Source organism: Microbacterium sp. ARD31 (assembly GCF_031844425.1).
On the sequence record NZ_JAUZVE010000022.1, the window covers coordinates 1 to 55,580 of the forward strand.

General features: G+C 73.6%; 58 protein-coding genes, 1 tRNA gene and 1 pseudogene (1 of these 60 running past the window's edge). 40 read left to right on the plus strand and 20 right to left on the minus strand.

The window, feature by feature from the left end; genetic code table 11:
• The 4 genes and pseudogenes from Q9S36_RS32520 to Q9S36_RS32535 all read left to right on the plus strand — a co-directional run.
• Positions 1-276: pseudogene (locus Q9S36_RS32520) on the plus strand (HNH endonuclease signature motif containing protein); the annotation flags it as partial.
• 233 nt (positions 277-509) lie between these two features.
• Entirely contained in the window at positions 510-1,604 is a 1,095-nt protein-coding gene (locus Q9S36_RS32525; RefSeq protein WP_311288963.1) for a PP2C family protein-serine/threonine phosphatase, read from the plus strand.
• Between the two features lie 131 nt (positions 1,605-1,735).
• Positions 1,736-2,452 carry a thermonuclease family protein gene (locus Q9S36_RS32530; protein WP_311288964.1) on the plus strand — a complete coding sequence of 239 codons (717 nt, stop codon included), beginning with the start codon at positions 1,736-1,738 and terminating at the stop codon, positions 2,450-2,452.
• 45 nt (positions 2,453-2,497) lie between these two features.
• Positions 2,498-3,100 carry an SGNH/GDSL hydrolase family protein gene (locus Q9S36_RS32535; RefSeq protein WP_311288965.1) on the plus strand — a complete coding sequence of 201 codons (603 nt, stop codon included), beginning with the start codon at positions 2,498-2,500 and terminating at the stop codon, positions 3,098-3,100.
• Here the strand turns inward: Q9S36_RS32535 and Q9S36_RS32540 are convergent.
• On the minus strand, positions 2,998-3,540 hold the full coding sequence (locus Q9S36_RS32540; protein ID WP_311288966.1) for a GNAT family N-acetyltransferase: 543 nt from the start codon (positions 3,538-3,540) through the stop codon (positions 2,998-3,000). The genes Q9S36_RS32535 and Q9S36_RS32540 overlap by 103 nt on opposite strands.
• Positions 3,541-3,677: 137 nt before the next feature.
• Here Q9S36_RS32540 and Q9S36_RS32545 point away from each other — a divergent pair, with 137 nt between their 5' ends.
• The 15 genes from Q9S36_RS32545 (at position 3,678) to Q9S36_RS32615 (ending at position 15,221) form a co-directional block, all read left to right on the plus strand.
• On the plus strand, positions 3,678-3,977 hold the full coding sequence (locus tag Q9S36_RS32545) for a flagellar FlbD family protein (RefSeq protein WP_311288967.1): 300 nt from the start codon (positions 3,678-3,680) through the stop codon (positions 3,975-3,977).
• Complete coding sequence (locus Q9S36_RS32550; RefSeq protein WP_311288968.1) at positions 3,977-4,753, plus strand: MotA/TolQ/ExbB proton channel family protein; 777 nt, start codon at positions 3,977-3,979, stop codon at positions 4,751-4,753. The genes Q9S36_RS32545 and Q9S36_RS32550 overlap by 1 nt, the downstream gene beginning before the upstream one ends.
• A 1-nt stretch (position 4,754) precedes the next feature.
• Positions 4,755-5,645, plus strand: coding sequence for a flagellar motor protein MotB (locus tag Q9S36_RS32555; RefSeq protein WP_311288969.1), 891 nt, complete (start codon positions 4,755-4,757; stop codon positions 5,643-5,645).
• The gene (gene fliL / locus Q9S36_RS32560; RefSeq protein WP_311288970.1) at positions 5,642-6,085 is read left to right on the plus strand and encodes a flagellar basal body-associated FliL family protein; all 444 of its coding nucleotides are present in this window, start codon (positions 5,642-5,644) and stop codon (positions 6,083-6,085) included. The genes Q9S36_RS32555 and fliL overlap by 4 nt, the downstream gene beginning before the upstream one ends.
• Before the next feature lie 83 nt (positions 6,086-6,168).
• Entirely contained in the window at positions 6,169-7,131 is a 963-nt protein-coding gene (locus Q9S36_RS32565) for a flagellar motor switch protein FliM (protein WP_311288971.1), read from the plus strand.
• On the plus strand, positions 7,128-7,898 hold the full coding sequence (gene fliN, locus Q9S36_RS32570) for a flagellar motor switch protein FliN (RefSeq protein WP_311288972.1): 771 nt from the start codon (positions 7,128-7,130) through the stop codon (positions 7,896-7,898). Before Q9S36_RS32565 ends, fliN begins: the two co-directional genes overlap by 4 nt.
• A 1-nt stretch (position 7,899) precedes the next feature.
• Positions 7,900-8,472: a flagellar biosynthetic protein FliO gene (locus Q9S36_RS32575; RefSeq protein WP_311288973.1), complete on the plus strand. Its 573-nt coding sequence runs from the start codon at positions 7,900-7,902 to the stop codon at positions 8,470-8,472.
• Positions 8,469-9,353: a flagellar type III secretion system pore protein FliP gene (fliP, locus tag Q9S36_RS32580; protein ID WP_311288974.1), complete on the plus strand. Its 885-nt coding sequence runs from the start codon at positions 8,469-8,471 to the stop codon at positions 9,351-9,353. The genes Q9S36_RS32575 and fliP overlap by 4 nt, the downstream gene beginning before the upstream one ends.
• Positions 9,354-9,359: 6 nt before the next feature.
• Positions 9,360-9,629: a flagellar biosynthesis protein FliQ gene (gene fliQ, locus Q9S36_RS32585; protein WP_311288975.1), complete on the plus strand. Its 270-nt coding sequence runs from the start codon at positions 9,360-9,362 to the stop codon at positions 9,627-9,629.
• A gap of 3 nt (positions 9,630-9,632) precedes the next feature.
• Positions 9,633-10,400, plus strand: coding sequence for a flagellar biosynthetic protein FliR (locus tag Q9S36_RS32590; RefSeq protein WP_311288976.1), 768 nt, complete (start codon positions 9,633-9,635; stop codon positions 10,398-10,400).
• A 6-nt stretch (positions 10,401-10,406) separates the two neighbouring features.
• Positions 10,407-11,585: an EscU/YscU/HrcU family type III secretion system export apparatus switch protein gene (locus Q9S36_RS32595; RefSeq protein WP_311288977.1), complete on the plus strand. Its 1,179-nt coding sequence runs from the start codon at positions 10,407-10,409 to the stop codon at positions 11,583-11,585.
• Positions 11,586-11,662: 77 nt separating this feature from the next.
• Positions 11,663-13,708, plus strand: a complete 2,046-nt coding sequence (locus tag Q9S36_RS32600) for a flagellar biosynthesis protein FlhA (protein ID WP_311288978.1) — start codon at positions 11,663-11,665, stop codon at positions 13,706-13,708.
• On the plus strand, positions 13,705-13,938 hold the full coding sequence (locus Q9S36_RS32605; RefSeq protein WP_311288979.1) for a hypothetical protein: 234 nt from the start codon (positions 13,705-13,707) through the stop codon (positions 13,936-13,938). Before Q9S36_RS32600 ends, Q9S36_RS32605 begins: the two co-directional genes overlap by 4 nt.
• A gap of 79 nt (positions 13,939-14,017) precedes the next feature.
• Positions 14,018-14,524 (plus strand): sigma-70 family RNA polymerase sigma factor, encoded by a 507-nt coding sequence (locus Q9S36_RS32610; RefSeq protein WP_311288980.1) that lies wholly within the window; start codon positions 14,018-14,020, stop codon positions 14,522-14,524.
• 4 nt (positions 14,525-14,528) lie between these two features.
• On the plus strand, positions 14,529-15,221 hold the full coding sequence (locus Q9S36_RS32615; RefSeq protein WP_311288981.1) for a hypothetical protein: 693 nt from the start codon (positions 14,529-14,531) through the stop codon (positions 15,219-15,221).
• Positions 15,222-15,229: 8 nt separating this feature from the next.
• Here Q9S36_RS32615 and Q9S36_RS32620 read toward each other — a convergent pair whose 3' ends face one another.
• Positions 15,230-15,940 (minus strand): VOC family protein, encoded by a 711-nt coding sequence (locus tag Q9S36_RS32620; RefSeq protein ID WP_311288982.1) that lies wholly within the window; start codon positions 15,938-15,940, stop codon positions 15,230-15,232.
• A gap of 11 nt (positions 15,941-15,951) precedes the next feature.
• Positions 15,952-17,490 (minus strand): ATP-binding protein, encoded by a 1,539-nt coding sequence (locus tag Q9S36_RS32625; protein WP_311288983.1) that lies wholly within the window; start codon positions 17,488-17,490, stop codon positions 15,952-15,954.
• Positions 17,491-17,577: 87 nt separating this feature from the next.
• On the opposite strand from Q9S36_RS32625, the gene Q9S36_RS32630 reads away from it, so the two are divergent.
• On the plus strand, positions 17,578-18,894 hold the full coding sequence (locus Q9S36_RS32630; RefSeq protein WP_311288984.1) for an MFS transporter: 1,317 nt from the start codon (positions 17,578-17,580) through the stop codon (positions 18,892-18,894).
• Between the two features lie 10 nt (positions 18,895-18,904).
• Here the strand turns inward: Q9S36_RS32630 and Q9S36_RS32635 are convergent, their stop codons facing one another.
• The 4 genes from Q9S36_RS32635 to recC all read right to left on the minus strand — a co-directional run bounded on the left by Q9S36_RS32635 (position 18,905) and on the right by recC (position 28,072).
• Positions 18,905-19,510 carry an ACT domain-containing protein gene (locus Q9S36_RS32635; protein ID WP_311288985.1) on the minus strand — a complete coding sequence of 202 codons (606 nt, stop codon included), beginning with the start codon at positions 19,508-19,510 and terminating at the stop codon, positions 18,905-18,907.
• Positions 19,511-19,574: 64 nt separating this feature from the next.
• On the minus strand, positions 19,575-21,332 hold the full coding sequence (gene recD / locus Q9S36_RS32640) for an exodeoxyribonuclease V subunit alpha (protein WP_311288986.1): 1,758 nt from the start codon (positions 21,330-21,332) through the stop codon (positions 19,575-19,577).
• Positions 21,325-24,711: a UvrD-helicase domain-containing protein gene (locus Q9S36_RS32645; protein ID WP_311288987.1), complete on the minus strand. Its 3,387-nt coding sequence runs from the start codon at positions 24,709-24,711 to the stop codon at positions 21,325-21,327. The genes recD and Q9S36_RS32645 overlap by 8 nt, the downstream gene beginning before the upstream one ends.
• 1 nt (position 24,712) lies before the next feature.
• Positions 24,713-28,072: an exodeoxyribonuclease V subunit gamma gene (recC, locus tag Q9S36_RS32650; RefSeq protein WP_311288988.1), complete on the minus strand. Its 3,360-nt coding sequence runs from the start codon at positions 28,070-28,072 to the stop codon at positions 24,713-24,715.
• A 320-nt stretch (positions 28,073-28,392) separates the two neighbouring features.
• Here recC and Q9S36_RS32655 point away from each other — a divergent pair, with 320 nt between their 5' ends.
• Positions 28,393-29,250: a DICT sensory domain-containing protein gene (locus Q9S36_RS32655; RefSeq protein ID WP_311288989.1), complete on the plus strand. Its 858-nt coding sequence runs from the start codon at positions 28,393-28,395 to the stop codon at positions 29,248-29,250.
• Positions 29,251-29,267: 17 nt separating this feature from the next.
• Here Q9S36_RS32655 and Q9S36_RS32660 read toward each other — a convergent pair whose 3' ends face one another.
• The 3 genes from Q9S36_RS32660 to Q9S36_RS32670 all read right to left on the minus strand — a co-directional run bounded on the left by Q9S36_RS32660 (position 29,268) and on the right by Q9S36_RS32670 (position 29,991).
• Complete coding sequence (locus Q9S36_RS32660; protein ID WP_311288990.1) at positions 29,268-29,402, minus strand: hypothetical protein; 135 nt, start codon at positions 29,400-29,402, stop codon at positions 29,268-29,270.
• A gap of 111 nt (positions 29,403-29,513) precedes the next feature.
• A complete protein-coding gene (locus Q9S36_RS32665) occupies positions 29,514-29,687 on the minus strand; it encodes a CsbD family protein (protein ID WP_311288991.1) in 174 nt (57 codons plus the stop codon).
• A 28-nt stretch (positions 29,688-29,715) separates the two neighbouring features.
• On the minus strand, positions 29,716-29,991 hold the full coding sequence (locus Q9S36_RS32670) for a Rho termination factor N-terminal domain-containing protein (protein WP_311288992.1): 276 nt from the start codon (positions 29,989-29,991) through the stop codon (positions 29,716-29,718).
• Positions 29,992-30,076: 85 nt separating this feature from the next.
• On the opposite strand from Q9S36_RS32670, the gene Q9S36_RS32675 reads away from it, so the two are divergent.
• From Q9S36_RS32675 to Q9S36_RS32700, 6 genes are all read left to right on the plus strand, one after another.
• Positions 30,077-30,550, plus strand: a complete 474-nt coding sequence (locus Q9S36_RS32675; RefSeq protein WP_311288993.1) for a DUF6328 family protein — start codon at positions 30,077-30,079, stop codon at positions 30,548-30,550.
• A 60-nt stretch (positions 30,551-30,610) separates the two neighbouring features.
• A complete protein-coding gene (locus Q9S36_RS32680) occupies positions 30,611-31,795 on the plus strand; it encodes a hypothetical protein (RefSeq protein WP_311288994.1) in 1,185 nt (394 codons plus the stop codon).
• Positions 31,796-32,008: 213 nt separating this feature from the next.
• On the plus strand, positions 32,009-33,109 hold the full coding sequence (locus Q9S36_RS32685; RefSeq protein WP_311288995.1) for a substrate-binding domain-containing protein: 1,101 nt from the start codon (positions 32,009-32,011) through the stop codon (positions 33,107-33,109).
• Positions 33,110-33,225: 116 nt separating this feature from the next.
• Positions 33,226-34,002: an ATP-binding cassette domain-containing protein gene (locus Q9S36_RS32690; RefSeq protein ID WP_311288996.1), complete on the plus strand. Its 777-nt coding sequence runs from the start codon at positions 33,226-33,228 to the stop codon at positions 34,000-34,002.
• A 10-nt stretch (positions 34,003-34,012) separates the two neighbouring features.
• The gene (locus Q9S36_RS32695) at positions 34,013-35,323 is read left to right on the plus strand and encodes an ABC transporter permease subunit (RefSeq protein WP_311288997.1); all 1,311 of its coding nucleotides are present in this window, start codon (positions 34,013-34,015) and stop codon (positions 35,321-35,323) included.
• Positions 35,324-35,332: 9 nt separating this feature from the next.
• Positions 35,333-36,562 (plus strand): ROK family protein, encoded by a 1,230-nt coding sequence (locus tag Q9S36_RS32700; protein ID WP_311288998.1) that lies wholly within the window; start codon positions 35,333-35,335, stop codon positions 36,560-36,562.
• On the opposite strand, the gene Q9S36_RS32705 is transcribed toward Q9S36_RS32700, so the two are convergent.
• From Q9S36_RS32705 to xylB, 3 genes are read right to left on the minus strand one after another with little or no spacing between them, the layout of a single operon-like run.
• On the minus strand, positions 36,524-37,756 hold the full coding sequence (locus tag Q9S36_RS32705; protein ID WP_311288999.1) for an ROK family transcriptional regulator: 1,233 nt from the start codon (positions 37,754-37,756) through the stop codon (positions 36,524-36,526). The two genes, Q9S36_RS32700 and Q9S36_RS32705, sit on opposite strands and share 39 nt — an antisense overlap.
• Positions 37,757-37,764: 8 nt before the next feature.
• Positions 37,765-38,931 (minus strand): xylose isomerase, encoded by a 1,167-nt coding sequence (gene xylA / locus Q9S36_RS32710; protein WP_311289000.1) that lies wholly within the window; start codon positions 38,929-38,931, stop codon positions 37,765-37,767.
• Positions 38,932-38,947: 16 nt separating this feature from the next.
• Entirely contained in the window at positions 38,948-40,351 is a 1,404-nt protein-coding gene (xylB, locus tag Q9S36_RS32715) for a xylulokinase (RefSeq protein WP_311289001.1), read from the minus strand.
• Between the two features lie 112 nt (positions 40,352-40,463).
• On the opposite strand from xylB, the gene Q9S36_RS32720 reads away from it, so the two are divergent.
• The 3 genes from Q9S36_RS32720 to speB are packed head-to-tail and all read left to right on the plus strand — an operon-like array spanning position 40,464 to position 43,181.
• Positions 40,464-41,039 (plus strand): WHG domain-containing protein, encoded by a 576-nt coding sequence (locus Q9S36_RS32720; protein WP_311289002.1) that lies wholly within the window; start codon positions 40,464-40,466, stop codon positions 41,037-41,039.
• On the plus strand, positions 41,036-42,160 hold the full coding sequence (locus tag Q9S36_RS32725) for an SGNH/GDSL hydrolase family protein (RefSeq protein ID WP_311289003.1): 1,125 nt from the start codon (positions 41,036-41,038) through the stop codon (positions 42,158-42,160). Before Q9S36_RS32720 ends, Q9S36_RS32725 begins: the two co-directional genes overlap by 4 nt.
• A 10-nt stretch (positions 42,161-42,170) precedes the next feature.
• On the plus strand, positions 42,171-43,181 hold the full coding sequence (gene speB, locus Q9S36_RS32730; RefSeq protein ID WP_311289004.1) for an agmatinase: 1,011 nt from the start codon (positions 42,171-42,173) through the stop codon (positions 43,179-43,181).
• Here speB and Q9S36_RS32735 read toward each other — a convergent pair.
• The gene (locus Q9S36_RS32735) at positions 43,178-44,014 is read right to left on the minus strand and encodes a nucleoside hydrolase (protein WP_311289005.1); all 837 of its coding nucleotides are present in this window, start codon (positions 44,012-44,014) and stop codon (positions 43,178-43,180) included. The genes speB and Q9S36_RS32735 overlap by 4 nt on opposite strands.
• Before the next feature lie 86 nt (positions 44,015-44,100).
• Here Q9S36_RS32735 and Q9S36_RS32740 point away from each other — a divergent pair, with 86 nt between their 5' ends.
• Both Q9S36_RS32740 and Q9S36_RS32745 read left to right on the plus strand, forming a co-directional pair.
• Positions 44,101-44,712, plus strand: coding sequence for an ATP-dependent Clp protease proteolytic subunit (locus tag Q9S36_RS32740; RefSeq protein ID WP_311289006.1), 612 nt, complete (start codon positions 44,101-44,103; stop codon positions 44,710-44,712).
• Positions 44,709-45,311, plus strand: coding sequence for an ATP-dependent Clp protease proteolytic subunit (locus tag Q9S36_RS32745; protein WP_311289007.1), 603 nt, complete (start codon positions 44,709-44,711; stop codon positions 45,309-45,311). Before Q9S36_RS32740 ends, Q9S36_RS32745 begins: the two co-directional genes overlap by 4 nt.
• Before the next feature lie 11 nt (positions 45,312-45,322).
• On the opposite strand, the gene Q9S36_RS32750 is transcribed toward Q9S36_RS32745, so the two are convergent.
• The 3 genes from Q9S36_RS32750 to eis form a co-directional block, all read right to left on the minus strand.
• Positions 45,323-45,622, minus strand: a complete 300-nt coding sequence (locus tag Q9S36_RS32750) for a helix-turn-helix transcriptional regulator (RefSeq protein ID WP_311289008.1) — start codon at positions 45,620-45,622, stop codon at positions 45,323-45,325.
• Between the two features lie 67 nt (positions 45,623-45,689).
• Complete coding sequence (locus Q9S36_RS32755; RefSeq protein ID WP_311289009.1) at positions 45,690-46,235, minus strand: hemerythrin domain-containing protein; 546 nt, start codon at positions 46,233-46,235, stop codon at positions 45,690-45,692.
• A 40-nt stretch (positions 46,236-46,275) separates the two neighbouring features.
• Complete coding sequence (gene eis / locus Q9S36_RS32760; protein ID WP_311289010.1) at positions 46,276-47,463, minus strand: GNAT family N-acetyltransferase; 1,188 nt, start codon at positions 47,461-47,463, stop codon at positions 46,276-46,278.
• Positions 47,464-47,596: 133 nt separating this feature from the next.
• Here eis and Q9S36_RS32765 point away from each other — a divergent pair, with 133 nt between their 5' ends.
• Entirely contained in the window at positions 47,597-48,385 is a 789-nt protein-coding gene (locus Q9S36_RS32765; protein WP_311289011.1) for a hypothetical protein, read from the plus strand.
• Here the strand turns inward: Q9S36_RS32765 and Q9S36_RS32770 are convergent.
• A complete protein-coding gene (locus tag Q9S36_RS32770; RefSeq protein WP_311289012.1) occupies positions 48,382-48,939 on the minus strand; it encodes a PadR family transcriptional regulator in 558 nt (185 codons plus the stop codon). The genes Q9S36_RS32765 and Q9S36_RS32770 overlap by 4 nt on opposite strands.
• Positions 48,940-49,111: 172 nt before the next feature.
• On the opposite strand from Q9S36_RS32770, the gene Q9S36_RS32775 reads away from it, so the two are divergent.
• On the plus strand, positions 49,112-49,438 hold the full coding sequence (locus Q9S36_RS32775) for a LysR family transcriptional regulator (protein WP_311289013.1): 327 nt from the start codon (positions 49,112-49,114) through the stop codon (positions 49,436-49,438).
• On the opposite strand, the gene Q9S36_RS32780 is transcribed toward Q9S36_RS32775, so the two are convergent.
• Positions 49,362-50,192, minus strand: coding sequence for a dienelactone hydrolase family protein (locus Q9S36_RS32780; protein ID WP_311289014.1), 831 nt, complete (start codon positions 50,190-50,192; stop codon positions 49,362-49,364). The two genes, Q9S36_RS32775 and Q9S36_RS32780, sit on opposite strands and share 77 nt — an antisense overlap.
• Positions 50,193-50,311: 119 nt before the next feature.
• Between Q9S36_RS32780 and Q9S36_RS32785 the strand changes: the two genes are divergently transcribed.
• From Q9S36_RS32785 to Q9S36_RS32805, 5 genes are read left to right on the plus strand one after another with little or no spacing between them, the layout of a single operon-like run.
• The gene (locus tag Q9S36_RS32785) at positions 50,312-51,088 is read left to right on the plus strand and encodes a class I SAM-dependent methyltransferase (protein WP_311289015.1); all 777 of its coding nucleotides are present in this window, start codon (positions 50,312-50,314) and stop codon (positions 51,086-51,088) included.
• Entirely contained in the window at positions 51,088-52,035 is a 948-nt protein-coding gene (locus Q9S36_RS32790) for a phosphotransferase (RefSeq protein ID WP_311289016.1), read from the plus strand. Before Q9S36_RS32785 ends, Q9S36_RS32790 begins: the two co-directional genes overlap by 1 nt.
• Positions 52,036-52,090: 55 nt before the next feature.
• A complete protein-coding gene (locus tag Q9S36_RS32795) occupies positions 52,091-52,441 on the plus strand; it encodes a hypothetical protein (protein ID WP_311289017.1) in 351 nt (116 codons plus the stop codon).
• On the plus strand, positions 52,441-54,207 hold the full coding sequence (locus Q9S36_RS32800) for a M91 family zinc metallopeptidase (protein ID WP_311289018.1): 1,767 nt from the start codon (positions 52,441-52,443) through the stop codon (positions 54,205-54,207). The genes Q9S36_RS32795 and Q9S36_RS32800 overlap by 1 nt, the downstream gene beginning before the upstream one ends.
• Positions 54,208-54,228: 21 nt before the next feature.
• Positions 54,229-54,867, plus strand: coding sequence for a hypothetical protein (locus tag Q9S36_RS32805; RefSeq protein WP_311289019.1), 639 nt, complete (start codon positions 54,229-54,231; stop codon positions 54,865-54,867).
• A 65-nt stretch (positions 54,868-54,932) separates the two neighbouring features.
• On the opposite strand, the gene Q9S36_RS32810 is transcribed toward Q9S36_RS32805, so the two are convergent.
• Positions 54,933-55,005 (minus strand) — tRNA-Arg (locus tag Q9S36_RS32810).
• Between the two features lie 203 nt (positions 55,006-55,208).
• Here Q9S36_RS32810 and Q9S36_RS32815 point away from each other — a divergent pair.
• Positions 55,209-55,580, plus strand: the beginning of a protein-coding gene (locus Q9S36_RS32815) for a phosphoenolpyruvate carboxykinase (GTP) (RefSeq protein ID WP_311289020.1). Its footprint extends 1,467 nt past the window's final position; 372 of the gene's 1,839 nt are visible here — the first part of the coding sequence; the start codon lies at positions 55,209-55,211; its stop codon lies beyond the right edge, outside the window.

Here is a 55,580-nt window from a genome sequence, read left to right on the forward strand (position 1 = left end):
CGCACCCGACCCGCCCGCCGCTCGGACATCGACCACATCGTCGCCTACGACCACGACGCCGACGCCGAGGGCCGGCCACAGCCCGGCCCGACCACCACGTCGAATCTGGCCTGCTTGTGCCGGTCCCACCACCGGTTGAAGACCCACACCGCCTGGCACTACCGCATGCTCGAGCCCGGGGTGTTCGAGTGGACCAGCCCCCACGGCCACCGCTACCGCCGCGACCACACCGGCACCAGCCCGATCGACGAGCCCCGGCCATCCGACCGACCATGACCGCGCCCCGCACCCCGCCAGTCCCCACGATGGCGGGGTCACAGCCACGTCGCAGGCACCTCGCCGTCACGCTCGCCCCGGCACAGATCTCCTCGAGCGCCGGACGTCGGCGACGGCACCCGGTCAATTGGGGCAATGTGGTCACGGCGCGCGGCCTGATCGTGGAGGGTAGGGCTTCCGGCACCGGCGGGAACGACGGGCCATCAGAGCTGCGAACGGGAAGGCAGTCACAGGTGAACGCCGAGCTTCGCAGGGCCGGGGTCGGGCTGGCCGGCGCGACGTTGGCTGTGCTGGTCCTCCTCGACCTGCTCCTCCCGAGCGTGTCCCTGGCGGTGCTGTTCGCCCTGTCGCCCATGGTCGCGTGCGCGGTGCTCCCGCCGAGGCCCACCGCAGTCTTCGGTGTCGCCGCGCTCCTGGCTGCGGTCGCGTCGCACGGGTGGAGCGACGACTCGAGCCTGGCCCAGCACCTCGTGCGCCTCGTCGCGGTCGTCACCTTCTCCGCGACCGCTGCCGTCGTGGCCCACATCCGCGTCCGGCGCGAGGACCAGCTCCAGCACGTGAGCCGGCTCGCGGAGGTCGCGCAGCGGGCCGTCCTGCCGGTGCTGCCCGCCCACGCCCGACGCGTCAACATCGCCGTGCGCTACCGCTCGGCCACCGCGGACGCCCTCATCGGCGGAGACCTCTACGACTGCTACCACTCCCGCAGCCACACCCGCTTCCTCGTGGGCGACGTCCGCGGCAAGGGCCTCGGCGCCGTCGAGCAGGCGGCGCGCGTCATCCGGTCCTTCCGGCAGGCCGCCGCGTTCCAGCAGGACCTCGGTGACGTCGCCGACGACATGAACGCCTACCTGCTCCCGTTCTTCGACCCCGAGGAGTTCGTCACCGCGATCCTGCTCGACGCCACCGACGCCGACCGGCCGCACATCGTGTCCGCGGGCCACCCGCCGCCGTTGCTGATCCGTTCCGACGGCTCCGCCGAGCTCGTGGAGCTCGACAACGACCTCCCCCTCGGTCTCGGCTTCCGCTACGAGCGCCACGACTTCACGTGGGAGCCGGGTGACCGGCTCCTGCTCTACACCGACGGGCTCAGCGAAGCCCGCGACGCGAACGGCGAGTTCCTCAACCTCCTCGCCCTCGCGCCCCACCTCGTCGGCCTCGACGTGGACGCCGCAGCAGACCGCCTCCTCGACCTGACCCGCGACCACTCCCGGGGCAGCACCGACGCGGCCGACGACCTGGCCGTCCTCCTGCTGGAGCACGCCGTCGACGAGCAGGACTACCGCCCCGAGGACGCGCAGCACGACTGGGGCACCTCGCTTCCCCGCTGAACCGCGCCAGCGCGCTCGCGAGTTCCGCCGAACCGCCCACGCCGTCCACGACGAGCGCCTACGGTCGCCCGGTCAGCACCATCCGGCGGCGCGGATGCCCGCACCGCCCCGTCCTGGGGGACAACATCGCCATGCGCAGAACCACCGTGTCGACCGCCGTCGCCGCGATCGTCGGCCTCGTCGCGACGATGCTCGTCACCTTCTCAGCGCCGGCCGGGGCGGTGCTCGTCGACCGCGACTGCGCCGACTTCCCGTCGCAGGCCGCGGCCCAGAGCTTCTTCCTGGCCAACGGCGGACCGCAGGACGACCCGCACCGTCTCGACGACGAGGGAGACGGCGTCGCCTGCGAGTCGAACCCGTGCCCGTGCGTCGGTCGCGGCGGATCGAACCCCCAGACGCCGGCGCACCTCGGCAGCACGAGCGACACCGGCCCACGCCTTCGCCGCGAGACCGGCAACGTGACCCGGGTCGTCGACGGCGACACGCTGGACGTACGCCTGCGCAGCGGCGCCGTCGTGTCGGTGCGGATGCTCGGCATCGACACGCCCGAGCGCGGTCGCTGCGGTTCCGCCGAGGCCACCGACAACCTCCGCCGGCTGGCCCCTGTGGGATCGACCGTCGACCTCGTCTCCGACCGCACCCAGGCCGTCGAGGACCGGTACGGCCGCCTCCTGCGCTACGTCGCCCGCCGGGGCGGCTTCAAGGACCTCTCCTACCGCCAGGCCTACAACGGCTACACCAGGCACTACGTCTTCGGAGGCACGCCGGTGGCGCGCGACCGGCAGTACGGCCGGGCGATCGCGAGCGCCCGCGGCAACGCCCGCGGTCTGTGGGGCGGGTGCTGGTGACCACCGCGCCGAGCGGGTGGGCCACCGGGCGCTAGCGTGGCCCCGGTGCGGGTCGTGCTGCTCGGGGACAGCCACCTCGCCCGGGTGCGCCGCGACCTCCCCGTCCTGGGCCCGCACGTCTGCAACGCAGCAGTGGGCGGCGCGACGTCGCTGGACCTGCTCGCGCAGGCCGCATCGGCGGGCGTCCGGGAGGACGACGTGGTCGTGGTGTCCGTCGGGACCAACGACGCCGCGCCGTGGAAGCAGGTCCCAGTGGCAGCATTCGGCGCGGCCGTGACCCGATGCCTGGAGTCGGCGCCGGCCCGCAGCTGGGTATGCGTCACCCCGCCAGGCGTGGACGAGTCGCGCACAGGTGGCCGCACGAACGCCGTGCTCGACGCGTACCGGGAGGCCGCGGTCTCGGCGTTCGCAGGAGCGCGCGTGGTGCGCGCCGAGGAGGTCATCCGGCCCCTCGGGACCGGTGCGTTCGCCCGCGACGGCCTCCACCTGGGCGGGCGGGCGTACGCCCTGCTGCTGCCGGCGATCGCCCGCACCCTGGCCGAGGATCAGACGGCGCGCGACATCGACAGGGAGAACGCCTCCACCGTCCCGTCGGCGGCGACCTCGAAGGGCACTCGGTCGCGGACGACGAAGCCCCGCGCGAGGTAGAACGGGATCGCGAGCTCGTTGCCCTCGGTCACCGACACCCGCTGCTCCGTGGCTCCCGCAGCCACCTGCTGCCGGGTGACGGCGTCGAGGAGCGCCGTACCGATGCCCTGCCCGCGCAGCGCCAGGTCGAGGTACAGGACGAGGACGTGGCCAACAGTCCGGTCCGTGACGCCACCGCCTGCGGCACCGATCACGCGGCCCGACGCCGTCGCCGCGACGACGTACCCCTGCCATCGAGGGTCGTCGCCCGCTGGTGCGAGCTCGGAGCGGACGCGTGCCAGGTCGTAGTACTCGCGGATGCGTCGCTCGGTGGCCGCCGGCGGGAGCAACCCCCGAGACGAGGCGGCGAAGCCCGCGCAGCACACGTCCCGGACCGCGCTCTCCTCGCCGGGCCGTGCCGGGCGGACCTCGTACGGCTCCACGTCCTCGGATCGCACCACGTCGCGCAGCATAGGAGCAACGACGCTGCCGCAGATCGGTCGCCGGTTCCCCTCAGGTGACCCCGCCGGAAGCCGATGGGGAACGTCGAAGCCCACGGACGGGCTTCGCGATCAACGCACAGGGATGGTGCACCGACATGATTCTGCTGACCCGACTCTCCGGTACGGCGTTCGTCTTGAACGCCGACCTGATCGAGCGCCTCGACAGCACCCCGGACACGGTGGTGACGCTGGTCGACGGCAAGAAGTACGTCGTGGCCGAGGGCCTGCTGCAGGTGGTGGAGCAGGTGCGCGCCTGGCGCGGCAGCATCGCCGCCGCCGGCATCGTGCCCGACGTCCCCCCGCAGACCATGGCGCAGCGCGCGCACCTGGCCGCGGTCGCGGACCACCCTGCCCTGGACTCCACGCCCGTGGCCACGATGGAGGAGGAGCGCTGATGGACCCGGCAACCCTGATCGGGGTCCTCGTCGGCCTCGTCATCATCGTCGTCGCCAACATCATGGAGGGCGGCAACCCGATGAGCCTCCTCCTCGTGCCGCCGATGCTGCTGGTGTTCGGCACCACGCTGATGGTGACGATGGCAGGTGGCACGATCCCCGACGCCAAGAACGCGCTGGCGTCCCTCAAGACCGCCTTCACCGCCAAGGTGCGCCCGGCCGGCGAGGTCGTGCCCATGGTGGTCGCGCTGGCCGAGAAGGCCCGCCGCGAGGGCCTGCTGGCGCTCGAGGAGGAGCTGAAGAAGGTCGACGACCCCTTCCTCGTGAAGGGCGTCACCCTCGCCATCGACGGCACCGACCCCGACGAGGTCCGCGAGATCCTCGAGGCCGAGGTCCACGCGACGAAGGCGCACGGCAAGCACTCGGCGAAGTTCTTCGCCGACGCCGGCGCCTACGCCCCCACGATCGGCATCGTCGGCACCGTGATGGGCCTGGTGCACGTCCTGGAGAACCTCGCCCAGCCCGAGGAGCTCGGCCACCTCATCGCCGCGGCATTCATCGCGACCCTGTGGGGCGTGATGTCGGCCAACGTGATCTGGCTGCCGATCGGCAACCGGCTCAAGCGCCTCACCGAGCTCGAGGCCGCGCGCATGGAGCTCGTCATCGAGGGCGTGGCCGCCATCCAGGCCGGGTCCAACCCCCGCGTGATCGCCCAGAAGCTCACCTCCCTGCTGCCTGCCGGCGAGCAGCCCGCACCTGACGCGAAGGCCGCGTGACGTGAGCGCCGGAGGACGCCGCCCTCGTCGCGAGGAGCACGAGGAGCACGAGAACCACGAGCGCTGGCTCGTGACGTACGCCGACATGGTGACGCTGCTGATGGTGCTGTTCATCGTGATGTTCGCGATGAGCTCGGTCGACCAGAAGAAGTTCAACGCCCTCAAGGACGGCCTGGCCGCCGGCTTCGGGGACTCCACCTCGGTGATGACCGGCTCGGAGTCGATCCTGGACAACCCCGGCGTCGCCGCCGTGCAGCCGGTGCGCTCCGACAAGTTCCCCGCGGGCAGCCCGGCCGCCCAGCAGGCGCTGGAGCACCAGGACCGGGAGTACGCCGACGCGCAGCTCGAGGCCGCCCGCCTCGACGGGCTGGGCAAGCGCCTGGCCGAGGCGCTCCGCAAGGAGGGGCTCGGCGGTGACGTCACGCGCCGCGTCGACGAGCGGGGGCTGGTCCTGAGCCTGACCTCGCGGCACGTCGTCTTCGAGCCCGACCGGGCCGAGCTGAGCCGCCGCGGCCAGCGGGTGGTCGCGGCGGTCGCGCCGGTCCTGCGCGACGCCACCGAGGACCTGCGCATCGACGGGCACACCAACCAGGTGCCCGTGAAGCCGCGCTACTTCGCCTCCGACTGGGACCTCTCCTCCGCGCGGGCCGTGACCGTGCTGCGCTACCTCCAGGAGGTCGGCCGGATCCCGGGCGAGCGGCTCAGCGCCGCAGCCTTCGGCCACGAGGTGCCGCTGATCGACCCGAAGAAGCCCGGCTCCCAGGACATCAACAAGCGAGTGGACATCGTCGTCCTCTCCAACCTGCCCGCCGCCTCGCGCGAGCTGCTCGACGACGTCGCCGCCGCAGGGAGCAGCGGCACCCACAACCCGACCGAGGGAGGATCCTCATGACCAGCGCCACCATGGAACGCCCCACGAAGGCGGCGGCCGACGAGTCCGAGCCGAGCGGGGGCAAGAAGAAGAAGCTCATCGTGATCGCGCTGGTCCTCGTCCTCGCGGGCGCCGCCGCGTGGTGGTTCTTCCTGCGCCCGAGCGGCCCGGCCGAGCCGGAGCCCGGCGAGGTGATGACCATGGAGCCGATCCAGGTCAACCTCGCCGACGGGCACTACCTGCGGGTGGGCATCGCGCTCCAGCTCTCCGCGGACGCCCACGAGGCCGACGGCAGCAAGGCGCTCGACGCGACGATCGAGCTGTTCAGCGGCGTCGAGCAGACCGACCTGGTCAAGGCGGGACAGCGCAAGGAGCTGAAGGCCAAGCTCGAGGAGAAGCTCCACCACGACTACCACGGCGACGTCCTGGAGGTGTACTTCACCGAGTTCGTCACGCAGTAGCCGGTTGGCGCGGACGCAGCAGTCCCTGCAGCAGTCCGCGCCAACCCCTCAGGTCCGCTCCGCGGAGGCCGATACCTGACTTCGTGACGGCCCTGCAGACTCCCCGCTCACCCGCGCACACCGGTGCCCGGGCACGTCGGCGTGCCCGCAGCGCGACGGAGCCGGTGGCGTACGACTTCCGCCGCCCGATCCAGCTCTCGCGCGAGCACACCCGCCTGCTCCAGGTGAGCTTCGACGGGTTCGCCCGCCAGATGGCCACGGTGTTCACGTCCGCGCTCCGCACGGTCTGCACGGCCCAGCTGCGCGGTGTGGCGCAGCAGACCTACGCCGAGCACGTCGACTCCCTCGACGCGATGACGTACGCCGTGAAGGTCAGCATCGACCCGCTGCCCGGCGTCGCCCTGCTCGACCTCCCGCTGCCCGTGGTGATGGGCGCGATCGACCAGATGCTCGGCGGTCCCGGCTCGGTGAACCAGCCCGAGCGGCCGTTGACCGACATCGAGAGCGCCGTCGTGCGCGGCGTCGTGACCCGCCTCCTGGGCGAGCTGGCGTACAGCGTGGCGAGCGTCGTCGACGTCACCCCCGGCGTGGTCGGCATCGAGTACAACCCACAGCTGGCCCAGGCGGCCGCTCCCAGCGACGCCGTGATCGTGGCGAGCTTCGACCTCACGATCAAGGAGCGGACGCACCCCGTCACGTTCTGCATGCCCTTCGCCGGGCTGCACCCCGTCCTCGCCAAGGCGGCTGCGCCCGCTCCCGTCTCGGAGCGCGAGCGCGAGCAGCGCACCCGTTCCGCCCAGCTCGTCGACCGCCGCTTCCAGGACGTCCCGGTCGACGCCGTGGTCCGCTTCCGCCCCACGCGGCTGGGCCCCGATGCCCTCACCCACCTCGCCGTCGGCGACGTGCTGCGTCTCTCGCACCGCGCCTCCGACCCGCTCGACGTCGTCGTCGGCGACGCCACCTTCGCCCAGGCCACGGCCGGCAGCCACGGCGCCCGGCTGGCGGCCCTGGTCGTCGGCACCGCCAGTACCAAGGAGAACGCATGACCACCACCACCGACCGCAGCCACGACCTGAGCGCCGCGGACCTCCAGGCGAGCGTCGTCACGGCCGCCACCGCCGCGGCCGAGGTGCTCCCCGCCCCGAGCCCGCTCGCCGCCGGCGAGCCGGTCCCGGGCGAGGAGTGGGCCAGCACCGGCCTGGCCGGCGCCGTGGTCGCCGAGCTGCACCTCCCGGGCGCCCCGCGCCTCGCGGTGCTCGTCGGCGCCGACCTCGTCGAGGCGCTGGCCGCCAGCCCGCTGGGCGGGCTGGACCTCGCCGCGGCTGCGCAGCCCGCGCTGGAGGCGGCAGCCGCCGCGTTCGGCACCGGCTGCGGCGCCGGTCGCGAGGTGTCGGTGGAGCTCGTCGCCTCCGACCTCGGCACGTCGTTCACCGCCGTCCCGCTCCTCGGCGGCGGCCTCACCGCGGGTGCGCTCCTCGTCTCCGACTCCGCGGCCGCCGCGTCCGCGTCGGTCAGTGCCGCCGTCCAGGCCGAGCCCGCCTCGGTGCCCGTGGCGCGCCTGCCCCAGCGCGGCATCGAGATGCTGCACGGCGTCGACATGGAGGTGACGGTCGAGCTCGGCCGCACCACCATGACGGTCCGCGACCTGCTGGCCCTCTCGCCCGGTGAGGTCCTCGAGCTCGACCGCGCCGCCGGCAGCCCGGCCGACCTGCTGGTCAACGGCCGCCTCATCGCCCGCGGCGAGGTCGTCGTCGTCGACGAGGACTTCGGCCTGCGCGTCACCGAGATCATCGACGAGAGCGCAGCAGGCTGACGTGCTCGAGCTCACGGTGCGACTGATCGCCTCGCTGGCGGTCGTCGTAGGACTCATGCTGCTCCTGGCCCGCCTGGTCGGGAAGCGGTACGGCGCGCGCGCCGGCGCTCCCGTGCAGGTGCTGCACCGGCAGCCGCTCTCGCGCAGCGCCTCGGTCGCGGTGATCACTGTCGGCAGCCGCGTGCTGGTCGTCGGCTCGACCGACCACCAGGTCAGCCTGCTGACCGAGCTGGACCCCGAGGAGCTGGTGGACGCCGAGCTCGAGGCCGCCCTCGCTGAGCAGGAGGGCGAGCTGGAGGGTGAGCAGGAGATCGAGCTCACGGCCGAGCTGCCCCTCGACCTGCCTGCCCGGCCCGACGCCGCGGCTGCCGTCCCCGCGCGGACCGGCATCGCGTCCCTGACCTCGTTGCCCTCCCTCACCGCGCTCACGCAGCGGACCCCGCGCCCGGCCGCCTCGCCGCGCCGCACCCCCGTTGCTCAGGGCACCTCGACCGACGGCGCCCTCTCCGGCTCGGTCCTCTCCGCCCAGACCTGGCGGCAGGCCTTCGCCGCCGCGACGGGCAAGACGTCGTGACCGCGCGTTCTCGGGTCGCGCGCCACCTCGCCGCCGTGCTGGCCGCCGTCTTCGCCGCCGCTGCGGTGCTGCTCGGCCTGACCGCGACGCCGGCCGCAGCCGCGCCGGCCCCGTCCACCGCTGGTGTGCACACCGTCGCCTCGGCGCTGCCGATGGCCCCGGAGGGCCCCGACGGCCCCCGCGCCCCGAAGGGTCCGCAGGGCCCGAACGGCGGGGACAGCTCGGTGACCATCGACCTCGACGGGATCACCGACAAGCCCAGCACGCCGGTCACGGTCATCCTGGCCCTGTCGCTGCTGTCGCTGCTGCCTGCGATCCTGCTGACCTGCACGAGCTTCACCAAGGTGCTGATCGTGCTCGGCCTGACCCGCAACGCCCTCGGCCTGCAGCAGATCCCGCCCAACCAGGTGCTGGCCGGTCTCGCCCTGTTCCTGTCGCTGTTCATCATGGCGCCGGTGCTCAGCGAGATGAACGACACCGGGATCCAGCCCTACCTCGGTGGCGACAAGACCGCCTCGGTGGCGTACGACGACGGCGTCGAGCCGCTGCGCGACTTCATGCTCGACCAGACCGGCGACGACGAGCTGCGACTGCTGACCAACGTCGCGGGCCGCGACCTGCCGAAGGACCGCGAGGACGTGTCGATGGCGACGCTGGTGCCGTCGTTCGTGCTGAGCGAGCTCAAGCAGGCGTTCATCATCGGCTTCATCATCTTCATCCCCTTCCTCGTCATCGACATCGTCATCAGCGGCGCGCTGATGGCCCTCGGCATGATGATGATGCCGCCGGTGATGGTGTCGCTGCCCTTCAAGCTGCTGCTCTTCGTCCTCGTCGACGGGTGGGGGCTGGTCATCACCTCCGTCGTCTCGAGCTACCAGTAGGCCACCATGACCGACACCACCGTCATCAACATCGCGCTCCAGACCATGGTCGTCGCGCTGAAGCTCTCCGCGCCGATCCTCGTCACCTCGCTCGTCATCGGCTTCACGATCTCGCTGTTCCAGTCGATGACGCAGATCCAGGAGTTCACGCTCGCCTTCGTGCCCAAGCTGGTCGGGGTCGGGGTGGCGCTGCTGATCTCCGGCGGCTGGATGCTGGAGACCCTCGTCGACTTCACCAAGGACCTCTTCGAGCTGGTCCCCTCGCTGCTGGGCTGACCCGTGACCCTGACCGTCGCCGGCGAGCCGCTGCTGGCCTACCTGCTGGCGTCCGTGCGCATCATCGCCTGGCTCGCGCTCGTGCCGCCCTTCGCCGGGCGCTCGGTCCCGACCATGGCCAAGGTGGTGCTCTCCCTCGGCCTGGCGTTCGCCGTCGTACCGTCCGTGGAGGGCGGCAGCATCCCGACCGGCACGGGCGAGCTGCTGGTCACCGCCCTCACGCAGGTCGTCGTGGGCTCCGCACTGGGCCTGGTGACCTACACCCTGCTCGCCGCGATCGCCACGGCCGGCTCGCTCATCGACACCTTCGGCGGCTTCCAGCTCGCGCAGGGCTTCGACCCGCTGTCGATGAACATGAACACGGTCTTCGGCAAGCTCCACCAGATGCTCGCGGTGATGATCCTGTTCGCCACCGGCGGGCACCTCCTCGTCCTCGGCGGCCTGCTCCGCACCTTCGACGTGCTGCCGCTCGGCGAGGCGCCCCGGCTCGAGGGCGCCTCCCACGTGCTGATCACGGCGTTCGGGATGTTCTTCCTGACCGCCGTGCAGATCGCGCTGCCGCTCGTGGCCGTGCTCTTCGTGGCCGACCTCGGGCTCGCGCTGCTGACCAAGGTCGCGCCGCACCTCAACGCCATCAACGTGATGTTCCCGGCCAAGATCGGCCTCACCCTGCTGCTGCTCGGCATGTCCTTCCCGGTGCTCCCGGAGGCCGTCGGCCGGCTCGTCGAGCTGGCCAACGAGGCCCAGTTCGCGCTCGTGGGCGGGGGGTGAGGACGGGTGTCGGAGGAGAAGACCGAGAAGCCCACAGCCAAGAAGCGCAAGGAGTCGCGCAAGGAGGGGCAGGTCCCGCGCACCCAGGAGCTGGGCGGCTGGGCGACCCTCCTGCTCGTCGGGATGGTGCTGCCGAGCCTCCTCGGGCGTGAGCTGACCGCCCTCGCCGAGCTGATGCGCGACTGCTTCAGTGTCCAGGGCCGCGTCGAGCTCTCCGACGCGATGACCCTGCTCGGTCGCGGGGCCCGCCACGTGATGATCACCCTCGTCACCCTCGGCACGGCCGTCATGATCATCGGCGTGGGCGCGGCGCTCGCCCAGGGCGGCTTCTTCATGGCCACCAAGAGCGTGAAGCCGTCGCTGACCAAGCTCAACCCGCTGCAGGGCTTCAAGCGCGTCTTCGGCACCCAGGCCCTCTGGGAGGGCGCCAAGATGCTGCTCAAGAGCGCCGTCGTCGGCTTCGTGGCCTACGGCGCGGTGTCCGCGCTGATGCCCCTCATCGGCGGGCTGGTGCCGATCGCCGCGGTCCTCGAGGTCGTCCGCGACGAGGTGCTGTCGCTGGTGCGCAGCGTCGCGGTCGCCGGCCTGGTCATGGCGGTGCTCGACTACGCCATGGTGCGCCGCCGGATGGGCAAGAAGACCCGGATGAGCAAGCACGAGGTCAAGCAGGAGAGCAAGCAGACCGAGGGCGACCCGCTCCTCAAGGGCGCCATCCGCTCGCGCCAGCTCGCCGCCTCCCGCAACCGGATGATGGCCGACGTGCCCACCGCCGACGTCGTGCTCGTCAACCCCACCCACGTCGCGGTCGCCCTGAAGTACGACGCCGACCGCGGCGCGCCGCGCGTGGTCGCCCGCGGCGCCGGCGTGGTCGCCCAGCGCATCCGTGAGGAGGCCGCCGAGCACGGCGTGCCCCTCGTCCGCGACATCCCGCTCGCACGGGCGCTCCACCGGTCCACGGTGGTCGGCCAGGAGATCCCCGCCGAGCTGTACGCCGCCGTGGCGCAGGTCCTCGCCTTCGTCATCTCCCGGCGCACGGCCGGCGCCCGCGGGGGCGAGCACCACACGCCGCGGCAGCACGGCGACCTGCCGGCCGTCCCCGTCGGTGCCCGGCGGCGCCGGTCGGTCGCGCCCGCCGCCACGGCGGCGGTCCAGAACTCCTCAGGAGCGGTCACCCCCGGCCGATGAGGCCTGTGGCGCCAGGACGGCGCCGCCCTCGTGCCACGGACGGCGCGCCCCTCGGCGACCCTCCCGAAAGGCACCTCGTGGCCCCCAAGCGACTGCTCCAGCTGGGCGTACCGGCTGGCATCGTGCTGATCGTCGTGATGCTCGTGGTGCCGCTGCCGGCCGTCGTGCTCGACATGCTCATCGCGCTCAACATCACCAGCGCGCTCCTCGTGCTCCTGGTCGCGATGTTCGTGCACAAGCCGTTGGAGTTCGCGGCGTTCCCGGCCGTCGTGCTCGTCCTGACGCTCTTCCGCCTCGCCCTCAACGTCAGCGCGACCCGGCTCGTGCTGCTCGACGGCTACGCCGGCAAGGTCATCGACACCTTCGGCCACTTCGTGGTCGGCGGCTCGCTGATCGTCGGCCTCATCGTCTTCGCGATCCTGCTGATCATCCAGTTCGTCGTGATCACCAAGGGCGCCGAGCGCGTCGCCGAGGTCGGCGCGCGCTTCACCCTCGACGCGATGCCGGGCAAGCAGATGGCCATCGACGCCGACCTCAACTCGGGCCTCATCGACGAGGACGAGGCCCGCCGCCGGCGCCACGAGGTGCACGCGGAGGCCGACTTCTACGGCGCGATGGACGGTGCCTCGAAGTTCGTCAAGGGCGACGCGATCGCCGCCATCGTCATCACGATGGTCAACCTGCTCGGCGGCTTCGCCGTCGGCATGGCACAGCGCGGCATGTCGTTCGGCGACGCGATCACGACCTACAGCCTGCTGTCGGTCGGAGACGGCCTGGTCTCGCAGATCCCCGCGCTGCTGCTCTCGACGGCCACCGGCCTCATCGTCACCCGCAACACCGGCGACTCCGACATGGGCTCGGACATCCTGCGCCAGCTCACCGCCAACAAGCTGCCGCTGCAGATCGCCGGCTTCGGCGCCCTCTTCATCTGCCTGATCCCGGGCTTGCCCAAGCTGCCCTTCGTCACCACCGGCGGCATCATGCTGCTGGCGTCGAGCCGGGTCCCCAAGCCCGAGCCAGAGGGAGCCGAGCTGCTCGGCGAGCAGTCCCTCGCGCCCCCGCCGGACACCCCCGAGCTGCTCGCCGCCGAGATCCAGGTGGACCCCCTCGGCCTCGAGCTCTCGCCCGACATCATCGACCTCGTCGACACCGCCAGCGGCGGCGACCTGCTCGACCGGGTCAAGGCGCTGCGCCGCAAGATCGCCGGCGAGCTCGGCATCATCGTGCCGCCCGTGCGCACCCGCGACAGCATCGACCTGCCGTCCGGCACCTACGCCATCCGGCTGTTCGGCATCGAGGTCGCGCGGGGCGAGGCCCCCCGCGGCACCGTGCTCGCCATCGGCGACAACCTCGGCGTCATGCCCGGCCAGCCGACGCGGGAGCCCGTCTTCGGCCTCGAGGCGTCCTGGATCCCCGCCGAGCTGCGGGTCCAGGCCGAGCTCAACGGGGCGACGGTCGTCGACCGGGCCTCGGTCATCACCACCCACCTCGCCGAGGTCGTCGGCCAGCACGCCGCCCGGCTGCTCGGCCGTGAGGACGTCAAGACCCTCACCGAGCTGGTACGGCGCAGCCACCCCGTCGTGGTCGAGGAGCTCACCCCCGCCCAGCTCAGCCTCGGCGAGGTCCAGCGCGTCCTGCAGGGCCTGCTCGTGGAGGGCGTCGCGGTGCGCGACCTCGTCCGCATCTTCGAGGCCCTCTCGCTCAAGGCCCAGTCGACCAAGGACCCCGACACCCTCGTCGAGGCGGCCCGGGCCGCGCTCGGCCCCGCGATCGTGGCGCCCCACCTGCTCGACGGCGTCGTGCACGTCATCAGCTTCGACCCGCTGCTCGAGCAGCGGATGCTCGAGGCGGTCCGGCCGGGGGAGCACGGGGCGGTCGTCGCCCTCGACCCGATGGCCGGCCAGAGCGTGCTCGGCGAGCTCTCCGACCTGCGCGTCGCCGCGGAGGAGCAGGGCCTGCGCCCCGTGGTGGTCTGCGCACCGCAGCTGCGCGCGGCCGTGCGCCGCATGGTGGCCCCCGCGCTGCAGACCACCGCGGTGCTGTCCTACACCGAGCTGGTCGGTGCGACGCAGGTGCGCTCCGTCGGCACCGTCTCCGGTGACCGCCTGGCGGTGACCGCATGAGGCCCGTCTCCGGCACGATGCTCCTCGTCTCCGCCGTGCTGACCTCGCCCGCCCTGGCCGGCGCCTTCACCGGCGCGGTCCCGGTCGACGTGGCCCTCGCGCGCTACCTCGTCGTCGCAGGCGTCTCGTGGGTGCTGCTGACGGTGGCCTACGAGTGGTTCTGGTCCGAGCCGCCGGCCCGGGCAGCCGAGTCCTCCCCGAGCGTCGCCGACGGGACCGACGCGTCCTGACCCGCGCCCTCAACGTTTTCGGGGCACCATGCGTCAAGAGGGTGCAGGTGCCACCGAGGCACCGGGACGGGGGACACGGGTGGACGACTCCACGAGGGCCGACTTCGCGGACTTCGTCGCGCTGCAGGCCCGGCCCCTGCTGGGCTTCGCCCACGCGCTGACGGCCGATCCGCACGACGCGTGGGACCTCACCCAGGAGCCGCTGGCGCGGATGGGCGAGCGCTGGGGACGCACGACGTACGACACCCCGGCCGCCTACGCCCGGACCGTGATGGTCCGGCTCAACATCGACCGGGTCCGGCGGCTGCGCCGCGAGCTGCCGCGTGCGGCGGCCGGGCCCGAGGTGGCCGTGCCTGCCGAGGACGCCGACGGGATGGAGCCGTGGCTGGTCGAGGCGCTCGCCACGCTCTCGCCCCGCCAGCGCACGGCGCTGGCCCTGCGGTACGTCGACGACCTCGACGTGCGCGGGATCGCCGAGCGGATGGGCTGCTCCGAGGGCACCGTCAAGAGCCAGCTGTCCCGTGGCACCGAGCGCCTGCGCGAGCACGCCCGCGCACGCGGCGTGCTGACGACACGGGAGGGATGAGGCGATGACCGAGGAACAGATCAGGGACGGCTACGAGCGGCTCGACTCCGCGCTGCACGCACCCATGGACGCGCTCGACCGGGTCGAGAGGCGCATGCGGGCACGCCGCCGACGCCGCCGGGCCGGCGTCGGCGTCGGGGCTGCGGTCGCCGTGGCCGCGATCGGCGGCTACGCCGCGGTCTCGGCAGGAGGCTCCGACGACGGCCGGGAGGGTCTGGTCGGGGTGGACACCCCGCCGGACTCCCTCGTGATGACGCGACCCGACGGCTCGACCTACGCGTTCGAGGACGTCACCGTGACGTGCGACGCCCCAGGCGGGGAGGGCGGAGCGAGACGCCTCCTCCTGTCCAGCCCGAGGCGCCTCGACGGGGAGCGGCTGCTCCAGCCGTTCGTCATGATCGAGGCCGACGTCGCCGAGCTGGACGGGCCTCGCACGTTCACCCTGCCGGCCGAGAGCGCCGACGGCTCGTCGGAGTCGCTCCCGATGACCGTGTTCGTCGCCGACACCGAGGGGGCCCCGGACGGCAACGAGGTCGTCAGCTCCACCGGCAGCACCGGCACGGTCCGCGTCATCCGGGCGTCCTGCGACCCCACCCCGGTCCTGGAGCTCGAGCTCGACGTGACGCTCGCGAGCGAGGAGCAGGCCGAGGACGGGCAGATGAAGCAGTCGCTCGACCTGATCGGCAGCGTGCGCTGAACGCGCGCTCAGCCCTGCCCGGCCGCGTCCGGGTCGCAGCACACGATCCCGGTGTTGCCGTCCTGGTCGGCGACGACGACGAGGCCCGGCGCCTGGCTGTCGTCGACCACCGTGCCGCCGGCGGCGACCGCGGCGGCGACGCGCTGCGCGGCCACCTCGGGAGCGAGGTAGACCTCGACGTGGAGCCGCTGCGGGCCGGACGCGTCGCCGTCGTCGAACCACAGGTTCGGGACCCGCGCCGTGGCGTCGCGGACCTCGTCGCTCGGTGACCCGCGGCCCTGGGACTCGGCCTCGCCCGTCAGGAGGGCCGCCCACACGGGCGCGAGGGTCCCCGGCCTCGTCGTGTCGAGTCCGAGCTCGACCTCGGCGACCGCCGCCGGATCGGCCTCGAGCCCGAGGTCGGCAGCGATGCCGGAGATGCGGTGGGCGAGGTCGACGTCCTGCTGGGTCACCCACTCCACGACGTGCTCGGTGCCGTCGTCCGCGCGGTAGATCGCGTCGGGGGTCACCAGCTCGAGGTCGACGTGCTCCGCGCCGACCACCACCCGCGGGTGGTGGCCCACCTCGTCTCCGGCCTCACCGACCGCGACCGCGAACCGGGCTCCGGCCGCGAAGCCGTCGGTGCGGAACCGCGCGTGCAGCCCCTGTGCCAGCTTCCGCCAGTCGGTGAGCCCGGCCTCGGCGATCCGGGCGCTGCGCAGCATGTCCTTGCCTCCCATGCCTGCCGACCCTAGCCCGAGATCGGGACCCGCCACCGCAGGACCGTGCCCGGGTCGGCGTCCTGCAGGTCGAGGTCCCCACCGTGGGCGGCTGCCCTCGCCCGGAGGTTGCGCAGCCCGTTGCCCGGCACCTCGGTGGCCGAGATGCCCCGGCCGTCGTCGGTGACCCAGAGGCTGAACCAGCCGTCCTCGACCGCCAGGTCGACCTCGACGCGGGTCGCGCCGGCGTGGCGGGCGCAGTTGGACAGCGCCTCGCGCAGCACGACCGTCGCCTGCTCGGACAGTGCCTGCGGGACGAGGGGGTCCACCGGACCCCACGACCGGACGACGGGCAGGAAGCCGAGCACCGGCTCGTACTCCCGCGCGAGGGCGAGGACGTCGTTGCGCAGCGACGTCGGGCGGCCGCGCTCGAGCTCGAAGACGGTGCCGCGGATGTCGCGGATGGAGTCACCGATCTCCCGGACCGCCTCGTCGCCGTGACCGTTGGTGTCCTCGCCGCTGCGGATCCCGGCGCGCAGCTTGAGCGCGGTCGCGTAGAGGCGCTGGATGACCCCGTCGTGCAGGTCGCGCGCGATGCGGTCGCGGTCGGCGGCGAGCACCGCGTGCTGCCGTTCCTGCTGCAGCACGGCGTGGTCGAGAACCAGCGAGCAGTGGCGGACGAAGGCCTCGAGCAGCTCGCGGTCGTCGGCCGACGGGCCCGGGTGCGCGTCGTCGAGCAGCAGCACCACGACGCCGGCGAAGGCGTGCTCGGGATCCAGCGGCAGCCCCCACACGGTGTGGTCGGCCAGGCGGACCAGGAACTCCTGCCCGTCGTGCTGTGCGGCGACCACGTGATCCGTGACCTCCCCGAGCGCACGGGCCAGCACCTCGTCGGTCTGCCCGGCACCCGCGGAGACGTCGATGCTCTCGTCGACGACCTCGACCACCACCGCGGTCCGCGCCGCGCAGATCCGCAGGGCGCCCTCGGCCAGCTTGGTGAGCGGTTCGGCGAGGAGGTAGGGCGGGCGCACCGAGCGGTCGACCGCGGCGGCGAGCTCGAGCGACTCGTGGCGGCGCTCGCTCAACGCGTAGCTCAGGGCGTTGCGCACGGCGACGCCGGTCACCCGGCCGAGCACCGCGATGCTCGCCACGTCGTCGTCGTCGAAGAAGCCCTCCGGCGGGGCCAGCAGCAGGAGGTCGGCGTAGAGCCGCTTGCCCACCACGACCGGCACGCGGAGCACCTCGCCCCCGGAGACCGGGTCGGCCAGCCGGGACAGGTCGTGCTCGGGTCGCGCGCCCGGCTCCCCCCGCAGGCCCGACGTCCCCAGCCGGCCGCGCAGGGCGTCCGCGTCGTCGCGCGACAGGCCGCGGGCCATCAGCACCCGGGCCAGCCCGGACGTGCCGGTGTCGTCGCGGGCCGGCTCGTCGACGAGGGTCAGGACCAGGCCCCGGGCGCGCGTGCGGTCGGCGCCGATCGTCGCGGCTCGCTCGAGGACGGTGTCGACATCGAGCACGGAGACGATGTCGAGCAGGTCCGAGCGTCCCGTCGCCCGGTCTCCTGGGAAGACCATTGCCTCATTAGACCAGCAGGCGGTCACCCGGTCCGACGGACCCGGATTTTCCTCGCGCCCCCGGCTGCGGAGCCCCACAATGACGCGGTGACCACTCAGGCTGCGGCCCGCTCGGCGTTCGACGAGCCCGTCGACGCGCCCCCGGCCCGCTGGATCGGCGCGCTCGTCCTGCTCAACCTCGGCGTGATGGCCGGCTGGTTCGGCCCGATCCAGGTGCTGCTGGCGCAGCAGGCCGACCGGATCGCCGCCGCCGAGCCGGGCGGGATGAGCAAGGAGCTGCTGCTCGCCGTGGTGCTCTTCACCGGCGCCACCGTCTCGATGTTCGCCAACCCGGTGTGGGGCGCCTTCTCGGACCGTACGACGTCGCGGCTCGGCCGCCGGGTGCCGTGGGTGCTCGGCGGGGTCGTGCTCGGCGCCGCCTCGTTGCTGCTGCTCTCCATCGCCGAGGACGCGGTGCTCATGGTCGTCGCCTGGAGCCTGGTCCAGCTCGCCCTCAACGCCGCGTGGGCCGGTGGCGTCGCCGCGGTGCCCGACCAGGTGCCGGTCGAGCGGCGCGGCCTGATCGGCGGCCTGGTGGCCATCGCCGGCACCATCGGCGTCCTGGTCGGCATCAAGATCGCCGAGCTGACCGGCTCGATCGCGCAGGGCTACCTGGTGATCTCGCTGGTGATGCTCGCGCTGTCGGTGCCGTACCTCCTCGGCTCGCGCGACGTGCCGCTGCCCACCGACCACGTGCTGGAGCCGATGGACTGGAGGAAGCTGGTCCGCTCCCTGTGGGTGTCGCCGCGGGAGCACCCGGACTTCGCGTGGGCCTGGCTGACGCGCCTCCTGGTCAACCTCGGGAACTGGATCGCGCTCAACTATCTCTACTACTTCCTCACCGACGGGCTCGGCTACGGCGACGACGACGCCACGTCCCGGCTCGGGCTCCTGGTGCTCATCTACGGCGTGGCCACCGTCGCCACCACCGTGGTCGTCGGCCACTGGAGCGACCGGGTCGGGCGGCGCAAGGTGTTCGTCATCTGGTCCGGCGTGCTGATCGGCGCCAGCTCGCTCGTCCTCGGGCTGTGGCAGGCGTGGCCGGGCGCCCTGCTCGCCGCGGTGGTCCTCGGCGCCGGCTTCGGCGTCTACCAGGCCGTCGACTTCGCCCTCATCACCCAGGTGCTGCCCGGTGCCGTCGACCGTGCCAAGGACCTCGGCGTCATCAACATCGCCTCGGCGCTGCCCCAGGTGCTCGCGCCCGCCATCGCCGGCCTCATCCTGGTCCTCGTCCGCGAGCTCGGCGGCTCGGTCGCCACCCACGGCGACGGCTGGTCGCTGGGCTACGGCGTGGTCTACGTCGTCGGCTTCGCCCTCTGCGTCCTCGGCTCGGTCTTCGTCACCCGGATCCGCTCGGTCCGCTGAGCCCCGGGGCTCAGCCCCGGCTGATCGTGATCGCCAGGCCGAGGAGGTGCTCGAGGCGGGCGAGCTCGGAGTCGAGGAACTCCGGACCGCCGCGACGACCCATCAGCACCACGTCGTCGCCGAAGGGCGCGGCGCACTCGACGTAGGTGTCGTCGCCGGGGAGCCGGACCGGCGCGGGCACGTCGCGCTCCGGGAACTCGTCGGGAGCGGCGTCGGTGCGGTGCACCACCCGGACGCCGTCGGGACCGCTGCGGACCCTGGCCGCCCAGTCCACGCGGAACGCGATGGGCAGCAGGTCGACCAGCCGGTCGCGCGCCGTGGACGGGTCCTCGGTGAGCGCCTCGACGACCTCGAGGTCGAGGAACAGGTTGCCGCCGGCGGCGTAGCGGTTGATCCACAGCACGCTGACGCCGTCGAGGACGCTGCACGCGGAGACCACCGAGTCGGGCATGGTGCCGGGCGCCATCTCGAGGAGCACGTCGTCGACGGCGTACCCGTCGTGCTTCTCCACGATCTCGATCGCGTCGATGTCACCACCGGCCTCACCGATCGCGCTCGCGACGCGACCCAGCGACCCCGGGACATCGGGGAGCTCGACGCGCATCAGGTACGGCATGGCTCGAGGCTATCGGGAGTCTGTGTCGGCGGCGTTTCAGGCGCGCGTCGGTGGGACGACCCGCTCACGGCGCCGCTGCCAGGCGTAGGGCGAGCCCGCTCGCGCGCTGCGCCCGCCGGCCGATCGCCGCCCGGATCGCTGCCTCCGAGCCCACCACCCGCACGCGCGACCGGGCGCGGGTCACGGCGGTGTAGAAGAGCTCGCGCGACAGCAGCCGGGAGTCCTCGTCGGGCAGGAGCACCGTCACGACGTCGGCCTGGGAACCCTGCGACTTGTGGATCGTCATCGCGTGCATGGTCTCCACGTCGCCGAGCCGCGACGGCGCGAGGTCGCGCGGCCCGTCGCTGGCGGCGATGACGGCCCGCGGACCACCGGGCGTCATCACCACGACCCCGCTGTCGCCGTTGTAGACGCCGAGCTGGTGGTCGTTGGCGGTCAGGAGGAGCGGGCGGCCGACGTAGGCGCGCTCGTGGAGCGGGTCGCCGGTCTCGGCGGTGAGCCAGTGCTCGATACGACGGTTCCAGTGGCGTACGCCGTAGGGGCCGTCGCGGTGCGCGCACAGCAGCCGGTGCCGGTCGAGCGCCTCGAGCGCGGCGGCGACGTCACCGCGCTCGGCGGCGTCGCGGACGGCGAGGGCGGCCTCGAGCGCCGTCGTGCGGATGCGCGGTGCGGGGTCTGCGTCGTCGACCCACTCGACCGCCTCGTGGCCGGCGGCCAGCACGGCCAGGGCCTCGTCGGCGTCGCCGGTGCGCAACGCCTCGGCGAGCGCGCGGATCTGCTCGCCGAACCGGTGGGTGGTGCGCAGCCCGGCGACGGGTGAGTCGGGGCGGTCCTGGAAGCCGCGGACCACGTCGCTCAGCACGGCACCGGCCTCGACCGAGGACAGCTGGTGCGGGTCGCCCACGAGCACCAGCCGGGCGTCGGGGCGCACCGCCTCGAGCAGGCGCGCCATCTGGGTGAGCGAGACCATCGACGACTCGTCGACGACCACCACGTCGTGGGGCAGGCGGTTGCCGCGGTGGTGGCGGAACCGCGTGGAGTTGCCCGGGTCGGGGCGCAGCAGCCGGTGCAGGGTCGAGGCGGTCACGCCGGCGAGCCGCACCCGGTCGGCCTCGTCGAAGGCCTCGGCCTCCTGGTGCACCGCCTGCTGGAGCCGGGCCGCCGCCTTGCCGGTCGGCGCGGCGAGGGCGATCCGGAGGCCGCCCGGGTGCTGGTCGAGCAGCCCGACCAGCAGGCTCGCCACCGCGGTCGTCTTGCCGGTGCCGGGGCCGCCGGTGAGGACGGTCGTCCACTGCCCCGCCGCGGCGAGGCACGCCGCGACCTGTTCGTCGTACGTCGTGCCGGGACGGGCGCGCTGCATCGCGCCCACGAGCCGCTCCATCGACGCGGCCATCCGCCCCGCGTCGTGGGCGGGGGACGTCGCGGCCCGGGACAGCAGGTCGTCGACGACCTGCGTCTCCTGCTCGTGGTAGCGGTCGAGGTAGAGCAGGTCGTTGTCCCAGCGGACCAGGCCGGCGGCGACCAGGGGGCTCCCGGCGACCGCCGCCGCCCACTCCGGGGCAGGCGGCCACGGGAGGTCGGGCGGGTCGGCCACCGTCGCGAGGTCCAGCGCGACCGACCCGGCGCGCACCGCCCGCACGGCGAGCGCGACGGCCAGCAGCACCTGCTCGTCGGGCTCGCGGCCCAGGCGGCCGAGGGCGCGCGCGACGTGCACGTCGGCGCTGGTGAGCACGCCGGCGACGTTGAAGTGCGCCAGCAGCCCGGTCGCCCCGAGGGCGAGTCGGGCGTCGGTGCTGTCGACGGGCTCGAAGAGGTCAGTCATGCGGGGTCCTCATGGGGGTGGCTCCGTCCAGGAGGTCGGACAGGGCGGTGACCAGCGCGACGGGCGGCTGCCACGAGAACACCCCGCACGGCTGCCCGTCGACGCTCGGCGTCGCGGGGCCGCACATCCCGCGCAGGTAGAGGTAGAGGACGCCGCCGAGGTGCTCCGCCGGGTCGTAGCCGGGGAGCCGCCAGCGGAGGTAGCGGTGGAGGACCACGGTGTAGAGGAGGGCCTGGAGGGGGTAGTCGGAGTGCCCCATCGCCTCGGCCAGGACGGCCGGGCGGTAGTCCCAGGCGGTCGCGGGCGCGGCCCGGTCGCCCAGCCAGTTGGTCTTGTAGTCGATGGTGAGGAAGCGGGTGCGACCGTCGACCGGAACCCGCACCACGACGTCGATCGAGCCGGTGAGGTAGCCGAGCAGGCGCTGGCCGGCCAGGGCGGGGTCGGCCTCGAGCGTGCCGGCGAAGGCCAGCAGCGGGTCGCCCTCCGGGAGGTGGGCGCGGAGCAGCGGCGCGAGGTCACCGAGGACGACCTGCGCCGTGGCCTCCCGCGCCGCGAGGTCGCCCCCGGCGAGGGGCAGCTCGAAGTCCAGCTCGCGCAACCGGTCGGGGACGTGGACCTCGCGCAGCGTGAGCCCGCCGGCCAGCGGGCCGAGCGGGGAGTCGCACACCGCGACGAGCGCGTCGGCGAGCTCCTCGGCGTCGACCTCGACCGCCCACCACGCGCGGCGCTCCTCGACCTGGGCCAGCAGCTCGGCGCGCAGGTCGGGCGCGGCAGGGTCGGCGTGCTCGAGGACCTCGTGCACCAGCGAGCCGAACTCCGCGCCCACCGGGAGGTCGGCCATGGGGGAGGCGACCGCGGTGAGCTCCAGGTCTGCCTCGGGGGCGGGCGCGTCGTCGGGGACGTCCTCGAGGTCGGCCTCGTCGAGATCGGGCACGTCGTCGGGCTCGGACAGGACCCGGTCGGGTGCCCCCGCGTGCGGGGCGGCCGCCGCCGCCAGCGCGGAGTACGACGTCCGGCGCCAGTCGGTGTCCACGTCGCGGTCGAACGACCGCACCGACAGCGGTGGCAACGGGCGGTCGATGGGCGTCGTGTCGACGGCGCCGGGCACGGCGAGCTCGGGCTGGGGCCCGCCCGCGCCCTTCCAGCGGCCGAGGATCTCCACCACCTCCTCGTCGCCGGGGACGGCCTGCTCGTCGTGGACGACCGGGTGCCCCGGAGCGCGCCCGAACAGCATGCGGTGCAGCGGTGCGCTGGCGGTGTTGTTGGCGGTGGGGCAGTACCAGGCGACGACCTGCGACTGTGCGCGGGTGAGCGCGACGTAGAGCAGGCGCAACGACTCCCCGGCGTCCTCGTGCCGGCTGCGCGTCACGGCCGCGTCGCGCCAGCGGCTCGGGCCACCGACGTCGCGGCAGCGCTTGCCGTCGGCGTCGTGGAACAGGGGCACGTCCTCGTCGCGCACCCACCGGTCCCACAGGGTCGGGAGATAGACGATGGGGTACTCGAGGCCCTTGCTGCCGTGGATCGTGACCAGCTGCACCGCGGCGGCGTCGGAGTCGAGCCGCCGGGTGCGCTCGGAGGCGACCTCGAGCTTGTCGTCGGCGACCTGGGCGCGCAGCCAGCCCAGCAGGCCGACGACGCCGAGGCGCTCGTCGACGGTGACCTTGTGCAGCGCCTCGCCGATGTGGCGCAGGTCGGTCAGCGTGCGCTCGCCGCCGACGCGTCCCAGCACCCGGGCGGTCAGCCCGTCGAGCACGGCGCACTCCAGCACGGCCGCGACGCCCCGGGCCGCGAACACGTCGGCGAGCCGGCGTACGTGCTCGCTGAGCGTGTCGGTCGGGTCGGGCTCGGCCTGCAGCTCCTCGGCGGTGCGGCCGAGGAAGTCGGTCAGCGCCGCGGCCCGCACGCGGTCGGCCCGGTGGGGCTGCTCGAGCGCCTCGAGCAGGGTCAGCCACTGCGTCGCCGCGGCGGTCTTGAAGACCGACCCGCCGGCGTTGAGCACGGCGGGCACGCCGACGGCGGCCAGCGCGTCCTGGGCGGCGAGCAGGTCGGCGCGCCGGGCCGCGAGCACGGCGACGTCCTTCGGCTCGACCGGGCGCCCGTCCTCCCCGGGCCCGACGGTCGCGCCGCTGGTGAGCAGCCGCTTGACGTCGGCGGCGAGGTCGGTGAGCACGTGCTCGCGCCAGTCGCCGATCCGGGGGCGCCTGCGGCCGAGCTCCTGGTGGCGGACCACGCGGAGCCGGAACGGCGGTCCGGCTCCCTCCAGGCGCGAGGTCGGGTGGTGGGCGGTGACGGGGTGGACCGGGATCCGGTCGTCGCCGAGCGCGGCGCCCTCGACCAGCACGTGGAGCGCCTCGAGCAGCGGCTGGTCGGCCCGCCAGTTGACGCCGAGGGTCTGCCGGGTCGTGGCCTGCTCGGCTGCGTCGAGGTAGGTGACGATGTCGCCGCCGCGGAAGGCGTAGATGGCCTGCTTGGGGTCGCCGATGAGCACGAGCGTGGACACCCCGTGGAAGGCGCGCTCGAAGACCTGCCACTGCACCGGGTCGGTGTCCTGGAACTCGTCGATGAGCGCGACCTTCCAGCGGTTGCGCATGCGTGCGCGGGCGGGGGAGTCCTCCGGCCCCAGCGCGTCGGCGAGCTGGCCGAGGAGGTCGTCGTAGGACAGCACCCCGAGGCGCCGCTTGCGGCGGTCGATCTCGTCGAGCACCCCGCACGCGAAGCGCACCCGCTCCGCCGCGCCGCCGTCGGGGTCCTCGGAGAGCGCCTCCTGCGGCGCGACGCGGGCGCGGGGGTCGTCGACGACGGCCCGGGCGATGGCCAGCGCGTCCTCGCGGGTCCACGGCGCCTGCTGCTGGCGGGCGAAGAGCTGGAGGTAGTGGTCGTCGGTGACCTCGGTGGTGAGCTGCTCGAGGTCCTCCACGAGCACGGCACCGGTGTCGGTGTCGCCGGCGACACCCAGGCTGCGGAGCACGAGCTGGCAGAACTGGTGGATGGTGGCGATCGTCGCGGCGTCGAACGTCGTGAGCGCCCGGGTCAGCCTCGCGAGCCGGACCGCGCGCTCGTCCTCGTCGGCGTCGAGGAGCCAGTCGTGCAGCCGGTTGGCGGGGTCGGCCGTCGCCGGCTCGCCGAGCACGGCTGCGGCGTCGTCGAGCTGGCGGCGCACCCGGTCGCGCAGCTCCTGGCTGGCCGCGCGCGTGAAGGTGACGACCAGCATCTCCTCGAGCGTCGCGACGCCCTCCGCGAGGTAGCGGGTGACGAGCGCGGCGATGGTCCAGGTCTTGCCGGTGCCGGCGCTGGCCTCGAGCAGCGTGGTGCCGGTCGGGAGCTCGCCGCAGATGTCGAAGGTGTCCATGGTGGGCGACGCGGTGAGGGGCTCGGTCACGTCAGATCCCCCGTACCAGCTCGAGGGACAGCAGCGGGGACCAGACCCGGAGGGCGTAGTGGCCCAGGCGGTGCGGCGCCGGGCCGTCCGCGGCCGCCTCGTCGGGCAGCAGCGGCGCGGCGAGCAGGTCGTAGGGGGCGGACTCGCCCCACGCGCGGACGTGCCACTGGTCGCCGTCCTCCTTGGGGAAGCCGCTGTCGTTGAAGCGCGGGGTCACCCACTCGCCGCGGGCCTTGGCGTCGGGGTCGGCCTGGCCGCGCTCGCCGATGGCGAACTCCTCGGCGAACGCCAGGCTGGTCCTGATCGGGAGCGGCAGCGGCTCGCGCTGCCCCCGCTCCATGACGGCGACGAGGTCGCGCAGGTGCGTGCGCGCCTCGTCGTCGGGCATCGGGGAGACGAGCGCGCGGCGCCCGGACCGCCCCCAGCGACCGATGGTGTGGGCGGTCCAGTTCTCGTCCGGGTGGCCGGCCGCCAGCGCGAGGGCGTCGAGCCAGGCGGCGAGCCGGTGCTTGGCGCCGAGGCTGGAGTAGCTCACGGCGACGAGGTTGTTGCCGAAGACGTTGCTCACGGTGCCGGTGAGCCGACGGTCACCGAGGTCGATGTCGACGTCCAGCGTGCGCTGCAGGCCCGAGCGCAGCGGCGTCGCCGCCTCCACGAGGGGGCGCACGCGGGCGACGATGTCGGTGAGCATGGCCGCCCCGAGGTCCTCGGGAGGCAGCAGGCCGCGCAGCTGCTCGGCCAGCATGGCGGCCTGGGGGTCACCGCCGGCGAGCACGTCGTGCACCAGCCGGTCGCCGACCTGCCACTTCTCGAGGCCGTCGAGCGTGATCGGGATGGCGTCCTTGGTCTCCTCGACGTCGTAGGGGGTGGTGACGCGCAGGCGCTGGCGCAGGAAGCTGCGGACCGGGTGGGCGAAGAAGTCCTGGAGGTCGCTGAGCGACACCTCGCCGGTGGGCTCGGGCGGCGCGAGGGGGCCGGGCACGAGCGATTTCGGCGCCGGCTGCGGTGCCCGGGCGGCGCGGGCGCCGGCCAGGGCGGTGCGGTCGAAGGAGAACGGTCGGTCGTCGGCACGGACCAGCGCCCCCGCGGTCAGGTTGGCCTCGTCGAAGGGCTGGAGGGGGTGCTGGACGAGCACGTCGGCACGCACCGGCGCGCTGCTGGTGCGGTCGAGGGCGTCGAGGAGCTCGCCGAGCGGGACGGCGGGCGGCTTGTCGTCGTTGGTGTGCTCGCCGCGACCGGCGTAGGTCACCACCAGGGTCTCGGTGGCGGCCCCGATCGCGTCGAGCAGCAGCTGGCGGTCCTCGGAGCGCACGTCGCGCTCGCCGGTGAGCGGTCGCCGGGCGAGGACGTCGTCGCCGTCGACGGACTCCAGGCGCGGGAAGACGCCGTCGTCGAGCCCGACCAGGCACACCACCCGGTGCGGCACGGACCGCATCGGCACCATGGTGCAGACGGTGAGCGTGCCGGTGCGGAAGTTGCTGCGGGTGGGCCGCCCGCGCAGGCGGTGGCGCAGCAGCGCGCGGACGTCGGCGTGGCGCAGCCGGGTCTCGTGGCCGCCCACGCCGGCCGAGATGCGGGCGAGCTCGCGGTCGAACTGGGCCACCCGCCAGGCGTCGTCGGTGCTGCTGGCCGTGAGGCCGTGGACGGCGGCGCCGAGGGCGGTCGTCCAGTCGGCGACGGACGTCGCGTCGGCCGCCGAGCGGACGAAGGTGTGCAGCCGGTCGACCATCTCCACGAAGGCGCCGACGAGGTCGAGGTGGCCGTCACCGACGTCGTCGAGCGGCAGCGTCGCGCCCACCACGCGGTGGCCGCCGCCGGACATCGCCGCGCCCAGGAGCACCCGCTGCAGCCCGGCCAGCCACGTGTTGGCGTCGAGGTCCAGGCCGAAGGCGCCGCGGTGGTCGCGGTCGTAGCCCCAGCGGATCGCCGCCTGGTCGACCCAGCGCGCCATCCGCTCGAGGTGGTCGTCGGTGAAGCCGAACCGGGCCCGCACCGGTTCCGTCGCCGCGAGGTCGAGCACGGACGTCGCGGTCATCCGCCCGGCTGCGAGCTCGACGAGGTCGGCCGCGACCCCGAGCAACGGGTTGGTCGCGCCCGGGGACCGGTCGGCGAGCCGGACGCGCAACCGGTGGGCCGGGTGACCGACGTCCTCGTGGGCCACGTCGGCCAGGCCGAACCCGGCCGAGATCAGCGGCGCGTAGGTCTCGATGTCGGGGCACATGACGAGGATGTCGCGCGGCTCGAGGGACGGGTCGTCCTGCAGCAGGCCGACCAGCACCTCCCGCAGGACATCGACCTGCCGGGCGGTGCCGTGGCAGGCGTGCACCTGCACCGAGAGGTCGTGCGGCGCGCGCACCCGGGTCGCGAGCGTCTCGGCGTCGGGGGAGCGGTTGGCGCGCAGGTCTGCCTGCAGCCAGCCGAGCAGCGTGGTCGGGTCGGCCTGCCGGGCGGGGGACTGGTCGGCCTCGAGCCCGCCGAGGGTGCGGCGCAGCTCGCGCGAGTCGCGGCCCAGCGACGCGAGGAGGGGGTGCCCGACCAGGTCGGCCGACTGGTCGTCGGCCCGCGCGACGGGGCCCTCGAGGGCGGTCGGCGCCAGCGCCGCCCAGAGCACGGGCGAGGGCTGCGGCAGCCAGAGGTGCACGTCGCGGTGCTCGCCCAGGGCGCGGAGCAGCTCGACCTCCGTGACCGGGAGCCGGGTGTGCCCGAACAGCGAGAGCCGACCGGGGAGGTCGAGGCCGGCCGCGCCGTCGCGCAGGCGCGCCAGGGTCTGCGCGTGGCGGACGTCGGGAGCCGGCTCCTCGACCTGCGCCACGAGCCGCCGCCACAGCTCGGCCTGCCAGCGGAGGTCGGCGTCGAGGGGGCCGCCGGCCCCGTCGGAGTCCTCGCCGGCACGCCAGTCGCGCACCAGCTGCGGTCGCTGCACGGCGTAGGAGGCGAAGAGGCCCGCGAGCCGGCGCGCCACGGCGTAGCGCCGGGCGCTGCGCTCGTCGGCGGGGTCGCCCCCGCCCAGGTGGCGGCTGAGGTCCTCGAACCCGGGCTCGTGGAGGCACCCGTCGATCACCGCCAGCAGCGGCCACGCCAGTCGGTCGGGGCTCCACGGGTCCTCGGTGTCGCGGTCGAGCAGCATCGAGACGAGCGAGTGGGGGGTCACGAAGTCCACCCCGGCGCACACGCCGTCGCCGCCGCGGGGCCCGACCCCGAGGCGGTGGGAGAGGCGCTGGGTGAGCCAGCGCTCCACGCCGCGCGCCGGGACGACGACCACCTCGCGGGCGAACGGGTCGTCGAGCGGGGTGACCAGCAGGTCGGCGAGGCCCCCGGCGAGCGCGTCGGTGCGCTCGGCGGTGTGGAGGTGCAGGGTCACGCCGCCACCCTATGAGCGGCCACCGACGCCGGTGGGGTGACCCGCGCCGGCCCGGCCGCCGGGAGTGGAAGGTGGCCCCCGGCGACCGGCGTGGGTCAGGAGCGGTTCTCGATCTCCTCGGCCCGGGCGGCGTCCATGCGCCAGATCACGAAGCAGCCGACGACGGCGACCAGGATCGCCACGGTGCTGATGAGGATCACGCTTGCCATGGGATCTCCTTGAGTGGTGGACCAATAGTTCTACGGTCATGTATAAGTTACTTCAACACGTTTGGCAAGGGTTTTGTGGGAGCGGGAAGGGCAGGGGTGAAGGCAGGCGTGGTGGAGACTGCAGACGTGGTGGACGAGGGATTCAGCATCGGGGTGCTCGCCTCCCGGACCGGGGTCACGCCGGCGGTGCTGCGCACGTGGGAGAACCGGTTCGGCTTCCCGGCCGGCATGCGCTCGCCCGCCGGGCACCGGCGCTTCACCGACGCCGACGTACGACGGGTGCGTGAGGTGCTCGCGGTCCGGGACAGCGGGGTGCCGCTCCAGCTCGCCATCGACGCCGTCGCCCGGCGGGAGGCCGACGGAGCCCCCGAGTCCGTCCACGCCGTCCTGGTCCGCGACTTCCCCGAGCTGCGGCCCCAGCGGCTGGGCCGGCCCGCGCTCGTCGCGGCGTCGTACGCCGTCGAGGACGAGTCGCTCGCCCGCGCCGACCGCCCGGTGGTCCTGGGTGCCTTCCAGAGCGGCTACCGCTTCGGGCGGGCGCGACATCGCTGGGACGAGCTGGCCCGCACGGCGTCATGGAGCGCGGTCGTCGCCGACTTCGCGGACGACGACCTGCCGGCGGACCCGGGTGCCCGGCCCGCGCGGTGCCAGCTCCCGGCTGACTCGCCGCTGAGGCGCGAGTGGGTCGTGATCAGCGTGAGCGCGGGCTTCTCGGCCGTCGTCTCGGCGTGGGAGGTCCCCGCCCGGCCGGGCGAGGAGCCGGCCTACGAGTCGGTGATCAGCACGCACCGTCCCGTCGCCCTCGCCGCGGCGCGCGCGGTCGTCGCGACGGCCAGGGCGACCGGAGCGCAGGTGCCGGACGCGGTCGAGGCGCTCATCAACGACGTCACACCGCGCGCCGCCACGCCGGCGGTCGAGGCCGACCGGGTGTGGCTGCGGGCGCTGGGGCACCTCGACCCGCCGCGCTGAGAGGCCTCGCGAGGCCCTTACTTCGCCAGGAAGTAGACCGCCACGAGGATCGCGAGCGCCGCGATGATGGCGACGGGCACGAGGGTCACCATCAGGGGGCGGCCGCTCTGGTTGCTCGGGTCGACCTGGTCGGGCTCGTGTCGGGGGTCCATCACCGTGGAGTACCCCCGTGGACGCGCCGTCATGCGCACCGACGCGAGAACGGCCGGTCCCGTCGTGCGTGACGACGGGACCGGCCGTTGGTCCCCGAACTGCTCCGAGGATCAGCCCTTGAAGGCGTCCTTGATCTTCTCGCCGGCCTGCTTGACGTTGGCGCCCATCTGGTCGCCCTTGCCCTCGGCCTCGAGCTGCTCGTCGTCGGTCGCCTTGCCGGCGGCCTCCTTGGCCTTGCCCTTGAGCTCGTCGCCCTTGTTGTCGATCTTGTCGTCCAGACCCATCGTGTGAACCCTTTCCTCGGTGGAACGGTCAGTGGTTGCGGAGAGCGTCGATCAGCTCGTCCTTCGACATCGACGACCGGCCCTCGATGTCGAGCTCGGCGGCGCGCGTGCGCAGCTCGTCGACGGTGCGGTCCTCGTAGTCCTGCGCCTCGCCGCCGCGGTGGCCCACCTCGGAGCGGCCCTGGGCCGCGGACGCGTTGGCGATGCGGGCGGCCTTCTCCTTGCTCGCGCCGTCGTCGCGCAGCGCCTCGTAGACCGCGGGGTCCTTGACCGACGGTCCCGGATCCTTCCGTTTCTCAGCCATGTCTCCCACCGTGCCACCGGGGTGGTGAGGGCGGTTCACCCGTGGGGGGGTGTGCCGATCCGAGCCCGTGAGTAGCGTCCGGAGGATGCCCGAGACACCTTCCGAGGGGACGCGCGAGGAGACCGAGGACGAGCGCGCCGACCGCAACTGGAACGAGCTGCTCCAGGAGCTGCGGGTCAGCCAGACAGGCGTGCAGCTGCTGGCCGGCTTCCTCGTCACCCTGCCGTTCCAGGAGCGCTTCGAGGACCTCGACGCCTTCCAGCGCGGGTGGTACGTCGGCCTGCTCGGGCTCGCGCTCGGCACGGTCGGGGTGATGCTCTCTCCGGTCGCGATCCACCGCCGGGTGTTCCAGGAGGGCGCCAAGCCCGAGCTCGTCCAGGCCGGGCACCGGATGACGGTGGTCGCGCTGGGCCTCATCGGCGTGCTGCTGGGCGGGATCGCCTTCCTCGTGATCGACATGGTCTACGACCGAGCCGCCGCCGCGGCAGGCGCCGTCGTCGCCTTCCTCGTCCTCGTCGGCCTCCTGGTGGCGCTGCCCGCCCGCGTCGCACCTCGCTGAGTCCGCGCTGAGCCCGCGCCGGCACGGCGCCCGCCCGCTGCCGTGCGGCACACTCCGGGTGTGGAGCTGCGACCGGTCGGGGTGCTGGCGGTCGTCGGTGTGCTCGCGTTCGCGGGGTGCACCGGGTCGCCCGGCCGCACCGACGAGCCCGTGCGCGTGACCGTGAGCTGGACCGAGCGGACGCTGCCCGCGCCCGCGGGGGCACCCGGCCGGACCGTGGTCCGGGACGCCGTCGGGTGCGGGGACGGCTGGTGGGTCGTCGGCGCCGTCTTCCTCGACCGTCCGACCGAGACCCGCGACACCCGCCCCGCGGCCTGGTTCTCCCCCGACCGCACGACGTGGGCGTCCGTCGCGGTCGACGCGTCGACGTACTGGGGGAGGCGAGCAATCCTCAACTCGGTCGCGTGCTCGCGGGGGCGCATCGCGGTGGTGGGGGCCCGGTCCGGGGGCGCGCACGGCAACCCCCGTGTCACCACCTTCCGGCTCGAGGGCGACCGGCTCGTCGACGTGTCCGCCGTCTTCACCCAGTACGGCGGGGTCACCGCGACCAACGTCGGTCCAATTGCTGGCGGCCCGCCCGGCTGGCTGATCACCGGCAACCGTCTCTCCGGGCCGGGAGTGTGGTTCACCGACGACCCGCGCGGGTTCACCCGGGTCGAGGGCGAGCCGGGGCTCACCGACGACGGGGACCTGGAGTCGCTGGCCCAGGGCGCGGGCTGGTCGGGGGAGGAGTGGGTGCTGGTCGGCGCCGGCGCCCGCACCGGGCGCCACCTCGACCAGGACCCGCTCGCCTGGACTTCGCGCGACGCACTGGCGTGGACGCCCGAGGAGATGCCGGCCGCGGACGGAGTGCAGGACGTGCACCGCGTCGTGGCGCTCGACGACGACCGCGTCCTGGCGGTCGGCCGCAGCGGGGACGGCTTCGCCGCGTGGGTGCGCGACGACGACGGCTGGGGCGACGCGGTGCCGTTCGGGAGGATCGCGGACTCGTGGCGCGGAGCACCCTACGTGGCATCGCTGGTGCGCACGTCCGTCGGCGTGCTCGCCACGGTCAGCACCGGTGACCGCTACCAGCTGTGGCAGACCGGCGACGGCCGGGACTGGCGGCAGGTCGCCGTACCGCTGGAGCCGCAGACGGCCGGCGACCACACCCTGGTCGCCGCGGAGGGCGACGACCTGCTCCTCGTGGGCGACGCCGGCGACGGCGGCCACGTGTGGAGCGGGGCGGTCGCTCCCACCGGCTAGCCACGCCGCGAGGCGTCGACCGGACCAGTGGTCCAGTCCGTTGTGGCGCTCGCCACGCGGGAGCACGGGCCGGTTCGGTAACAAACCGGTCACGGCTGCGATCCGGTATGGACGTGACCACCATCACTCCATATGTTGTGCCGAACAACATATGCGCGGAGGCATGGCGACCTGCCACCGACGTGCGATCGAAATCGCTAGGAGGCGGTTCGTGTGAAGCGGAAGCACAGTTTGGTCCTGGTCCCCCTGCTCGGTCTCTCGATGGCGCTCACCGCCTGCGGTGGCGACGACGGGGACTCGGGTGACTCCGGCAGCGGCAACGACGGCGGCAGCAGCGCGGCCGACGGCAAGATCGGCGTGATCCTGCCCGACACCGAGTCCTCGGTGCGCTGGGAGAGCGCGGACCGCCCGGCGCTGGAGGCGGCCTTCGAGGAGGCCGGTGTCGAGTACGACATCCAGAACGCCGAGGGCGATGCGGAGCGGATGACCCAGATCGCCGACACCATGATCGGCAACGGCGTGACGGTCCTCGCGATCGTCAACCTCGACTCCGAGTCCGGCGCGGCCATCCAGGAGAAGGCCAAGTCGCAGGGCGTCGCGACCATCGACTACGACCGCCTCACCCTCGGCGGCTCGGCGGAGTACTACGTCTCCTTCGACAACACCGTCGTCGGCGAGCTGCAGGGCCAGGGCCTCGCGGACTGCCTCGGCGACAAGAAGGCGAACATCGTCTACCTCAACGGCTCGCCCACCGACAACAACGCGACGCTGTTCGCCGAGGGCGCCCACAGCGTGCTCGACGAGATCAGCAACTACACCGTCGTCGGCGAGCAGGCGGTCCCGGACTGGGACAACGAGGAGGCGGCCACGATCTTCCAGCAGCTCTACACCGCGGCTGATGGCAAGGTCGATGGCGTGCTCGCGGCCAACGACGGCCTCGGTGGCGCGGCCATCAGCATCCTCGAGGGCAACGGCCAGGCCGGCAAGGTCCCGGTCACCGGCCAGGACGCCACGGTCGAGGGCCTGCAGAACGTGCTCGCCGGCACCCAGTGCATGACGGTCTACAAGTCGGCCACCCAGGAGGCCAACGCCCTCGCCGACGCCGCCATCGCGCTGGTCAACGGCGAGGAGGCCCAGACCACCGGCACCACGGTCGACTCCTCCGACGACAGCGAGGTCCCCTCGATCCTGCTCGAGCCGCAGGCCATCACCAAGGACAACGTCGGCGACGTGATCGACGACGGCGGCCAGAAGCTCGAGGACGTGTGCGCCGGCAAGTTCGCCGACCTGTGCACCGAGGCCGGCATCTCCTGATCCCGATCAGGACGGCCTGACCCTCGGCGGAACGCGACGCCCGGGCTGGAGGACCCGGCCCGGGCGTCGTTCCCGTCGTCTCGCACAACAAATTCTGCTGATCGGAAGTGGGACCCATGGTTCAACCGCTGCTCGAGCTGCGCGGCGTCAACAAGAGCTTCGGCGTGGTGCACGTCCTCCACGACGTGGACTTCGCCGTCTACCCCGGACAGGTGACCGCCCTCGTGGGCGACAACGGCGCCGGCAAGTCGACGCTCGTCAAGATCATCGCCGGCATCTACGGCCGCGACAGCGGTGACTACTTCTTCGAGGGCAACAAGGTCGAGGTGCACGGTCCGCGCGACGTCGCCGGCCTCGGCGTCGAGGTCGTCTACCAGGACCTCGCCCTCTGCGACAACCTCGACATCGTCCAGAACATGTTCCTCGGCCGCGAGGAGACCAAGGGGCTCGGCCTCGACGAGGTCACCATGGAGTCCCGCGCCCGCGAGACGCTCTCGTCGCTCTCCGTGCGCACCGTCAAGTCCGTGCGCCAGAGCGTCGCCAGCCTCTCCGGCGGCCAGCGCCAGACGGTCGCGATCGCGAAGGCCGTGCTCTGGAACTCCAAGGTCGTCCTCCTCGACGAGCCGACCGCCGCCCTCGGTGTGGCCCAGACCCGCCAGGTGCTCGACCTCGTACGACGCCTCGCGGACCGTGGCCTCGGCGTCGTCCTGATCTCGCACAACATGGGCGACGTCTTCGAGGTCGCCGACCGCATCACCGCGCTCTACCTCGGGCGAGTGGCCGCTGACGTGCCTGCCAAGGACGTCTCCCACAGCCAGGTCGTCGAGCTGATCACCGCCGGACGCTCCGGGGACCTCGGCATCGCCGAGAACCCGTCGACCGCGACCGTCTGAAGGAGCCGACATGACTGACATGACCGACGTCCCCACCCCTGACGCCGCCGGCGGCACCGCGCCGAGCCCCGCCTCCCGCGGAGCCAGCGGCTTCGACAACGACAACCGGCAGGCGGCCTCGATCCGCGACTCCGCCCGGGACTACCTCGACCGCCTCCGCGGCGGCGACATGGGCTCCCTGCCCGCGATCCTCGGCCTGGTCTTCCTGTTCATCGTCTTCAGCTCGCTGCACGACCGCTTCCTGACGACCTACAACATGGCCAACCTGGTGATCCAGGCCGGTTCGATCATCGTGCTCGCCATGGGCATCGTGTTCGTCCTGCTGCTGGGCGAGATCGACCTGTCCGCCGGCGTGGCCGGCGGCGCAGCGGCGACGATCATCGCGCTGATGCTCATCGACTACGACTGGACCTGGTGGGCGGCGACCCTCGCCGGCGTCGCCGCCGGTGCGGTGATCGGCCTGGCGATCGGCGCCCTGGTCGCCTTCCTCGGCATCCCGTCGTTCGTGGTGACCCTCGCGTTCTTCCTGGCGCTGCAGGCCATCCCGCTCAAGCTGATCGGCTCGGGTGGCTCGCTGCGGTTCAACGACGAGGTGCTGCGCGGACTGTCGATCAAGAACGTGCCGGTCACCGCGGGCTGGATCGCCGCGGTCCTCATCGTCGCGGGCTTCGCGGCGATGTCGCTGTGGAGCTACCGCACCCTCTCGGCCAAGGGCCTGGTGCACCAGCCGCTCGGCCTGGTCATCCTCCGGATCGTCGTGCTGGGTGCGATCGTCCTCGGCGTCACCGCCCTGCTCAGCGCCAACCGCGCGCCGAACCCGGCGCTGTTCAACATCAGCGGCATCCCGTGGGTGCTCCCGGTGGTCGTCGTGCTGCTGCTGTTCTGGACCTTCGTGCTGACCCGCACGCGGTTCGGCCGGCACCTCTACGCCGTCGGCGGCAACGCCGAGGCCGCTCGCCGCGCCGGCATCAACGTCAACCGCGTCAAGATCGCCGCGTTCGTCATCTGCACCTCGATGGCGGCCCTCAGCGGGCTGCTCGCCGCGTCGTACACCGGCAAGGTCTCGCCGGGCTCCGGCGGCGGCAACGAGCTGCTGTACGCCGTCGGCGCCGCGGTCATCGGCGGCACCAGCCTCTTCGGTGGTCGTGGTCGAGCGATCGACGCGGTGATCGGTGGCCTGGTGATCGCGACGATCCCCAACGGCCTCGGCCTGCTCAACCAGGCGAGCTACATCAACTTCCTCGTCACCGGTGGCGTGCTGCTGCTGGCCGCGAGCGTGGATGCGGTGTCGCGTCGTCGTCGTTCCTCGGCCGGCGTCTAGGTCACCCTCATGAGCCCGCAGCGGCGCGCGGGCCTCGGGACCAATCAAGAGGCCGTCCGGCGCCACAACCTCGGCACGCTGCTGAGGCACGTCCACGGGGCCGGCCAGATCTCGCGCGCCGAGCTGACCAGCCTGATGGGGCTCAACCGCAGCACCATCGCCGGTCTGGTCGGCGAGCTGGAGTCGCTCGGGATCTCCGAGCGGGCCACGCCCGTGGGCGGGCCCCGGCAGGGAGCCGGGCGCCCGTCCGCCGGGGTGCGGATCGCGGCCGAGGGACCGTTCGTGATCGCCGTCGACCTCGGCGTCGACCGGGCCGTGGTCGCGCGTGTCGGGCTCGGTGGCCGGGTGCTGGAGCGGGCCCAGGCCCCGGTGAACAGCGACGGCGAGGCCTGGCAGGTCGGCGCCTCGGTGGCCGCCCTCATCCGCCGGGTCGTCGAGGGCGCGCCGCCCGCCGCCCCGCTGGTCGGCATCGGCATCAGCGTCCCCGGCCTGGTCCGGCGCAGCGACGGGCTCATCCGGCTGGCGCCGAACCTGGAGTGGCACGACGTCTCTTTCGGCGGCATCGTGCTGGCCGCCCTGGGTCTCGACGTCCCGGTCTCGCTCGCCAACGACGCCGACCTGGGTGCGCTCGCCGAGCACATCCGCGGCGCGGGCGTCGGCGTCGACGACCTGATCTACGTCTCGGGCAACGTCGGCGTCGGTGCCGGGGTGATCACCGGTGGAGTCCGGCTCGAGGGCGCCGGCGGGTACGCCGGTGAGGTGGGACACCTGCGGTTCAACCCGCAGGGCCGGCCGTGCCACTGCGGCAACCGCGGCTGCTGGGAGACCGAGGTCGGCGGGCACGCCATCGCCGAGGCCATCACGTGCCCACCCGACAAGGTCGCCCAGCTCGACGAGGTCCTCGAGGGCTACACCACGCCGACCCCGGAGCTTCGGGCGACCGGCACCGCCCTCGGGCACGGCCTGGCCAGCATCGTCAACACCTTCAACCCGAGGCTGATCGTGCTGGGCGGCTACTTCCGCACGCTCTACCCGCTCGTGGGAGCCGAGGTGAACGCCGGGCTCGCCGATCGCGCGCTGCCCGCGCCGCTGGAGTCGGTCACCCTGACCCTGCCCGGGCTGGGCTCCGACTCCCCGCTGCTGGGTGCGGCCGAGATCGCCCTCGAGCCGCTCTTCGTCGACCCCGTCGCCGCGCTGGGCTCAGCGCTCGTCGACGTGGGCTCGCTGCTCGCGGTCTGACGACCACCCGTCGGGCTCGGCGAGGTCGAGCTCGCCGGAGAACACCGGGCCCAGCGACTGCTCGGCCGCGCCGAGGGCGGCGGCCTGGATCCCCAGCGTGCTCAGCCGCAGCTCCGGGCGGACCTGCACCGCGGAGGCCAGCCGCTCGTCGAGGGTGCGCCGGGCAGGTCCCAGGACGAGCTCACCGAGGGGTGCGAAGTAGCCGCCGAGCACGACCACCTCGGGGTCGAGCACGCTGCTGAGCATGGCCAGGCCGAGGCCGATGTCGTGGCCCACGCGCTCGAGGCCCGCCCGTACGGCGGGGTCGCCGGCGGCGCGGGCCGCGACCGCCTCCGCGGTGCGCAGGGGCGTGTCGAGCTCGGGCATCCCGACCGCGGCCAGCATCGCGTGCAGGCCCACCGACGCCTCCCAGCACCCGCGGCGGCCGCAGCCGCACGGGGCGGTGGAGTCGCCGACCGGCATGTGGCCGACCTCGCCGGCGAACCCGGCGCCACCGCGCATCAGCTCGCCGTCCTGGACGATCCCGGCGCCGATGCCGACGGTGCCGGTCAGGTAGAGCGCGTGCGCGACCCCGACGGCGGCGCCGTGGTGCGACTCGGCGTACGCCGCGCAGTTGGCGTCGTTGCTCACCTGCAGCTCGCCCCCGGGCAGGAGGTCGGCGACCGCGTCGGCCAACCCGGCACCCTCGACCCCGAGGTTGGGCGCCCACGCCACCGTGCGGTCGTCCCCGCGCACCAGCGCCGGCACCGCGAGGGTGGTGCCGACCAGGACCCGGCCCGGGCCGGCGTGCGCGGTGACCGCGTCGCGGGCCAGGTCGAGCAGCGCGCCGGGCGCGGCCGGACGGCTCTCGCTCAGGACCACCTGCCCCGCGAGGTCGAGCACCACGGCGGACACGTAGTCGACGTTGAGCTCGAGGCCGAGGGCGACGAAGCGGTCGCCCCTCAGCCCCACCGGACGCCCCGGCCGTCCGCGGACACCCGGGCGCGAGCCGCCCTCGGCGACCGCGCCGGCCGCCTCGAGGTCGGAGACGATCACGCTGATCGTCGCCTTGGCGAGGCCGGTCAGCTTGGCCAGCTCGGCGCGGGTCGACGGACCCTGCTGGCGCAGGGCGCGGAGCACCACCGCCGTGTTCTGCCGACGCAGCCCCTCGGTCCCGGCCGTCGGCTTCGCCGGCCCGGGCGAGGCGCTGGTCACCGGACGGCTCAGCGGACGCCGTAGAGGTGCTCGAGCGCGAGCTGGTCCAGGTGCTCGGTCGCCGCGCCGAGCCGGCCCAGCGCGTCCGGGTCGGGGAGCTGCCAGTCCAGCAGCTGCTGCCAGCCCTCGCCGTCGCCGAGCGTCGGCTGGGCGAGCTCGGGCAGCCGGGCCGCCTCGAGTGCCGCCTGCACCTCCGGGTCGGCGCGGAACGCCTTCACCTTCTCGCGCAGGATCAGGTAGTTGCGCATGTTGGCGGCGGCGCTGACCCACACGCCGTCCTCGTCCTCGATGCGGGAGGGCTTGTAGTCGAAGTGGACCGGTCCGTCGTACCCGCCGGCCAGCAGCGCGTCGACGACCCAGAACGCGCCGCGCACGTTGCCGGCGCCGAAGCGCAGGTCCTGGTCGTACTTCGGGCCGTTCTGGCCGTTGAGGTCGATGTGGTAGAGCTTGCCCTGCCACAGCGCCTGGGCGTAGCCGGCCGCGGCGTTCATGCCGGCCATCTCCTCGTGCCCGATCTCGGGGTTCACGCCGACGAGCTCGGGACGCTCCAGCTGCTCGATGAAGGCCAGCGCGTGCCCGATCGTCGGGAGCAGGATGTCGCCGCGCGGCTCGTTGGGCTTCGGCTCGATGGCGAAGCGCAGGTCGTAGCCCTGGTCGACGACGTACTGGCCGAGGAGGTCGAAGGCCTCCTTCATCCGGTCGAGCGCGACGCGGGTGTCCTGCGAGGCGCCGTACTCCGCGCCCTCGCGGCCACCCCAGGCGACGTAGACCTTCGCGCCGAGCTCGGCGGCGAGGTCGACGTTGCGCATCACCTTGCGCAGCGCGAAGCGGCGGATGTCGCGGTTGTTGTTGGTGAAGCCGCCGGCCTTGAAGACCGGGTGGCTGAACAGGTTGGTCGTCGCGGTGGTGACCACCAGCCCGGTGTCGGCGAGGCCCTTCTTGAAGCGGTCGATGATCGCCTGGCGGGTGGCGTCGTCGCTGCCGAACGGGATCACGTCGTCGTCGTGGAAGTTCACGCCGTAGGCGCCGAGCTCGGCGAGCTTCTCGAGGGCGTGCACGGTGTCCATCGGCGGACGGGTCGCGCCGCCGAACGGGTCCACGCCCTGCCAGCCGACGGTCCAGAGGCCGAAGGAGAACTTGTCCTCGGGGGTGGGGGTGGGGATCTCGATGCTCATCGGGGTTGCCTTCCGGTCAGGTGGTGGAGGTGGTGTCGGTCCAGGTGTCGGTGCGCTCGCGCAGGACGGCGTACGCCTCGCGGACGTGCGGCGTGGGGTCGGCCTCGAGGACGGTGGTCTCGGGGGCCGGCCACTGCGGCGGCTCGGCCGTCCCGGCGAGCGCCCAGGCCGCCTGCCGGGCCGCGCCGAGGGCGACGTACTCCGAGGGCGGGGGCAGCGCGACGGGCGCCCCGAGGACGGCCGGGGCGAGTGCGCGCAGGGCTGCGCTGCGCGTCGCCCCGCCGACCATCAGCAGTCGACGCGGCTGCTCGCCGGTGGCCGCCACGAGGCGGTCGACGGCGTCGGCGAGCGAGCAGAGGAGCGACTCGTACGCCGCCCGCGCGAGGTCGGCGCGGGTGGTGGCAGGCGTGAGGCCGGTCCAGGTGCCGACGGCGTCCGGGCGGTTGGGGCTGCGCTCGCCGCCGTAGTAGGGGAGGAGGGTGACGCCGCCGGCGCCGGCGGTGGACTCGAGGGCGAGGTCGGCGAGCCCGTCGTGGTCGACGCCCAGCCACCGCGCCTGCAGGTCGAGGACCCCGGCGGCGTTCATGGTGGTGACCATCGGCAGGAAGCCGCCGCTGGCGTCGGCGAAGCCGGTGACCACGCCGGTGCCGTCGGCGACCGCTGTGGCGCTGACCGCCGAGGCCACGCCCGACGTGCCGACCGAGACGAGCACGTCGCCGGGGCGGAGGGCCATGCCGAGCGCGGCGCCCATGTTGTCGCCCGTCCCGCCGGCGAGCAGGGCACCGGAGGCGGTCTGCCCGGCGGACGTGCCGGGAGCGACCAGGCGGGGGAGGGCGGCGTCGTGGCCGAGCGCGAGCGCGAGGAGGTCGGGGCGCCACTCGTCGCTGCGGGTGGCGAAGTAGCCGGTGCCGGAGGCGTCGCCGCGGTCGGTGAAGGCCTCGGTGCCGGGGGCGGCGAGGTGGTGCGAGACGTGGTCGTGGGGCAGCCGGACGCTCGCCACCTCCGCGGCCCGCTCGGGCTCGTGGTCGCGCAGCCAGCGCAGCTTCGCCGACGTGAACGACGCGACCAGGACGCTGCCGATCGCGTCGGCGCACGCCTGCGGGCCGCCCATCTCGTCGATCAGGTCGCGGGCAGCCTGCGCCGAGCGGGTGTCGTTCCACAGCAACGCGTCGCGGACCGGCGTGCCGGACTCGTCGAGGGCGACCATGCCGTGCTGCTGGCCGGCCACGGCGACCGCGTCGGCCCGCTCGAGCAGGCCCTCGGTCGCGGCGTCGACCGCGTCCAGCCAGGCCGTCGGGTCGACCTCCGTTCCGGGCGGGTGCGGCGCGCTGCGCTGGTCGACCACGGTGCCGTCGTCGGCGTCCACGAGCAACGCCTTGGTCGACTGGGTCGAGGAGTCGATGCCGAGCACGAGAGCCACGTCACTATTAAGTACGAGACTCGAACTAAAGTCAACAGCGGGTCCAGCTACATTGAGGGCGCGAGTAACCTAAAGGTGTTAGGTTAGCGTCGACTGATCGAAGGGAGACGTCATGCCGCGAGCCGGACTGACCAGCGACCGCGTGACGCGGGCCGCGGCGGACCTCGCGGACGAGGTCGGGCTCGACGCCGTCACGCTGTCCGCGCTGGCGAGGTCGTTCGGTGTCGCCGTGCCCAGCCTCTACGCCCACGTCCGCAGCTCCGCAGACGTCCGGACCCGGGTCGCGCTCCTGGCCCTGGAGGAGACGGCCGAGCGGGCGGCCGAGGCGCTGGCCGGTGTCAGCGGGCGCGACGCGCTCGCCGCCCTGGGCGGGGTGTGGCGGGACTACGCCGTGCACCACCCGGGTCGGTACGCCGCCACCCGCCTCCCGCTCGACGCCCAGACCGCCGGCCGCAGCGCCGGACCGCGCCACGCCGAGCTCACCCGCGCCGTGCTCCGCGGCTACCGGCTCGGTGACGCCGACGCCACCCACGCCGTGCGGCTGCTGGGCGCGACCTTCCACGGCTACGCAGCGCTCGACGCCGCCGGCGCCTTCGGCCACGGCACGGCCGTCCCCACCTCCGACGAGACGTGGGAGCGGGTGCTCGACGGCCTCGACACCCTCATCCGATCCTGGGAGACCACATGACCGACCTGCCCGCCCTCGTCCGCGGCGCGATCGAGCTCGAGCACACCGAGCGGGGCCTGCTGCCGCACCGCCTGCCCGCCTGGGCGCGAGCGCAGACCGACGACCCGCAGCTCCACCTCGTCGAGGCGCAGCCCGCCGGCGTACGGCTCGCGATGCGCACCGCCGCCACCCGTCTCGAGCTCGACGTGCTGCCCACCAAGCGGGTCTACGCCGGCGTCCCCGCGCGCCCGGACGGCACCTACGAGGTGCTCGTGGACGGCGAGGTCGTGCAGCGGCTGACCGCGGCCGGCGGCGACGTGCTGCTCGTGGACATGATGACCGGGGCCAGCACCCACCAGCCGGGCGAGCCGACGACGCTGGTCGTCGACCTGCCGGCCGGCGAGAAGGACGTGGAGGTGTGGCTGCCCCACGACGAGCAGACCACGCTGGTCGACCTGCGGGCCGACGCGCCCGTCGAGCCGCTCCCCGTCACGCTCCCGCGGTGGGTGCACCACGGGAGCTCGATCAGCCACGGGTCCGTGGCGACGTACCCCACCGAGACCTGGCCGGTCGTCGCGGCCCGCCTGGCCGGGCTGGACCTGGTCAACCTCGGCTACGGCGGCAGCGCGCTGCTCGACCCGTTCGTCGCCCGCACCATCCGCGACACCCCGGCCGACCTGATCAGCCTCAAGCTCGGCATCAACCTCGTCAACCAGGACCTGGTGCGCCGCCGTGCCCTCGGCCCGGCCGTCCACGGCTACCTCGACACGATCCGCGACGGCCACCCCGACACCCCGATCCGCCTCGTCTCGCCGATCTTCTGCGGCATGCACGAGTCCGTGCCGGGCCCGACGGGCGTCGACATGTCCGGCATCGCCGAGGGAAGGGTGGGGTTCGTCGCCGAGGGCGACCCGGACGCCGTGGCTCGCGGCGGCCTCAGCCTCGAGGTCGTCCGTGAGGTGCTGGCCGAGGTCGTCGAGCGCCGCGCGGACCCGCACCTGACCTACGTCGACGGGCTCGCGCTCTACGGCGCGGTCGACGCCGAGCGGCTCCCGCTGCCCGACGACCTGCACCCCGACTCCGCCACCCACCGGCTGATCGGCGAGCGGTTCGCGGCGCTGGACGGCTGGCGGCAGCCCTAGCATCGGCACCATGGCTCGCTACGGCGCACAGTTCGGCCCCTACGTCACCTTCCTGGGCGTGCCCGCCTGCGACCTCGACGACGAGTCGTCGTACGCCGGGGCGGACGTCGTGGTCGTCGGCGCCCCCTTCGACGGAGGTACGTCGCACCGGCCGGGCACGCGCTTCGGCCCGCAGGCGATCCGGATGACCGACTACCTGCCCCACGACGGCTCGCGACCGTCGCTGGCGCTGCGCACGGACGGGCTCCAGGACCTGCGGGTCGTCGACGCGGGCGACGTCGAGATGCCGCCGGGCGACATCGAGCGGGCCCTCGGCGTGCTGGAGGCTGCGGTCGAGAAGGTGGCCCGCGCGGGTGCGATCCCCGTCGTGCTCGGCGGCGACCACTCGATCGCCTACCCCGACGCCAAGGGCGTGGCCAACGCGCTCGGCCACGGCCGGGTCTCGATGATCCACTTCGACGCGCACGCCGACACCGGCGACATCGAGTTCGGCTCCCTGTGGGGCCACGGCCAGCCGATGCGCCGGCTCATCGAGTCGGGCGCGCTGCGCGGCGACCGCTTCCTGCAGGTCGGGCTGCGCGGCTACTGGCCCGGCCCCGAGACGCTCGACTGGATGGCCGCGGAGCGGATGCGGTCCTACGAGATGACCGAGATCGTCCACCGTGGCCTGTCGGAGTGCCTCACCGAGGCGTTCGGGATCGCCACCGACGAGTGCGAGGGCGTCTTCCTCTCCGTCGACATCGACGTGTGCGACCCGGGCCACGCACCGGGCACCGGCACGCCCGAGCCCGGCGGCCTCTCCGCGCGCGAGCTCCTCGACTCCGTACGCCGGATCTGCCTCGAGCTGCCGGTCGTCGGCATCGACGTCGTCGAGGTCAGCCCGCCCTACGACCACGCCGACATCACCGCCGCCCTCGCCAACCGGGTCGTGCTCGAGGCGCTGTCCGCGATCGCCCGCAAGCGTCGCGACGAGCGCGACGGCACCACCTGGGACCCGGCGACACCGCTCCTCGACCGCTAGGCCCGGAGCAGTACCTGGACGTAGGTGCGGGCCACCGCCTCGGCGTCGACGTCCACCACGACGTCGACCACGCGGCCGTCCGCCGCCTCGGTGAGGTGGGCCCCGACGAAGCCGATCCGTCGCTGTTCGACGGCGAACAGGTCGGCATGGGTGAGGAGGACGAGCGCGCCCGCGTCCCCGATCAGGTGCGACCTCCGCACCGCCAGCAGCTCACCCGCCAGACGGGCGGGCGGCCGGTCCGACCGCAGGAGCCGGTCGACGTCGGCCGGGGCGACGCAGACCTGCTCGAAGACGTCGATGACGTAGAGCGTCGTCGGGCGGCCGCACGCCAGGGTCCGAGCGGTGGCGTCCTGGTCGTGGCTGGCGTTGAGCTCGGGCGGTTCCTCGATCGCCAGCTCCCCTCCCACCAGGACGACCTCGGCTGCCGCGCTCGCCATCGCGGGCAGGTCGGTCATCGGCGCCAGGCCGAGGAGGGTGAAAGGCCCGCCGGCCGCCGCCTGCCGGACGACGGCCTCGACGCCCTGCGCCGGGGCGACGTCGGGGGCGGGCACCGACACCACGCCGAGCCCGCCGGGTCCGTGGTTCGTCGGTCCGGTCCGCGGGCCGGCGCCGGTCGAGGTCCGGGCCGCGCCGACCGCGACCGGCACCTCGCCCGCCCCCGCCAGCGCCAGCACCGCGGCGGAGTTGCGGGCGGCCACCTCGACCGGCACGTTGCCCGCGACCGCGGCCACGCCGCACAGGTCCAGCGCCGGGCTGGCGACGGCGTACAGCAGGGCGAGGGCGTCGTCGATCCCGGTGTCGACGTCGAGCACGACGCGGGTCGGAGGCCTCATCCGGCCACCGTACGGTCCTCTGCTCCGAGCGGATCCGCGGCGAGCAGAACGCCCTGTGGGGCCGCGGGCCGCGCCACGCTGGCGGCATGACCATCACCACTTCCGAGCGCATCGAGGACGAGCTCGTCCGCCGCCTCATGCACCAGCGCATCATCGTCCTCGGCGAGGAGCTGCGCGAGGCCAACGGCAACCGGCTGATGCACCAGCTGCTGCTGCTCTCCGCCGAGGACCCGCGCGCCGACATCAGCCTCTGGATCAACTCGCCGGGCGGGTCGGTGTCGGCGATGCTCGCCATCCACGACGTGATGCGGCTGATCCCCAACGACGTGAGCACGCTCGCGATGGGCATGGCCGCCAGCGCCGGCCAGTTCCTGCTCTCCGCGGGGGCCCCGGGCAAGAGGTACGCCCTGCCGCACTCCCGCGTGCTGTTGCACCAGGGGTCGGCCGGCATCGGTGGCACGGCCGTCGACATCGAGATCCAGGCCGACGACCTGCGCCACACCCGCGACACCGTGCTCGGCCTGGTCGCCGAGCACACCGGCCAGGACCGCGACACCGTCGAGCGCGACTCCCGGCGCGACCGCTGGTTCAGCGCGGAGCAGGCCCTCGACTACGGGTTCGTCGACCAGGTCATCAGCAGCATCGACCACGTCACGCCCGCGAGCGCCCGTCCCGTCGGCCTGGCCGGTGCGCGATGAGCACCTACACGATCCCGTACGTCGTCCAGCAGACGCCGCGCGGCGAGCGGACCCTCGACCTCTACTCCCGCCTGCTGTCCGAGCGCATCGTCTACCTCGGCACCGAGATCGACGACGGCGTGGCCAACGCCGTCATCGCCCAGCTGCTGCACCTCGCGTCGGAGAATCCCGACCTCCCGATCAGCCTCTACCTCAACTCACCCGGCGGCTCCATCGACGCGATGCTGGCCGTCTACGACGCGATGCAGTTCGTCCGGCCCCCCGTCGAGACGGTGTGCGTCGGCCAGGCGTCCTGGACCGCCGCCGTGCTGCTGGCGGGCGGGGCACCGGGCACGCGCGCGATCCTCCCGCACGGCCGGGTGGTGCTGCACCAGCCGGCGACGCAGGGTCGCGGCACGGTGCCCGACCTCATCCTCGAGGCCGACGAGGTCGCCCGGGTCCGGCTCGTCCTCGAGGAGATCCTCGCCGAGCACACCGGGCGCACGCCCGAGCAGATCCGGCAGGACACCGACCGGACGCTCGTGCTCCCGGGCTCGGCAGCCGTCGACTACGGGATCGTCGACACGGTGCTGCGTGAGCAGGGGCCGGCGATCGCCTGACCCGGTGCCCCTCAGGCGGCGAGCGCGAGCGCCTCGGGGCGCGCCGCCCGGGTCGCGAGCTCGCGCAGGCCGAGGTCGAGCGCGCCGGCGATCGCCTGGAGCATCTCCGACGACGGGTCCTTGAGCCCCCGCTCGACCTCGGAGAGGTACTGCATGGAGACCCCCGCCCGCTCCGCCACGTCGACCAGCCGCTCGCCGCGGTCCAGGCGCTCGCGGTGGAGCTCGCGCCCGACCAGCTCACGCCACAGCGGCTCCGGTGCCTCGACAGGTCGGTCCGCTGCCCGCTCGGGGAACCTCACGATCTCGCCCATGTCCCGACGGTAGCCAGCCCGGTGGCGACGCGCCCACGGGTTCTGCTCACAGCAGAACGACTGGAGGTCAGACCCCGAGGCCGAGGAGGCCGAGCGGCTCGGCCATCTCGGTCTCCTCGTAGTCGAAGTGCGACAGCAGGTCGCCGGCGAGGGCCGCGACGGCCCCCACCAGCTCGGCGATGCGCGAGGGGTCGGCGTGCACCGCGAGCGCCAGCTCGTCGAGTCGCTCGAGGTGCTCGTGGATGACGAGGTGCTCCTCGGCGAGCCGCGCCGCCACCGGGGCGTACGCCGGCAGGGTCGCGACGGCGGGGAACATGCTCTGGTCCTCGATGGTGTGGTGCATGGTGAGGAACCGGCAGACCTGGCGGCAGAGCCCCGAGACCTGCTGCGCGGCCAGCTCGGGACCGAGGCGGTGCAGGGCCTCGCGCACCGCGGCGACACCGCTTCCACCGTCGCCCTCCGCGAGCGCCGCGACGGCCGTCGTGAGCTGGGCGAGCTGCTCGCGGAAGTGGTCGTGGACCATCCGCAGGTGGTCGCCGGCCATGCGCTGCCGGGCCGTCAGGTCCACCGACCCGGCGACCCGCGGCCGGGTGGAGTCGTCGATGGGCGGCACGCGCCGAGCCTACGGGCGGCCCGGAAGGACGGGGCCCCCGTCAGAAGTAGTCGCGGACGTGGACCTGGCGACCACCCAGGGCGTGGTCGAGCAGGGGGTCCCAGGTGCTGGGGCCCGCCAGCAGGCCGGCGCTGCGGAGGTTGGCGCACGACTGCGTCCCGGCGAGGCACAGCGCCAGCCCGCGCGCCGTGAGCTCGGCGCCGGCACCGTCCTCGCTGCGCCGACAGGAAGTGGTGCCGGCGTCCGTGGTCAGCAGGTAGGACCCGTCGATGACGCCGAGCGGGTCGGTGACGACGAACGGCACCGAGACCTCGAAGGGGAGGCGGATCCCGCTGAGCGCGGTCGGAACGTCCTCGACACGCAGCATGTATACGTCCTCGAGGGTGACCTTCCAGTCCTTGGTGTGCAGCGCGTAGCGGGCGACATCGGCCCCCGACGTCAGCAGCCGGACCTCCCCGACGACTGCAGCGAACGACCCGATGACGTGCCAGAGCGCCCGGTAGGAGTCGGCGTCGACGGCCAGCACCTCGGCGACGGAGAGGTGGGCGGCGGCGCCGTAGCCCGTGCCTCGGTCCCACGACGCGAACCCGCGCACCACACCCTGCTCGTCCTCGACCACCGTGACGGCCTCGTGGTCGGCCACCCAGTCGTCGTCCGCGACGGCGAACGCCGGTCCGCGGCGGTCGAGTGGTCCGTTCTGGGCGGCTGCCCATGCGTCGTACACGTTGCGGAGCCCCGGTCCGTCCGCCGTCGTGGCGCGGCGGGTGCGGAGGCCGGGAGGACCGGGCGCCATGGTCGCGAGAGCGGCACTCGGCACGACGACCTCGTCGTAGGACCCGATCACCTCGTAGCCCAGGCCGCGGTAGTAGCCGGGTGCGGTGGGGTAGAGCGTGGACAGCGCAGCACCCTGGGCGCGGTGGTGGTCGAGCACCTGGGTGACCAGGCCCCGGGACACCCCGCGGCCCCGGTGCTCGGGCGCCACGACGACGCCCCCGATCCCGACGGTCGGCAGCACCCGGCCCCCGAACCACGACCCGAGCGCGAATCCCTCGACGCGCGCGACGAGCTCCTCGCCGAGGAACGCACCCCACCTCGTGGCGCCGGGCCGCGGTGGTGGTGCGGGGGTGTCGGCGGGCGCGGAGGCTGGATGGCCGAACGCCTCCCGGCCCAGCCGCCGGTGGGCCTCGACGTCGTCCTCGGTCAGCCGGCGGTACTCGTACGTCGTCACCGCCCCACTCTCGGAAGGCGCCGGTTCGGCGTCAACCCGGGACCCACGCTCCATCGCGATCGTCGATCGTGCCGTGGCTCCCGACGGCGGTGTAGGGACGATGCGCGAGCACCTCGATCGAACGGAGCAGGCGATGACCGAGCATGCCGCGCGGTGGGCCGCGCTCCTGCTGGTCTGCGCACTCGGCCTCGCCGGGTGCTCGGAAAACGAGCGGCGCGGCGGTGCGCCCACTCCGGCGGCCGCGTCACCGCAGCCGCGCTGCTTCGCGGCGATGCCGGAGGACGCCCGGACCCGGGAGCTCACGTTCGAGTCGGCCGCGGGAGGCGTCGCCGCCATCGCCTTCCCGGTCGACGGAGCGACCACGGCCATGGTGCTGCTCCACCAGACCGGGGGCCTCGGTGCGTGCGGGTGGGGCCGGTTCGCGACGGCGGCCCAGCAGGCCGGCGTGAGCAGCCTCGCCGTCGACCAGTGCGGCTACGGGCTGAGCACGTGCTCCGACGACGCGGACCAGGCCGGTGTGGTGGAGGCGGCGGTCGAGCGCGCCCGCGTCGATCTCGGGGCCGACCGGGTCGTGCTCGTCGGCGCCTCGATGGGTGGCCACCGTGCCGTGGCGGCGGTGGCCGCGGGCGTCGAGGTCGACGCCTGGGCCGACGTCTCGGGTCCGGACGCGTGGGACGACCGGCGGCTGACCGACCTGCGGTGGCCGCGCCGGTACGACGACCGGGCCCTGGTCGTCTTCGGCGCGGACGAGCCGCCCCACGAGCTGGCGGCCGCGCGCCGCCTCGCCGCGCGCACCGGTGCCCGGCTGGTGGTGCGGCCCGAGGGCCACGGCTACGAGCTGCTCACGACCTACACCGGACGGCTGCTGCCCGCGGGCCGCGAGCTGCTCCGGTTCGTCGACCCGTCGGCCGGCCGCAGCTAGGACCCGCCCCCGGAGTCCGGGAGCACGGCGCGGGGCCCCAGCCGTCGTACCTCCGCCGCTGACTCGCGCGCCCACGCCCCGACCGCCTTCTCCGTCGCGATCCCGGCCCGCAGGGCGAGCAGGTTGTAGAACGCGGCCGGACGGTCGGGGTCCAGCTCGGCCACCGCCTCGCGTCGCTCGTACTCCGCGAGGCGCTCGGCATGGGCGTCGGCGAGGCCGTCGAGGTAGTCGGCCGCCTCCTCGGGGTCGAGGAGCCAGAGCTGGAACACCCGCAGGACCATCTCGTCGCGCGGCTTGCGCGCCGCGGGCGCCCGGAGCCAGTCCTGGAGCGCGCGGACGCCGGTGTCGGTGACGCGGTACTGGATGCGACCCCGCGAGCCGCTCTCGCCGGGCTCCACCAGTCCGTCCCTCTCGAGCTTCTGCAGCTCGGTGTAGACCGCGCCGTGGCTGGCCCACCAGACGTAGTTGAACGTCTGGTCGAACTGCTTGACCAGGTCGTAGCCCGAGGACGGCTTGTGCGCGAGCGCACCCAGGATCGCGAATCGCAACGCCATGCAGGTCATCCGTTCCGGTGGGGGTCAGGCGCAGGGTAGATCATCAGCCACGCTGTGATCCATCTGTGACATGTCATGACTGGACGGTCATCTGCTGACATGTCAGGATCCGGCAATGACGGCGCGCGGGACACACGGGGCACAGGGGGCCGGGGATCCGCCGAGGGGCGCGTTGCGCCTCGACGCGAAGGCGCTGGACCTCGCGCTGTGCGAGGTGGCCGCCTTCGTGGCGGTCGTGCACTTCGGCGGTTTCACGGTCGCCGCGCGCGGGCTGCACGTCTCGCAGCCCGGGCTCAGCGCCCGGGTGCAGCGACTCGAGCGCGCGCTGGGCGTGGTGGTGATCGACCGGTCGGTGCGGCGCCTCACCCTGACGCCCCAGGGCCGCGCGTTCCTGCCGGTCGCCGAGCGCGTGGTCCGTGAGCTCACCGATGCCACGACCGCGCTGCGCTCGCTCCCCGGCGCACAGGCGCAGCCACGAAGTCGACCGTGCGGCGGATGATCGAGCGGGTCCTGCCGTCGTCCAGCAGCACGTCGAACGCGTGGCCCGCGGTGGGATGGGTGAGGATCGTGGCGTCGACGTCGGACGTCCGCGCCGCCCGCCGGAAGGCTCGCAGCGACGAGAGGATGCCGGGGGCGGTGTCGGCCAGGCCGTAGGCCAGCAGGACGGGCCGGTCGCTCGAGGCCAGGTGGTGGGCCAGCGAGCCACGCGTCCCTTCGCCGCTCGGGGGCTCGACCTCGGCGTAGAAGCCGACGAGGGCGTCGACCGGCTGGTTGGCCGGGTCGAAGCTCGCCTCGACCCAGTCCGGCCCGCCCGCCGAGAAGCCCATCGTGACCAGCGGCACCGGCTCCGGCGCCAGCTCGGCGACCCTGTCGCGCAGCGCCCGGACGGCGCGTCGCAGCTGCGCGACGCCCGCCGGGCTCCCGCCCACCACGGCGTCGTGGTTCGGCACGGCCGCCACGACCCCCGCCCCGGCCAGCCGGGCGCCCCAGGCCGCGAACCCGGGATGGTCCTTGGGGCTGGGGTCCGGGCTCACCCCGGGCACGAGCAGGACCATGGCGCTCGGCTCACCGCCGGTGGGGAGGTAGAGGTCCATCTCGTGGCCCGCGTCGTCGTACGTGACGGTCTCCGCGCCCGGTCTCGGTGACGCTGCCGGGGGCTGGCCTTCCGACGGGCGAGCGCCGGTCCCCCCGCACCCGGACGCGACGAGCAGGACCACGACCAGCCAGGCCGGGCGAGGGAGGCGCCATGTCATGGAGCGAGGCTCGTCGAGACCTCCGTCGCCCGACGAGGACGATCGCCAGTGTCGATGCTGGGTGGGGTCGTCGTCGGCCCGGATGATCGGATCGGACGCACCCGACCAGGAGGATGGCAGTGGACAGCTCGCCCGGCCCGGCCGCGACCCCGTCGTGGGTGCGGGAGTTCTACGACCGCAAGTCCCGAGCGGCGGGACCATCGGGCGTCCTCGACCACCACGTCGAGCGGGCCGAGGCGCTCGTGCGGCTCGGCGGGCCCGGGCGCCGGACGGTCCTCGAGCTCGGGGCCGGCACCGGCGGCTCCGCGGTCGCCGCCGCCCGGCTCGGGCTCGAGGTCACGGCGGTCGAGCTCAGCGGCGTGCGCGCCGGTCTCGCCCGCGACCTCGCCCGCGACGAAGGCGTCGACCTCACGGTCGTGGAGGGCGACTTCCTGGAGCACGACATCGGGGCAGGGTTCGACCTCGTGGTGATGTGGAACGGCTTCGGTGTCGGCGACGACGCCCACCAGCGCGCGATCCTCGCGCGGGCTGCCTCGACATGGCTGGCCGCCGACGGCCTGGTCGTGCTCGACGTGTTCAATCCGGCAGCCTGGATCCGGTGGGCCGGTCACGACGAGGTCGACGAGGAGACCGGGTGCCACGAGACCCTCGACTACGACGTGGTCGGCTCACGCTTCCTCGACGCGTGGTGGTTCGACGGCCCCGATGCGCCGCCGCTGACGCAGTCCGTCCGCTGCTACTCGCCCGCGGACCTCGACCTCCTGGTCGAGGGCACCGGGCTCGCGGTGACGGCGCTCGAGCTCGGTGACGGCCCGTTAACCGACCGCTCCGCAGCCGGTCCCGCGAGCGAGGCCTGGGGCTACCGGGCGGTCCTGGCCAGGGTGGCCGGTCGCTGATGCTGCCGATCGACGAGCTCGTCCGTTTCGCAGCCGGGTTCGACGAGCACCACCACCACCCGGCGGCGACAGCAGCGGCGGAGGCCTGGGGCCTGGAGAGACCGGTCTTCGTCCGGTCCAGCGCGTCACACGTGCTCGTCGCCCGCTCCCGTGGCGACGAGGGGCGTGCGGTGCTGAGGCTCCGGCCTGACGTCGAGCCCCACCGGTCGGTGCTGGCCCGGGGTGCACGGGCCGCGGCCCGGTGGGCTGCCGCGGGCGCTCCTGCCGCTCCCGCGCTGCGGTCCGTCCACGGCCACCTGGTGGAGCGCACCGGGGGCTACGCCGTGATGGCGATGCCCGCCGTCGAGGGAGACACGCTGGCCGAGCAGGGGCTCCCCGAGGGGTCCGCCGCGTGGGGCGCTGCCCTGGCGCGCCTGCACGCGACCGGTCCCGGGGCCGACGACCTGCCCCACGCCTCCGACGCGCTCCGGACGCCCTGTCCCGACGACCCCGCGCTGGCGGCGCGCGCCGTCGACCTCCTGGACGCGCTCGCCGCGCTCCCGAGGACACCCGACGTGCACGGCGTCCTCCACGGCGACCCGGAGGCGGACAACGTCGTGGCCGGTGCCGACGGGCTCGTCCTCGTCGACCCCGACGAGGTGAGGGTCGGCTGGTACGCCGCGGACGTGGCGTTCGCCCTCCGTGACTGGAGCACGCCGGCCGGCGGACCGGACCTCACGTCCGAGGTCCCCCAGCGCTTCATCGAGGGCTATCGGCAGGTGCGGCCGCTCACGGACGACGACATCGCCCGGCTGCCGCTCTTCACCCGGGTGGCGGCGGTGGAGGAGCTGCTCGGGCTCGCGCCGCAGCTCGCGACCGACGCGCGGTCCGACTGGCCGACCTGGGCGACGGACCTCCACGCGCGTCTGCGGAGGCACGCGGCCGTCGTACGCGCGGGTTTGGCGTGAGGCCACGGCGGGCACCACAGGGGTCAGACCACTGGAGCCGACGGACGGAGCAACGATGCAGGTCACACCGGAGGACTTGTGCGGCCTGGCCGACACCTGCCTGGCCGAGTCCCGTGAGCTCAACACCAGCTGGAGCGGCCAGGCGGCTGCTCTCCAGGTCGACTCGGGAGCGGCCGGCAACTCGTCCGGCGGACCCGGCTTCGTCGCCGCGCACACCGCGACGCTGGACGCCGGTGACGTTGCCGTCGGACGCCTCGCCGCCGTGCTCGAGGCCGACATGGACGACCTCTACACCTGTGCCTTCGACATCTCCGCCCAGGACGAGGAGGCGGCCCGGGTCAGTCGCGCCACTGCCGACGAGGTGACCACCAACCCGTTGCTCCGCACGATCCTGGGGGTGAAGTGATGGGACAGGGGGTCTGGGAGCTCGCCGAGCAGGCCGCTGACCTCGAAACGGCCGCCAACGGCTGGGACGACGTGGCGAGTGCGCTGACCGGCTCCGGCGACACCTTCAACGCCAAGGCGGGCGCGGTCATGGCGGCGGGCTGGGAGGGCAGGACGGCCGAGTCCTTCGACGCCCACCGACGTCGCCTCGTCGCCTCGCTGGACACCGCGGGCGACCTGGCGCGTGCGATGGCCGGCGCGTTGCGCGACGGAGCCGGGGTCGTGCGAATCGCGCAGGCACAGCTGGACAACTCGTGGGCGACGGTCTCGGGCATCCGCCACGTCGGGTTCGGCACCTGGGTGCAGTTCTTCCCCGAGGACGACGCCGAGGAGGAGCGCATCCGGCGCGCCGAGGCCGAGGCGAACGACATCCGCGCCGACCTCGACGCCCAGCTGGCCCGCGGCTCGGCCTCGCTGCAGGACCTCAGGACGCAGTGGGACGACATCGCCGCCACGTGGGAGAGCGTCGCCGACGGCACTGCCGACGGCTTCGACGTGCCCGAGGAGAGCGGTGAGCCCGGGATCCTCCACAACGGTGACCAGACGGTCGTCAACACCGGCGACGGTGACGACACCGTCACGGTGTGGACCAACCCGGAGACGGGTGTGACCTTCGTGATCCTCAACGGCGTGCCCTACCGGGTTCCTCCGGGCCAGGAGGTCGTGGTGCGCACCGGCGACGGCAACGACACGATCACCGTCCAGAGCGGCGACGACGTGCGCGTCACCGTCGCCGGCGGCGAGGGCGACGACGTCGTGCGCGACCGCTCGGACGGCGACAACACGCACGTGGGCGGCGACGGCCGCGACAGCATCGACGCCGGCGGCGGGGACAACTACGTCTCCGGTGGGGCCGATCGCGACTACCTCGACGGCCAGGGAGGCGACGACGACCTCTACGGCGGCCACGGCGACGACACGGCCTACGGCCTCGACGGCGACGACACGGTCTCCGGCGGCGAGGGCCAGGACTACCTCGAGGGCGCCGAGGGCGACGACTCCGTCCTCGGTGGCGCGGGTGACGACACGGTCTCGGGCGGCCGGGACGACGACACGCTGGTCGGCGGGTCCGGCAACGACGTCCACTACGCCGGTCGCGGCGACGACGCGACCCACGGCGGCTCGGGCAGCGACACCGCCTACAGCGAGGACGGCGACGACGACGCCGACGACGTCGAGACGCAGACCACCGTGAACATCCAGCTCGACGACCTCTCCGACTTCATCGAGATCGAGGGGTCGCCCGAGTTCGTGGCCCGGGTGCGGGCCGACCTCGACCTGCTCGCCGCGTCGCCCACCGGGCAGCAGATGCTCGCGGCCCTCCAGGACGAGCACGAGAACTCCGGCTTCCTCGGCATCAACCGCGACACGGTGACGATCCGGGAGCTCACCGAGGACAACAACTACGCCCACGGTGACGGCACCATCGAGTACAACCCGCACCGCCAGGGCAGCGGCGAGGGCCGGCCGCCCATCGCCGGGCTCTACCACGAGATGGCGCACATCTACGACTTCTTCAGCGAGAACTTCGACGACACCGACTACAGCGGTGACGACGAGGTGGACCACGGCGTCAACCAGGGCGAGCGCACGGCGGTGGGGCTGACGGTCGACCACGACCACGACCCCAGCACGCCGGAGATCATCGACCCCGACCACCCGGTGGAGCTCACCGAGAACGGGCTGCGTGATGAGATCGGCTGGGAAGACCGTGAGAGCTACAACTGAGCCACCGACCGAGGGAGCACGATGAGGACTCGCGCCTGTGCGCTGGTGATCGGCCTGGCCGCGGCGCTCGCCGCGTGCACCACACCGACCAGCTCCACGGGGCCGGACGACTCCGGCGAGCCGAGCGGCCAGCGGACGCCGACCCCCACCGTCGAGGCGCCCGAGGTCGACTTCTCCGCCACCCTCTCGCCGGGCGGCGACGAGCTGGTGGTCGAGTGGTCGCTGCGCAACCGGTCCGCCGAGGAGGTTCTCGTCACGAACCGTGTGCCCGACAGCTTCGGCCGACTCTCGGACCGCCCCGACACGGCCTACGTCGTGGCCGCCGCCGACGGGGGCACGGAGATCGCCAAGCGCGTCTTCGCGGTCTCGTCCGACGCGGGCGGCGACGCGCTCCCCTGGGTCGGGGTGACCGCCCTTCCGCCCGGCGAGACCCTCGAGGAGACCCTGCGCGTGCCGCTGCCTCCGCAGGCGTACGCGCCGCCCACCGTCGACCCCGGCGAGGTGCCGGCGTCCGGACCGGTCGTCTTCTGCGTCGGCGTCCTCGTCGGCCGGGACCCGAGCTGGGGCTTCCACGACGTCGACGGGGTCACGACGGTCAACCACGGCCGCGCGGGAGCCGGCCAGGCCACCTTCTGCTCGGAACCGGTCGAGGTGGGGTGACCGGGCGGTCCCCGCTCCCCACCTGCAGGAACGGCCCCGGCGCGATGCCGGGGCCGTTCGTCCTGCGCGCCTGTAGGGATTCGAACCCCAAACCTTCTGATCCGTAGTCAGATGCTCTATCCGTTGAGCTACAGGCGCTCGTCGATCGCACCAGCGGCGCGAGGACTTGACGAGGATAGCCGACGGCACGCGGACGGGTGAAATCAGGGGCTGGTGGGCGCCTCGAGCGTCCCGGTGCACTCGGGACTTCCGGCCCCACTCGCCCACCCGTGACGTGCCCTATGGTGCAGGCACCAGACCGTAGGAGGCGGCGCACCGCCGCCGCACGAGGAGGCAGCGCGATGGCAGATCTCGAGGCAGTCCTGGACGAAGCCGGGCTCACCAACCCCCGGGTCCGCGAGTTCGTGAAGGAGTACGCCGAGCTCACCGGCGCCGAGCACGTCGAGGTGGTCAACGCCTCCGACGACGCCCGGCTGCTCGAGGAGGCCGTCGCGGCCGGGGAGCTGCAGCGGGCCGGCGAGGGCCGCTACTACTCCCGCAGCTACTACAAGGACACCGCCCGCTCCGAGGAGCGCACCATCGTCGCGACGAACAACGAGTTGGACCGCGGCGTCTACAACAACTGGCGCCCGGCCTCGGAGATGAAGCCGATGCTGCACGACCGGATGCGCGGCGCGTCCGAGGGCAAGACGATGTACGTCATCCCCTACCTG

Bases quoted from the DNA above. Each gene is read 5' to 3' on its own strand.
- Q9S36_RS32780 (WP_311289014.1), bottom strand. From the start codon at position 50,192: ATGACATGGCGCCTCCCTCGCCCGGCCTGGCTGGTCGTGGTCCTGCTC.
- Q9S36_RS32675 (WP_311288993.1), top strand. From the start codon at position 30,077: ATGCCCGAGACACCTTCCGAGGGGACGCGCGAGGAGACCGAGGACGAG.
- Q9S36_RS32740 (WP_311289006.1), top strand. From the start codon at position 44,101: ATGACCATCACCACTTCCGAGCGCATCGAGGACGAGCTCGTCCGCCGC.
- fliL (WP_311288970.1), top strand. From the start codon at position 5,642: ATGACCAGCGCCACCATGGAACGCCCCACGAAGGCGGCGGCCGACGAG.
- Q9S36_RS32635 (WP_311288985.1), bottom strand. From the start codon at position 19,510: ATGCCGTACCTGATGCGCGTCGAGCTCCCCGATGTCCCGGGGTCGCTG.
- Q9S36_RS32690 (WP_311288996.1), top strand. From the start codon at position 33,226: ATGGTTCAACCGCTGCTCGAGCTGCGCGGCGTCAACAAGAGCTTCGGC.
- fliQ (WP_311288975.1), top strand. From the start codon at position 9,360: ATGACCGACACCACCGTCATCAACATCGCGCTCCAGACCATGGTCGTC.
- Q9S36_RS32795 (WP_311289017.1), top strand. From the start codon at position 52,091: ATGCAGGTCACACCGGAGGACTTGTGCGGCCTGGCCGACACCTGCCTG.
- Q9S36_RS32805 (WP_311289019.1), top strand. From the start codon at position 54,229: ATGAGGACTCGCGCCTGTGCGCTGGTGATCGGCCTGGCCGCGGCGCTC.
- Q9S36_RS32770 (WP_311289012.1), bottom strand. From the start codon at position 48,939: ATGGCGTTGCGATTCGCGATCCTGGGTGCGCTCGCGCACAAGCCGTCC.
- Q9S36_RS32745 (WP_311289007.1), top strand. From the start codon at position 44,709: ATGAGCACCTACACGATCCCGTACGTCGTCCAGCAGACGCCGCGCGGC.
- xylA (WP_311289000.1), bottom strand. From the start codon at position 38,931: ATGAGCATCGAGATCCCCACCCCCACCCCCGAGGACAAGTTCTCCTTC.
- Q9S36_RS32620 (WP_311288982.1), bottom strand. From the start codon at position 15,940: ATGGGAGGCAAGGACATGCTGCGCAGCGCCCGGATCGCCGAGGCCGGG.
- Q9S36_RS32750 (WP_311289008.1), bottom strand. From the start codon at position 45,622: ATGGGCGAGATCGTGAGGTTCCCCGAGCGGGCAGCGGACCGACCTGTC.
- Q9S36_RS32790 (WP_311289016.1), top strand. From the start codon at position 51,088: ATGCTGCCGATCGACGAGCTCGTCCGTTTCGCAGCCGGGTTCGACGAG.
- Q9S36_RS32625 (WP_311288983.1), bottom strand. From the start codon at position 17,490: ATGGTCTTCCCAGGAGACCGGGCGACGGGACGCTCGGACCTGCTCGAC.
- fliN (WP_311288972.1), top strand. From the start codon at position 7,128: ATGACCACCACCACCGACCGCAGCCACGACCTGAGCGCCGCGGACCTC.
- Q9S36_RS32530 (WP_311288964.1), top strand. From the start codon at position 1,736: ATGCGCAGAACCACCGTGTCGACCGCCGTCGCCGCGATCGTCGGCCTC.
- Q9S36_RS32670 (WP_311288992.1), bottom strand. From the start codon at position 29,991: ATGGCTGAGAAACGGAAGGATCCGGGACCGTCGGTCAAGGACCCCGCG.
- Q9S36_RS32665 (WP_311288991.1), bottom strand. From the start codon at position 29,687: ATGGGTCTGGACGACAAGATCGACAACAAGGGCGACGAGCTCAAGGGC.
- Q9S36_RS32660 (WP_311288990.1), bottom strand. From the start codon at position 29,402: ATGGACCCCCGACACGAGCCCGACCAGGTCGACCCGAGCAACCAGAGC.
- speB (WP_311289004.1), top strand. From the start codon at position 42,171: ATGGCTCGCTACGGCGCACAGTTCGGCCCCTACGTCACCTTCCTGGGC.
- Q9S36_RS32725 (WP_311289003.1), top strand. From the start codon at position 41,036: ATGACCGACCTGCCCGCCCTCGTCCGCGGCGCGATCGAGCTCGAGCAC.
- Q9S36_RS32800 (WP_311289018.1), top strand. From the start codon at position 52,441: ATGGGACAGGGGGTCTGGGAGCTCGCCGAGCAGGCCGCTGACCTCGAA.
- Q9S36_RS32695 (WP_311288997.1), top strand. From the start codon at position 34,013: ATGACTGACATGACCGACGTCCCCACCCCTGACGCCGCCGGCGGCACC.
- Q9S36_RS32605 (WP_311288979.1), top strand. From the start codon at position 13,705: ATGAGGCCCGTCTCCGGCACGATGCTCCTCGTCTCCGCCGTGCTGACC.
- Q9S36_RS32735 (WP_311289005.1), bottom strand. From the start codon at position 44,014: ATGAGGCCTCCGACCCGCGTCGTGCTCGACGTCGACACCGGGATCGAC.
- Q9S36_RS32700 (WP_311288998.1), top strand. From the start codon at position 35,333: ATGAGCCCGCAGCGGCGCGCGGGCCTCGGGACCAATCAAGAGGCCGTC.
- Q9S36_RS32765 (WP_311289011.1), top strand. From the start codon at position 47,597: ATGACCGAGCATGCCGCGCGGTGGGCCGCGCTCCTGCTGGTCTGCGCA.
- Q9S36_RS32550 (WP_311288968.1), top strand. From the start codon at position 3,977: ATGGACCCGGCAACCCTGATCGGGGTCCTCGTCGGCCTCGTCATCATC.
- Q9S36_RS32545 (WP_311288967.1), top strand. From the start codon at position 3,678: ATGATTCTGCTGACCCGACTCTCCGGTACGGCGTTCGTCTTGAACGCC.
- recD (WP_311288986.1), bottom strand. From the start codon at position 21,332: ATGACTGACCTCTTCGAGCCCGTCGACAGCACCGACGCCCGACTCGCC.
- Q9S36_RS32720 (WP_311289002.1), top strand. From the start codon at position 40,464: ATGCCGCGAGCCGGACTGACCAGCGACCGCGTGACGCGGGCCGCGGCG.
- Q9S36_RS32615 (WP_311288981.1), top strand. From the start codon at position 14,529: ATGACCGAGGAACAGATCAGGGACGGCTACGAGCGGCTCGACTCCGCG.